This window comes from Natranaerobius thermophilus JW/NM-WN-LF, from assembly GCF_000020005.1.
In the GTDB taxonomy this organism is placed as follows: Bacteria; Bacillota; Natranaerobiia; order Natranaerobiales; family Natranaerobiaceae; genus Natranaerobius; species Natranaerobius thermophilus.
In genome coordinates this window covers 2,399,043-2,456,713 of sequence record NC_010718.1, presented here as the reverse complement: position 1 = coordinate 2,456,713, position 57,671 = coordinate 2,399,043, and the positions used below count along the sequence as shown (strand labels likewise).

The 57,671-nt window shown below is 38.7% G+C and carries 56 protein-coding genes and 1 pseudogene (2 of these 57 cut by a window edge); 39 read left to right on the top strand and 18 right to left on the bottom strand.

The genetic code is table 11. The annotated features are described in order from the left end of the window. Nucleotides 1-62, top strand: the final stretch of a protein-coding gene (gene recD2, locus NTHER_RS11725) for an SF1B family DNA helicase RecD2 (protein ID WP_041367139.1). Its footprint begins 2,113 nt before the window's first position; only the last 62 of its 2,175 coding nucleotides appear in the window; the start codon falls outside the window, past its left edge; it ends in the stop codon at nt 60-62. A 100-nt stretch (nt 63-162) separates the two neighbouring features. On the opposite strand, the gene NTHER_RS11720 is transcribed toward recD2, so the two are convergent. Continuing rightward, on the bottom strand, nt 163-1,065 hold the full coding sequence (locus NTHER_RS11720) for a DUF4438 domain-containing protein (RefSeq protein WP_012448726.1): 903 nt from the start codon (nt 1,063-1,065) through the stop codon (nt 163-165). Nucleotides 1,066-1,490: 425 nt separating this feature from the next. Here NTHER_RS11720 and NTHER_RS11715 point away from each other — a divergent pair, with 425 nt between their 5' ends. The 5 genes from NTHER_RS11715 (at nt 1,491) to cysK (ending at nt 8,748) form a co-directional block, all read left to right on the top strand. Beyond that, nucleotides 1,491-3,944 (top strand): Lon protease family protein, encoded by a 2,454-nt coding sequence (locus tag NTHER_RS11715; RefSeq protein ID WP_012448725.1) that lies wholly within the window; start codon nt 1,491-1,493, stop codon nt 3,942-3,944. Nucleotides 3,945-4,154: 210 nt separating this feature from the next. Continuing rightward, nucleotides 4,155-5,147, top strand: a complete 993-nt coding sequence (locus tag NTHER_RS11710; protein WP_012448723.1) for a nucleoside hydrolase — start codon at nt 4,155-4,157, stop codon at nt 5,145-5,147. Nucleotides 5,148-5,238: 91 nt separating this feature from the next. After that, complete coding sequence (locus NTHER_RS11705; RefSeq protein ID WP_012448722.1) at nt 5,239-5,682, top strand: hypothetical protein; 444 nt, start codon at nt 5,239-5,241, stop codon at nt 5,680-5,682. Between the two features lie 32 nt (nt 5,683-5,714). Further along, the gene (locus tag NTHER_RS11700; RefSeq protein WP_041367845.1) at nt 5,715-7,484 is read left to right on the top strand and encodes a sigma-54 interaction domain-containing protein; all 1,770 of its coding nucleotides are present in this window, start codon (nt 5,715-5,717) and stop codon (nt 7,482-7,484) included. Nucleotides 7,485-7,815: 331 nt separating this feature from the next. Beyond that, a complete protein-coding gene (gene cysK / locus NTHER_RS11695) occupies nt 7,816-8,748 on the top strand; it encodes a cysteine synthase A (RefSeq protein ID WP_012448720.1) in 933 nt (310 codons plus the stop codon). A 204-nt stretch (nt 8,749-8,952) separates the two neighbouring features. Here cysK and NTHER_RS11690 read toward each other — a convergent pair whose 3' ends face one another. The 3 genes from NTHER_RS11690 to NTHER_RS11680 form a co-directional block, all read right to left on the bottom strand. Further along, nucleotides 8,953-10,149, bottom strand: coding sequence for an acetate/propionate family kinase (locus NTHER_RS11690; RefSeq protein WP_012448719.1), 1,197 nt, complete (start codon nt 10,147-10,149; stop codon nt 8,953-8,955). Nucleotides 10,150-10,233: 84 nt separating this feature from the next. Next, on the bottom strand, nt 10,234-10,614 hold the full coding sequence (locus NTHER_RS11685; protein WP_012448718.1) for a hypothetical protein: 381 nt from the start codon (nt 10,612-10,614) through the stop codon (nt 10,234-10,236). A gap of 77 nt (nt 10,615-10,691) precedes the next feature. Then, nucleotides 10,692-11,039 carry a hypothetical protein gene (locus tag NTHER_RS11680; protein ID WP_012448717.1) on the bottom strand — a complete coding sequence of 116 codons (348 nt, stop codon included), beginning with the start codon at nt 11,037-11,039 and terminating at the stop codon, nt 10,692-10,694. A 97-nt stretch (nt 11,040-11,136) separates the two neighbouring features. Here NTHER_RS11680 and NTHER_RS11675 point away from each other — a divergent pair, with 97 nt between their 5' ends. Further along, a complete protein-coding gene (locus NTHER_RS11675; protein ID WP_012448716.1) occupies nt 11,137-11,859 on the top strand; it encodes a hypothetical protein in 723 nt (240 codons plus the stop codon). 155 nt (nt 11,860-12,014) lie between these two features. Continuing rightward, nucleotides 12,015-12,656 carry a TVP38/TMEM64 family protein gene (locus NTHER_RS11670; RefSeq protein WP_012448715.1) on the top strand — a complete coding sequence of 214 codons (642 nt, stop codon included), beginning with the start codon at nt 12,015-12,017 and terminating at the stop codon, nt 12,654-12,656. Here the strand turns inward: NTHER_RS11670 and NTHER_RS15360 are convergent. Then, nucleotides 12,616-13,734 (bottom strand): polysaccharide deacetylase family protein, encoded by a 1,119-nt coding sequence (locus NTHER_RS15360; protein ID WP_012448714.1) that lies wholly within the window; start codon nt 13,732-13,734, stop codon nt 12,616-12,618. The two genes, NTHER_RS11670 and NTHER_RS15360, sit on opposite strands and share 41 nt — an antisense overlap. Nucleotides 13,735-14,083: 349 nt before the next feature. Between NTHER_RS15360 and NTHER_RS11660 the strand changes: the two genes are divergently transcribed. The 7 genes from NTHER_RS11660 (at nt 14,084) to NTHER_RS11630 (ending at nt 21,845) form a co-directional block, all read left to right on the top strand. Further along, nucleotides 14,084-14,281, top strand: a complete 198-nt coding sequence (locus tag NTHER_RS11660; protein ID WP_012448713.1) for a hypothetical protein — start codon at nt 14,084-14,086, stop codon at nt 14,279-14,281. A 103-nt stretch (nt 14,282-14,384) separates the two neighbouring features. Continuing rightward, complete coding sequence (locus tag NTHER_RS15355; RefSeq protein WP_012448712.1) at nt 14,385-15,200, top strand: lytic transglycosylase domain-containing protein; 816 nt, start codon at nt 14,385-14,387, stop codon at nt 15,198-15,200. 223 nt (nt 15,201-15,423) lie between these two features. After that, on the top strand, nt 15,424-16,851 hold the full coding sequence (locus NTHER_RS11650; protein WP_012448711.1) for an MATE family efflux transporter: 1,428 nt from the start codon (nt 15,424-15,426) through the stop codon (nt 16,849-16,851). A gap of 91 nt (nt 16,852-16,942) precedes the next feature. Further along, complete coding sequence (locus tag NTHER_RS11645; RefSeq protein ID WP_012448710.1) at nt 16,943-18,178, top strand: type IV secretory system conjugative DNA transfer family protein; 1,236 nt, start codon at nt 16,943-16,945, stop codon at nt 18,176-18,178. Between the two features lie 90 nt (nt 18,179-18,268). After that, entirely contained in the window at nt 18,269-19,348 is a 1,080-nt protein-coding gene (locus NTHER_RS11640) for a hypothetical protein (protein WP_012448709.1), read from the top strand. 109 nt (nt 19,349-19,457) lie between these two features. Continuing rightward, a complete protein-coding gene (locus NTHER_RS11635) occupies nt 19,458-20,234 on the top strand; it encodes an ATP-binding protein (protein ID WP_012448708.1) in 777 nt (258 codons plus the stop codon). A gap of 228 nt (nt 20,235-20,462) precedes the next feature. Continuing rightward, nucleotides 20,463-21,845, top strand: coding sequence for an MATE family efflux transporter (locus NTHER_RS11630; RefSeq protein ID WP_012448707.1), 1,383 nt, complete (start codon nt 20,463-20,465; stop codon nt 21,843-21,845). Nucleotides 21,846-21,859: 14 nt separating this feature from the next. Here NTHER_RS11630 and NTHER_RS11625 read toward each other — a convergent pair whose 3' ends face one another. The 6 genes from NTHER_RS11625 to NTHER_RS11600 all read right to left on the bottom strand — a co-directional run bounded on the left by NTHER_RS11625 (nt 21,860) and on the right by NTHER_RS11600 (nt 27,783). Continuing rightward, nucleotides 21,860-22,540 (bottom strand): class I SAM-dependent methyltransferase, encoded by a 681-nt coding sequence (locus NTHER_RS11625; RefSeq protein WP_012448706.1) that lies wholly within the window; start codon nt 22,538-22,540, stop codon nt 21,860-21,862. A 48-nt stretch (nt 22,541-22,588) separates the two neighbouring features. After that, nucleotides 22,589-23,113, bottom strand: a complete 525-nt coding sequence (locus tag NTHER_RS11620) for an ECF transporter S component (RefSeq protein WP_012448705.1) — start codon at nt 23,111-23,113, stop codon at nt 22,589-22,591. A 253-nt stretch (nt 23,114-23,366) separates the two neighbouring features. Further along, entirely contained in the window at nt 23,367-23,984 is a 618-nt protein-coding gene (locus NTHER_RS15350; protein WP_012448704.1) for a phosphatase PAP2 family protein, read from the bottom strand. Nucleotides 23,985-24,064: 80 nt separating this feature from the next. Continuing rightward, nucleotides 24,065-26,221, bottom strand: a complete 2,157-nt coding sequence (locus NTHER_RS11610) for a phosphodiester glycosidase family protein (protein ID WP_012448703.1) — start codon at nt 26,219-26,221, stop codon at nt 24,065-24,067. 106 nt (nt 26,222-26,327) lie between these two features. Further along, nucleotides 26,328-27,104 (bottom strand): ATP-binding cassette domain-containing protein, encoded by a 777-nt coding sequence (locus NTHER_RS11605; protein ID WP_012448702.1) that lies wholly within the window; start codon nt 27,102-27,104, stop codon nt 26,328-26,330. Beyond that, entirely contained in the window at nt 27,094-27,783 is a 690-nt protein-coding gene (locus NTHER_RS11600; RefSeq protein WP_012448701.1) for an ABC transporter permease, read from the bottom strand. The genes NTHER_RS11605 and NTHER_RS11600 overlap by 11 nt, the downstream gene beginning before the upstream one ends. A 114-nt stretch (nt 27,784-27,897) precedes the next feature. Here NTHER_RS11600 and NTHER_RS11595 point away from each other — a divergent pair, with 114 nt between their 5' ends. The 9 genes from NTHER_RS11595 (at nt 27,898) to fdhD (ending at nt 35,771) form a co-directional block, all read left to right on the top strand. Continuing rightward, nucleotides 27,898-28,422 carry a GerMN domain-containing protein gene (locus tag NTHER_RS11595; RefSeq protein ID WP_012448700.1) on the top strand — a complete coding sequence of 175 codons (525 nt, stop codon included), beginning with the start codon at nt 27,898-27,900 and terminating at the stop codon, nt 28,420-28,422. A 105-nt stretch (nt 28,423-28,527) separates the two neighbouring features. Next, nucleotides 28,528-29,319: a class I SAM-dependent methyltransferase gene (locus tag NTHER_RS11590; RefSeq protein WP_158438273.1), complete on the top strand. Its 792-nt coding sequence runs from the start codon at nt 28,528-28,530 to the stop codon at nt 29,317-29,319. Nucleotides 29,320-29,354: 35 nt separating this feature from the next. Then, nucleotides 29,355-29,873: a trigger factor gene (locus NTHER_RS11585; RefSeq protein WP_012448698.1), complete on the top strand. Its 519-nt coding sequence runs from the start codon at nt 29,355-29,357 to the stop codon at nt 29,871-29,873. A 33-nt stretch (nt 29,874-29,906) separates the two neighbouring features. Continuing rightward, nucleotides 29,907-30,950: a 4Fe-4S dicluster domain-containing protein gene (locus NTHER_RS11580; protein ID WP_158438271.1), complete on the top strand. Its 1,044-nt coding sequence runs from the start codon at nt 29,907-29,909 to the stop codon at nt 30,948-30,950. 89 nt (nt 30,951-31,039) lie between these two features. Then, nucleotides 31,040-31,198, top strand: coding sequence for a hypothetical protein (locus tag NTHER_RS15970; RefSeq protein WP_158438269.1), 159 nt, complete (start codon nt 31,040-31,042; stop codon nt 31,196-31,198). A 168-nt stretch (nt 31,199-31,366) separates the two neighbouring features. After that, a complete protein-coding gene (locus NTHER_RS11575; protein ID WP_012448696.1) occupies nt 31,367-32,047 on the top strand; it encodes a 4Fe-4S dicluster domain-containing protein in 681 nt (226 codons plus the stop codon). A 52-nt stretch (nt 32,048-32,099) separates the two neighbouring features. Beyond that, nucleotides 32,100-34,202, top strand: a complete 2,103-nt coding sequence (locus NTHER_RS11570; RefSeq protein WP_012448695.1) for an aldehyde ferredoxin oxidoreductase — start codon at nt 32,100-32,102, stop codon at nt 34,200-34,202. 177 nt (nt 34,203-34,379) lie between these two features. Then, nucleotides 34,380-34,988: a hypothetical protein gene (locus NTHER_RS11565; protein ID WP_041367127.1), complete on the top strand. Its 609-nt coding sequence runs from the start codon at nt 34,380-34,382 to the stop codon at nt 34,986-34,988. Nucleotides 34,989-34,994: 6 nt separating this feature from the next. After that, nucleotides 34,995-35,771 (top strand): formate dehydrogenase accessory sulfurtransferase FdhD, encoded by a 777-nt coding sequence (fdhD, locus tag NTHER_RS11560; protein WP_012448693.1) that lies wholly within the window; start codon nt 34,995-34,997, stop codon nt 35,769-35,771. 122 nt (nt 35,772-35,893) lie between these two features. Here the strand turns inward: fdhD and NTHER_RS11555 are convergent, their stop codons facing one another. After that, on the bottom strand, nt 35,894-37,084 hold the full coding sequence (locus NTHER_RS11555) for an amidohydrolase (protein ID WP_012448692.1): 1,191 nt from the start codon (nt 37,082-37,084) through the stop codon (nt 35,894-35,896). Nucleotides 37,085-37,661: 577 nt separating this feature from the next. Between NTHER_RS11555 and NTHER_RS11550 the strand changes: the two genes are divergently transcribed. After that, entirely contained in the window at nt 37,662-38,228 is a 567-nt protein-coding gene (locus NTHER_RS11550; RefSeq protein ID WP_012448691.1) for an NYN domain-containing protein, read from the top strand. 134 nt (nt 38,229-38,362) lie between these two features. Here the strand turns inward: NTHER_RS11550 and NTHER_RS15680 are convergent, their stop codons facing one another. Beyond that, nucleotides 38,363-38,530 carry a DUF1540 domain-containing protein gene (locus NTHER_RS15680; protein WP_012448690.1) on the bottom strand — a complete coding sequence of 56 codons (168 nt, stop codon included), beginning with the start codon at nt 38,528-38,530 and terminating at the stop codon, nt 38,363-38,365. Between the two features lie 198 nt (nt 38,531-38,728). On the opposite strand from NTHER_RS15680, the gene NTHER_RS11545 reads away from it, so the two are divergent. Then, nucleotides 38,729-39,211, top strand: coding sequence for a QueT transporter family protein (locus NTHER_RS11545; protein ID WP_012448689.1), 483 nt, complete (start codon nt 38,729-38,731; stop codon nt 39,209-39,211). Nucleotides 39,212-39,304: 93 nt separating this feature from the next. Here the strand turns inward: NTHER_RS11545 and NTHER_RS15675 are convergent, their stop codons facing one another. The 3 genes from NTHER_RS15675 to glnA form a co-directional block, all read right to left on the bottom strand. Further along, nucleotides 39,305-39,550 carry a spore coat protein gene (locus NTHER_RS15675; protein ID WP_012448688.1) on the bottom strand — a complete coding sequence of 82 codons (246 nt, stop codon included), beginning with the start codon at nt 39,548-39,550 and terminating at the stop codon, nt 39,305-39,307. 37 nt (nt 39,551-39,587) lie between these two features. Next, on the bottom strand, nt 39,588-39,830 hold the full coding sequence (locus NTHER_RS15670) for a ferritin family protein (RefSeq protein WP_012448687.1): 243 nt from the start codon (nt 39,828-39,830) through the stop codon (nt 39,588-39,590). Nucleotides 39,831-40,036: 206 nt separating this feature from the next. Next, nucleotides 40,037-41,359, bottom strand: coding sequence for a type I glutamate--ammonia ligase (gene glnA / locus NTHER_RS11535; RefSeq protein WP_012448686.1), 1,323 nt, complete (start codon nt 41,357-41,359; stop codon nt 40,037-40,039). A 103-nt stretch (nt 41,360-41,462) separates the two neighbouring features. Here glnA and NTHER_RS11530 point away from each other — a divergent pair, with 103 nt between their 5' ends. The 4 genes and pseudogenes from NTHER_RS11530 to NTHER_RS11515 all read left to right on the top strand — a co-directional run bounded on the left by NTHER_RS11530 (nt 41,463) and on the right by NTHER_RS11515 (nt 45,067). Continuing rightward, the gene (locus tag NTHER_RS11530; RefSeq protein ID WP_202943851.1) at nt 41,463-42,854 is read left to right on the top strand and encodes an ISNCY family transposase; all 1,392 of its coding nucleotides are present in this window, start codon (nt 41,463-41,465) and stop codon (nt 42,852-42,854) included. Between the two features lie 447 nt (nt 42,855-43,301). Further along, nucleotides 43,302-43,571: a hypothetical protein gene (locus NTHER_RS11525; protein WP_041367125.1), complete on the top strand. Its 270-nt coding sequence runs from the start codon at nt 43,302-43,304 to the stop codon at nt 43,569-43,571. Between the two features lie 24 nt (nt 43,572-43,595). Further along, nucleotides 43,596-44,147, top strand: a pseudogene (locus NTHER_RS11520) (C-GCAxxG-C-C family protein); the annotation flags it as partial. Nucleotides 44,148-44,440: 293 nt separating this feature from the next. After that, the gene (locus tag NTHER_RS11515) at nt 44,441-45,067 is read left to right on the top strand and encodes a class I SAM-dependent methyltransferase (protein ID WP_012448684.1); all 627 of its coding nucleotides are present in this window, start codon (nt 44,441-44,443) and stop codon (nt 45,065-45,067) included. 128 nt (nt 45,068-45,195) lie between these two features. On the opposite strand, the gene NTHER_RS11510 is transcribed toward NTHER_RS11515, so the two are convergent. Continuing rightward, nucleotides 45,196-45,618: an Asp23/Gls24 family envelope stress response protein gene (locus NTHER_RS11510; protein ID WP_012448683.1), complete on the bottom strand. Its 423-nt coding sequence runs from the start codon at nt 45,616-45,618 to the stop codon at nt 45,196-45,198. 525 nt (nt 45,619-46,143) lie between these two features. On the opposite strand from NTHER_RS11510, the gene NTHER_RS11505 reads away from it, so the two are divergent. The 7 genes from NTHER_RS11505 (at nt 46,144) to NTHER_RS11475 (ending at nt 55,314) form a co-directional block, all read left to right on the top strand. Further along, entirely contained in the window at nt 46,144-47,145 is a 1,002-nt protein-coding gene (locus tag NTHER_RS11505) for a lysylphosphatidylglycerol synthase transmembrane domain-containing protein (RefSeq protein WP_012448682.1), read from the top strand. Nucleotides 47,146-47,260: 115 nt separating this feature from the next. Further along, on the top strand, nt 47,261-49,075 hold the full coding sequence (locus tag NTHER_RS11500; protein ID WP_012448681.1) for a heme NO-binding domain-containing protein: 1,815 nt from the start codon (nt 47,261-47,263) through the stop codon (nt 49,073-49,075). 352 nt (nt 49,076-49,427) lie between these two features. Further along, complete coding sequence (locus tag NTHER_RS11495) at nt 49,428-50,252, top strand: hypothetical protein (protein ID WP_012448680.1); 825 nt, start codon at nt 49,428-49,430, stop codon at nt 50,250-50,252. 104 nt (nt 50,253-50,356) lie between these two features. After that, on the top strand, nt 50,357-51,664 hold the full coding sequence (gene hflX / locus NTHER_RS11490) for a GTPase HflX (RefSeq protein ID WP_012448679.1): 1,308 nt from the start codon (nt 50,357-50,359) through the stop codon (nt 51,662-51,664). Further along, nucleotides 51,657-52,595, top strand: coding sequence for a gamma-glutamyl-gamma-aminobutyrate hydrolase family protein (locus NTHER_RS11485; protein WP_012448678.1), 939 nt, complete (start codon nt 51,657-51,659; stop codon nt 52,593-52,595). Before hflX ends, NTHER_RS11485 begins: the two co-directional genes overlap by 8 nt. Before the next feature lie 93 nt (nt 52,596-52,688). Further along, the gene (locus NTHER_RS11480; RefSeq protein ID WP_012448677.1) at nt 52,689-53,093 is read left to right on the top strand and encodes a hypothetical protein; all 405 of its coding nucleotides are present in this window, start codon (nt 52,689-52,691) and stop codon (nt 53,091-53,093) included. Nucleotides 53,094-53,163: 70 nt separating this feature from the next. Next, nucleotides 53,164-55,314, top strand: a complete 2,151-nt coding sequence (locus NTHER_RS11475) for a helicase-related protein (protein WP_012448676.1) — start codon at nt 53,164-53,166, stop codon at nt 55,312-55,314. 35 nt (nt 55,315-55,349) lie between these two features. Here the strand turns inward: NTHER_RS11475 and NTHER_RS11470 are convergent, their stop codons facing one another. After that, entirely contained in the window at nt 55,350-56,231 is an 882-nt protein-coding gene (locus NTHER_RS11470) for a DegV family protein (protein WP_012448675.1), read from the bottom strand. 87 nt (nt 56,232-56,318) lie between these two features. On the opposite strand from NTHER_RS11470, the gene NTHER_RS15345 reads away from it, so the two are divergent. Together NTHER_RS15345 and NTHER_RS11460 are read left to right on the top strand one after the other, a co-directional pair. After that, nucleotides 56,319-57,230, top strand: coding sequence for a ComF family protein (locus NTHER_RS15345; protein ID WP_012448674.1), 912 nt, complete (start codon nt 56,319-56,321; stop codon nt 57,228-57,230). A 210-nt stretch (nt 57,231-57,440) separates the two neighbouring features. After that, on the top strand, nt 57,441-57,671 hold the 5' end (the start) of the coding sequence (locus NTHER_RS11460; protein WP_012448673.1) for an LCP family protein. It continues 576 nt past the right edge of the window; only the first 231 of its 807 coding nucleotides appear in the window; it begins with the start codon at nt 57,441-57,443; the stop codon falls past the right edge of the window.

The following is a 57,671-nucleotide window of genomic DNA, read 5'->3' as shown; positions in this document are numbered from 1 at the left end:
ACAAAAAAACCGATGAGCGAAATACCTTCCTACAGCACAGAATTGCGGTCTATGAGGTTTAATATCTTAACGATTTTAAAGAGGAAATAAATACAATAAAGAAGCCTGCCATCTGTTAAAACAGTTTGGCAGGCTCAATTTATGTTTAATCGTTTTTGTTTGTTACTTGTCTTTATCTTGGTCTTGCTGTTTGTTTTCTTCTTCTAATTTTTCAAGATCCAAGTAATTGGCAATATTGGCTTTATCATCGAAACTTCCTTCAATGACGGGCTTTTTACTTGTAAGTAAAGTGGTTACTCCTGGTCCGTGACCTGTAACTACACAGTCACTGTGAATCACAACTCCTATGGACCGGGCACCTTTTAGATATTCTCGGCCAAATTCGTTATCACTATCTTCTAAAAGAACTAGATCACCTAATTTGAGATCCTTAAGATTATATTTTTCGTAAGCTTCGGGATCGTGAGTTGTAATATCGTAATCCCCTCGATGAGTCGTTGGTGCTCCAATACCTGATCCCATCAAATGGGCAGGAATTTTGGTAGTGACAGGAACTTCAATTCCTTCTGAAGTTTCCTTAATAGGCAATTTTTCAAGTAGATCTGGATCTAAGTTTTTAATACTAATATCAGGATGATCCGTCAGTTTCAAACCTGTACCGAATGCTTTTATGGCAATTTTATCATCAATAGCTAGTTTATCTAGAGTATCATCATCGAACTGAACTATAACGTGTTCAATCCCACCGTGCTTACCAATTACAACACCTTTACGTCCTTTGGCAGATCCACTGATTACTACGGCTTCATTACCTACACAGGCAAAGGTTTGAAGGCCGCTATTATCCTGCTCATCTTTTACCTTAATACTAACTCCCGGCTCAACGTGGTCTGCTACCCAGCCCATGGCAGAACTACCTACTTTGACATTGTAGGTAATGCCCCCTACACCAGGTAGAGTGCTGGCATAACCATGGGTATTAATTCTGTAGGGCCCAGTTTTTGGAGGTGAAATGTTTCCTTGCACGCTCATTTTCACCAATGAATCCTTATTAATTTTCACCATATCTTTCCCCTCCCTAAATAATTTTCCCCTAAATAATTTTCTCTCAATCAATATTCGGGAAGGATAAAATAATTCCTGCCAATTATTCCTTTTTTACTGAGCATAAATTGTTTGAGTTTCTTTTAACAGTACTAATGCCAGAATTAATAGCAATACTGCAATTTAATAACACCTTTGTATTGTAATATCAACATTAATATAACATAATAATCTATGTACGCTAATTGTCCCACCATACTGTTAATTTAACAGAGAAAGTTAAAGGATTTTGATAAAAACAGGAATTACTTTCTATTACAGCGAAGTTAATATTATCATAGAATACAAGAGGTAGCTATAATCAGTTAAGTAAAAGTGTTCTGATTTTCCAAAAGAGCCCAATAAAAGTGATTAAGTAAAGAAGAAATAAGAAAGGAGTCGTGACCATGTCAGAACAAATTGCACCGTTAAAGAAGGAACAGTTGAAAGCTTATTGTGATGAATCTCAGTTTGAATTCAACACAACAGAAGAACTGGAACCATTAAAAAGCATTATTGGTCAAGACCGGGCGGTAAAGGCTATGGAATTTGGCCTACAGATTAACCGTCAAGGCTACAATCTTTACATGTCCGGCCCAACCGGTACTGGAAAAACCAGTTATGCCAAGGCCATGACCGAAACCTACGCCAAAAAGTTTGATCCACCTTCTGATTGGTGCTATGTATATAACTTTAATGAACCTGAATCACCTCGAGCCCTTGAATTACCTGCTGGTGAAGGCTGCAATTTAGTTGAAGGGATGGAAAATCTCCTAGAAGAGGTAGGAGACGCCTTAACTAAGGCCTTTAAGACTGAAACTTATGAAGAAAGCCGTGCACAAATTTTTAGGGACTATCAGGCCAAGCGCCGCGAACTAGTTGATAAATTGAACGAAGAAGGTGAAGAATACGGATTTCGATTTAAAAACACTTCTTCAGGAATAGTATCTGTCCCTGTTGTTGATGGTAAAGAACTCAATCAGGACGAGTTTGACGAATTAGATACAGAAACCAAACGAGAAATTGAAGAGAACTCTTCTAAACTCCACGTAAATGTAATGAATCTTATGCGCGAACTAAAGGATTTAGATCGTGACTTAAAAGATGAACTGGATAAATTAAAAGATGAAACAGCTCATCAAAGTCTATCTCCTTTAATGGATCCCATGAAAGAGCGCTATCAATCCAATGACAAAGTTTTAGAATACCTGGAAGAGGTAGAAGAGGATATCGTTAAAAATGTAGAACATTTCATTTCCAAAGATGACGATGGAGATGACGGAGGACTATCTTTTTTAAAACCCCAGGCATCAAAGGAGGATATAACCAAGCGGTATCAGGTCAATCTTCTGGTGGATAATTGCGAACAAGAAGGGGCTCCAGTAGTTGTAGAAACTAACCCCACATATTACAATCTCCTGGGAAAAATGGAATATGTCAATAAAATGGGAACTGCCGTTACGGACTTTAACATGATTAAACCGGGAGCTTTTCACAGGGCCAATGGGGGTTATTTGATTCTCCAGGCCAAAGATGTTCTTAAAACTCCCATGACCTACGAATTATTAAAACGAGTATTGAATACAGGTCAGCTCAGATTGGAAAATTTGGGTGAACATATAGGTATGATTGCCATGTCTTCTCTCAGACCGGAAGATATTCCTCTTAATGTAAAAGTTATCATAGTGGGAAATGAAAAATTGTATCAGCTTTTATACCAGCTGGATGAAGAGTTTTCCAAGTTATTCAAAATCAAAGTAGATTTTGATTCAACCATGAATAGGACTCAGGAAAATGTAGAGAAAATGGCATCATTTATCGCTTCCCATTCTCAGGATGAGGAGTTTAAATCATTTACCCCTTCGGGAGTAGCCAGTGTGGTAGAGTACAGTTCTCGCTTAGCTGGGCATAAAAAGAAACTATCAACCAAGTTTAATGAAATAGTAGAAATTATGTCTGAAGCGGATACCTGGGCTGCCCTAGAAGGAGAAGACGATGTTTCCCGTGAACACGTCATAAAAGCAATCCAAGAGAAAAAGTATCGAGTCAACAGACCTGAAGAAAAAATTCAAGAACAAATTGATGAAGGAAATATCATGGTCGATACAGCCGGAGAAGTGACAGGTCAGGTCAACGGACTGGCAGTTTATGATCTAGGGGATTTAATGTTTGGAAAACCCTTCAGGATAACAGCCAATGTCTTCCCCGGTGAACGCGGTATTATTAATATTGAACGGGAAGCTAAATTGAGCGGAAAAATTCACGACAAAGGAGTGCTAATTTTATCCGGCCTGATAAATGGCCTGTTTTCATATAATCAAAAGCTAGGCCTGTCTGCTAGCCTGTGTTGTGAACAAACTTATGGGGGCATAGACGGGGATAGTGCTTCCAGTACGGAGGTATATGCTATCTTGTCGAGTGCCGGTGAAATTCCCTTACGACAGGATTTGGCCGTAACAGGCTCTGTCAATCAAAAAGGTGAAATCCAGCCAGTAGGTGGTGTCACTGAAAAGATTGAAGGATTTTTCACTACCTGTAAGATAAAAGGATTAACGGGTACCCAAGGTGTTATCATTCCGAAACAGAATGAAAATAATCTTAACTTATCAGAAGAAGTGATTGAAGCTTGTGAGAGAGGAGATTTCCACATCTATTCTATTTCTCACATTGATGAGGGTATGGAATTGTTATCGGGAATGACTGCTGGCTTACTTGATAAAAATGAGGAAGAAGATACAGTTTATAAGCGTGTAAAAAATAGACTGATTGAGTTCAGGAAGAATTTAAAATCAAAACAAGTAGTTAAAACTAGTCAAGATCAAAACAAGGAACAGGATGAAAATAGAGAACCACCACACTAAACTATATTACGATAAACAGCAGCAGAAAGCCACTGCTTTAGCTGTGGGAGTATATCAACTAATTCGCACTAATTCGCACAACTAAACCACATGCTAAACAACATGCTAAACCACACATAGCAAAGTCATATAGTGAGTTCATATAGAAAAATGCTAAATCTACATTGCCAGCAGAGCAGAACAGAACAGAAATGGAGGTAATGAAAGAAAATGAAAGCAAAAAACTATATTTCGGGAAACAGAAAACCTGTAATTTTAGACACTGATCCAGGTATGGACGATGCCATTGCTCTGTTTTTTCTCATGGGAAGACAGGATATTTTAGAACCTGTTGCCATAACAACGGTTTTTGGTAATGTATCAATTGACAAAACCACTCACAATGCTCAAAAGCTACTGAAGTTTTTAGATGCGGAAGAAGTTCCTGTTTATAGGGGGGCTAGTTCCCCTTTAATCAGGGATAGAGTTTCAGGTGAAATGATCCATGGTGAGTCGGGACTGGGGGAAGTGGATTTTCCGGAACCGGAAAAAAGTAGCGATGCAACCAGTACTCCCGCGGCTGTAGCCATGGCAAAAGAAATTATGGCTCGACCCGGTGAGATAACGGTTATCACTGTAGGACCTATGACTAATTTAGCTCTGGCCCTTAAGCTATACCCTGAAATAAAAGAACAGATAGCAGAAGTAATAGTTATGGGAGGAGCCATGGGGCAGGGAAATCGGACAGCTTCAGCCGAATATAATGTTTTTGCTGACCCCCATAGTGCACAAATTGTGTTTGAAAGCGGATTATCAGTTGCCATGATAGGTTTAGATGTGACAGAACAGAGTAAACCAGGTCAGAAAGAGCGCCAGTTACTACAAAAGTTGGATCATCCTGTTGCTACGAAAACTTTAGAATTTATGGACTTTTTCAAAAGACAGATGAAAACAGATTACGATATGGCTTTTCATGATCCTTGTGCCATCGCTTATGCCATTAATCCTGATATCTTTACGACTCGGTCCATGGACGTCAGAATAGAACTTACGGGAACATATACCCTAGGAAGAACTGTTTGTTCCCGGGGTCAAGAGGAAGTTAAAGGAGTCATGGGAGATCCCGATTCCAGAAATGTTAAGGTCGGATTAGGTGTTGACCGGGAAAAGTTTTTTGAAGAGTTGTTTACATCTTTCCGAAAACTGGCCGATACAATGAATTAATTACATGGATTAACTACATGTTACTAGAATTTTGTGGTTATACTAGAGGATAAGACATACTTTATCAGATATAAGATATAGGAGTGTACTTATGATAGATGACATATTTACACTAGGTTTACTTTCGGGAGTGGTGGCAAATATACCGATTAATATTCTTGATTATTTTTTGTATCGGTTAGGCATAAATAAAATATTTATATGGCATATTTCGGCATCTGCCTTTGTAGAAAAAAAAGATATAAAAACCTCTGCTGGATTGTTTATAGGTGCTATTAATGATTATATACTGGCTGGTTTTAAAGGAGTTACAGTAAGTTATTTACTTTATTTTACCTCGCCTTCTTTTTACTTAATTAAGGGTGTGTCAGTAGGTTTATTTTTTTGGTTATTATTTTTCGGGATAATTTTAAGATCGAATATCGCCAGGAAAGATCCAGTAGAACCTACTACTAATATAACGCATATGACATGGCATATCCTGTTAGGGGGATTAAGTGCGTTATTGATAATCTTATTAGGAGATGTCTTTTGATTTTTGTTGCTGTAAAGAGGTGGGGTGTTCCAGTGACCAAGATTGATAACAAAGGAGTACAGCAGATAGCTGAAACGATTTCTGATGTACTTCTTTTGGATGTGACGATTGTTGATTCTGACTTAATTAGGGTAGCCGGGACTGGCAGCTACAAAAACAGAATAGGGGAGAGGTTACCCCCAGGATCTGGTTATGAATTTTCTATTAAATCAAGACAAGCTACAACTATTAACAAACCTGGTAAAAATCAAATCTGTTATTCATGTACAAAAAAATCGGAGTGTCAAGAAAAAGCCCATATGTTATCGCCAATTAACTTAAATGGACAGGTAATTGCAATTATAGGAATTACTGCTTTTACCGAATCACAAAAACAAGATCTGACTTACGCAGAAGAAAAATATAGAAGCTTTATCAAAAAAATGTCTGAACTGCTTGCCGATAGTTTTTCCAATGAACAAATCATACTGGAAAAGACTAAAGCTTATGCCCAGGTAAGCGCCATTGTCAATTCTGTTTATGAGGGAATTCTGGCAGTTGATGATTATAATGAAGTTATTGCTTGTAATGATGCTGTGCGAGATTTACTGGATATTAGAGGAGATATTATTGGTCAAAATGTGGAAAATGTTGTACCTGAACTACCCTTTGAAGGGGTAATAACTACCGGGACAAGTAAACTAGGGCACGAACAGTACTTTTCTAAAGTAGGGATTCACTGTTTGGTCAATATGAAACCTATTAAAATGAATAATAAAGTTGTAGGTGCAGTAGCTACTGTCAGGGACACTAAAGAGATTGAAAAACTCGCTTTTAGGGTTAGTGGTAATACAGCGGGATTTTCATTCAATGCAATTATTTCTAAAAATAATAATATCAAAGAGTTAAAGGAAAAGGCCAAAAAAGTTAGTCAAACGGATTCTACAGTACTTATCCGAGGTGAGAGTGGAACAGGCAAAGAACTTTATGCCAGGGCAATTCATTCTGCTAGTCCTAGGTGGAAAGGACCATTTGTTCCCGTTCACTGCGGGGCTATACCGGAAACATTACTGGAAAGTGAATTATTTGGTTATGAATCGGGTGCTTTTACAGGAGCTAAAAAAGGCGGGAAAATAGGTAAGTTTGAATTGGCTGAAGGTGGAACGATTTTTCTAGATGAGATTGGGGACATGCCGATACATTTACAGACAAAACTGCTTAGAGTTATGCAAGATGGGACTTTTGAAAGGATAGGAAGCCCTGAAACTATTAAAATAGACGTGCGGGTTCTTGCCGCTACTCACCAGCCCTTGGAAGAGTTTATTGAAAAAAACAAGTTTAGAAGAGATTTATTTTATAGATTGAATGTGGTACCTCTTTTTATTCCCGCTCTGAGGGAACGACGAGAGGATATTTCACTACTTCTTAATCATTTTCTAAATAAATATGCCAATAAATTAAAACGGGAACAGCCAGCTTTGTCACGGGAATTAATGAGCTTTTTAGAGCAATATAGCTGGCCTGGGAATGTGAGAGAACTGGAAAATGTAGCGGAATATTTTATAAATATTAATGAGAAAGGTTATTTAGATTTAGGAGATTTACCCAAAAATATGAAAGATAAGCTACTAGAAACCCAGGATTATCAAAAAAATGTTGGAGATGATGAGATCTTACCTCTAGAGGAATTAGAAAAAAGGAGTTTCGAAAAAGCAGTTAAAATCTATGGTATCAGTGAACAAGGAAAACAACTCATGGCAGGAAAATTAGGTGTTAGTAGAGCTACAGTTTATCGTAAACTAAAAAAATACGGCCTGATATAAACAGTCTCAAATTGAATTTTTGTATCTCAGATTGAGATACAAGGGGGAATATTGTGTAATCTGAAAATCACCCTTTAATACAGTGCTTTATTAAAAGCCGTCTCAGCTTGAGTTTGATACAGTTTATCTCAAGATGAGATGGCTTATTTTTATGGTTCTATTTTCTTCCATGATTCCGGGGTTGATTAGATGGCATAAAAGTTGCAACTAATAGATTATGAAAAAAATATAAGCTCAATATTAGCGATTTAAAAAAGTATATTGACTTGTATCATGATATGTGACTTTTAATAGGAAGCTTAAAACACAATTAATTAAGAAAGGAAGTGGAATGATGACTTTTAAAAGTAATAATCCCTTAGATTTTGTCGGTAATACACCCATGATAGAACTGCAAAATACCAACAACTCTCACGGAAATATTCTGGTTAAATTGGAAGCTTTCAATCCCGGAGGAAGTATTAAGACAAGAACGGCTTTAGGAATGATAATAGAGGCTGAAAGAAATGGACAGATAAATGAAAATTCAATTTTAGTAGAACCAACTAGTGGGAATCAAGGAATAGGTATTGCCCTGGTAGCTGCTATTAAGGGTTATCGGGCTAAAATTGTCATGCCAGAAAGCATGAGTACAGAAAGAAGGAAGATGATAGAAAATCTAGGAGCAGAAATTGATATCAGCCCTGATGGAAATAATATTTCGGAAACCTTTGATAATTGTAAATCTCGGGCAAGAGAATTAGCTGAACAGGACTCCAGAGTATTTATTTTAAATCAATTTGAAAACAAAGCCAATCCGAACGCCCATCGCCTGACTACAGCCAAAGAAATTATTGAACAGACAGGTGAACAAATAGATGCTTTTGTGGCGGGAGTGGGTACAGGAGGAACTTTGACAGGTGTGGGTGAAGTCTTAAAACAGAAATATCCCGAAGTTAAGATAATAGCAGTAGAACCTGAAAAAGCAGCAGTTTTAAGCCAGAGTGAAATATCTAGTCATATTCAGCAGGGGATTGGTGATGGTTTCATACCAGGGGTGTTAAACCAGGATATAATTGATGAAGTGTTGACTGTTACCGACGAAGAAGCTCTTGAAACTGCCAAAAGCTTAAATAGAAGAGATGGACTGTTTTCTGGTATCTCTAGTGGAACTAATGTTTTTGCAGCTATGAAAATAGCAGAAAAATTACCACCTAGTGCAAATATTGTAACTGTATTACCTGATAGTGGAGACAGATACTTCAGCACACCTTTATTTAGTTAACGAATGTGTTGAAGATTGTTTAGAGCAATGCAATTGTGAACCTCTCATGACTAAAGTCACGAGTACGTGATGACTTTTCAAATTTATAGATAATAGGGCATAAAATTAATTTGTCTATAAAAATACCCCTAGACCGTGCCTTCCTTTTAAGCAGGTCTAGGGGTTAGTTGTTTTAATCGTTATAAATCAAAGTTAAGTAGTCTCTTACTTTCCTAGTAGTCCCTTAGCTTCCCTTGCGATCATAAGCTCTTCGTTAGTTGGTACAACAAGGACTCTAGTGGATGCGTCGTCAGTACTGATATCAGTTTCTTTACCGCGTACCTGGTTTTTGTCCTTGTCTACTTTAATGCCAGCATATGAAAGGTTTTCTGTCACAGCTTCTCTTACGGAAGGTGAGTTTTCACCTAGACCAGCAGTAAAGATAATAGCATCTGCTCCATTTAAAGCAGCTAGATAAGAACCGATATATTTTGATACAGTATAATAGAACACCTCTAAAGTGTTTTCAGCTCTTTCATTACCTTCTGCAGCAGCTTCTTCCAAGTCTCTGAAGTCATTGCTTAAACCAGATAGACCCAGAACACCTGATTTTTTATTCAAGATGTTATCGACTTCGTCAATGGAAAGACCTTCTTTGTCCATTAAGAATTTAATAATGGATGGATCCATGCTTCCGGATCGAGTTCCCATCACAAGTCCTTCAAGGGGAGTTAGCCCCATACTGGTGTCTACAGATTCTCCCTTATTAATTGCAGCAACACTCGCTCCGTTACCCAAATGACAAGTGATTAATTTTAAATCTTCCAAAGGTTTCCCTAACATGTCTGCAGCTCTGCTGGCTACATACTTATGGGAAGTTCCATGGAAACCGTATCTGCGTACACTGTGTTTTTCATAGTATTCGTATGGGATTCCGTATAAATATGCCTTTTTAGGCATAGTCTGGTGAAATGCTGTGTCAAATACTCCAACTTGAGGAACACCTGGCATATTTGCTTTAGAAGCTTCGATACCATATATGTTGGGAGGATTGTGAAGTGGAGCCAAGTTAATGCAGCTTTCCAGGGCATTCATAACATCATCGTCGATAATTACAGAACCGGAGAATTCTTCTCCACCGTGAACAACGCGATGACCTACAGCTTCTATTTCTTTTAGATCTTTTAATACACCGTGTCCCTCATCAGTAATTGCGTCAACTACCATTTTGAAAGCAGCCTTGTGATCTGTGACATCTTTCTCAATTTTAACTTCTTCACCACCTGCGGGTTCGTGCTTCAAAAAGGACCCTTCAATACCAATTCTTTCAATAGCGCCTTTGGCTAGTACGTCCTCATTTTCCATGTTGAAAACTTGATATTTGAGCGACGAACTGCCGCAGTTGATCACCAAAATTTTCATTAATAATCCCCCTTATATGTTATTTGTATAACTAAATCTACCACACTTTATTATATTAATTTTTTCTATAAAACACAAGAATTACTACAGGTATTTTTTTAACATTTTAACGAGACCAAAACTCAATCCGGGTGCAGCCACTAAAAACCAAAAAATATAAAACATGAAATTAGTGTACAGTGCATAACCTACGATAAACAGAATACCTAGATAGCAAAAAACAAGAAAAAAGTATTTAATTACCAGCCCTTCACTTTTGGTGAACAGGAAATTTTTGAATCGGTCAAGTATAAATTGATAATCTTGATAATAGCTTAAGAAGACAAGGGGAAATAACAGTCCAGCAGTGATTAGACCTAGTCCCGGTCGGGCTCCAAGGCGAATTCTTTCAACTGAAAGCAAAAGAGTTAAGATAAAACCAAAGATTAATATTAAACCGACTAGATTGAATTTTCTTGGTGACAATTCAATTCCCCCATACCAATTTGATTGATGCGAATGCGGTTTCGCAAAAATTTAAAGCTCCCCTAGAACTGGGAGCTTTAATTGGGATCAAAAATCCTAATATCACTGACATAATTAGGGTCTACCATTATTTTTGAATTATTCTCAGTTTTAATAATTAGAAAACCATCCTGGTTTGCTCCTAGAAAAACACCAGTTTTCCAACCATCTGTTGATTTAAGTTTAATACTGATTCCAGATCCTCGTATAATTTGTCGTCCTTTAATAGTAGCCTGAGTCTGGAGGTGCTGGAGCCGCTTTTTTTGCTTCAGATCCTTGATAGTCATACTTAAGTATATTGCTCCTAAAAGTACTATAAATGGACCAACAGTGGTGTCAAATAATACTCCTTGAGCAAAATTAAAGATATTTGCTATATTGTCCATTATTTTCACCTCCTCTAATATATTATAAATGAAAGTTCTGTTTTGGTGAACCGTTTTTTTAGTCTTTTTCAATAATTCTCTCAAATGGGGGACTGTGATGCGGCCATTTTTCCTTTTAAGCAGAGCAGAGAAAATCACAATTTTCATATTTGGCCTTCTAGTAATCCTTGGAATATATTTATTGTTCAGCCAATGTGGAGGGGAAGAGTCCGAAAGAGATTTTACTGATATTATATCTGAAGATTTAGATAGTGATCGAGAAATTTGGCCATTATCCCAAGGCTCAGCTTGGCGTTATCAGGCTGAAGGCCAAGGGACTGGAGATGAAGTTGAGATTAGGGTTTCAGAAGTGGAAGAGTACGGGGAAGAAAAAAATTACCAGCTCCATTTTGATTATCAAAGCCACGAAACCTTTGAATACTATTCTTATGACAAGGAAGGGCTTTATTGGCATGGTATGGAATTGCCTACAGGAGAGTATCAGCGCGTTCCAGAACAATATCTCGTAAAATTCCCCGTGGGTCAAAGTCATGAATGGGAATGGCAAGGAGAATTAATGGCAGTGGAAGGAGAAGAATTAAATTATCGAGGAAGGGCTAAACTAGAACAAGGAGAACCTGTCAAAGTAGATCTTCCTTTGGGAAAAAAAGAAGGTATAGAAGTTAAAAACGAGATGGAAGTGGAATTGGCAGGAGAAATTTTACAAGTTGAAGAAACTCGAGTATATGTGCCCGAAATTGGCCTGGTAAAACAAGAGGTAGTTGAAAATGGAGAATTGCAGATTAAAAAATTGCTAACAGATTATCGCATCGACGATTGAGATTAATATAATATAAAAGCAGTTTTAAACTAAGGCTGTATTAAAGTGGAATGTTGATAACTGTAATAAATTATCAATTTCACTTAAAGATGATTAGGTTTGGTACATCTAGGGTTTATTATAATTAATTAGCTAATGTGAAAAGGGTGTCTGAATTGAAGCGAATAATTATGATCTCATCCATTGTACTCATAGGAGGAGCAGCTTATGTCTTTGCTGCAATAGAAGGGTTGACACCAGAAAAATTGCGAGAAATTTTATTTCGGTGGCAGGGAGCAGCTCCGGCAATTTTCGTGGCAATGCACACCCTAAGACCATTAACTCTGCTTCCATCGTCACTTTTGGTTTTTTTAGCTTCCCTATATTTTGATTTTTGGACTGGTTTAATGTTGAATATTGCAGGATTATTTTTAAATATGAGTTTGGCCTACTTTCTTGGAAAGTATCTAGGACATGAATGGTTAAAGAGTAAATTTCCTGCCAGTAAAAAAGTTATTATGACACTGAACAGCGGGAGTTGGCCCCTCTTAGCCAGTGTCAGGATGGTACCTATTTTCCCGGCAGATCTAGTAAGTTATACATGTGGGGTTTGCAGTATTTCGTATCTTCCCTATATTACAGGTTCAGTGGTAGGTTCTATTCCGGGCTTGACCGTGGTCATGGCGGCAGGTACCGGAATAAGAGGAGGGGAGCTGTTACATCTGCTCCCCTTGTCCTTAATTATGATTTTATTGGCCATTTGGGCCTGGAGAAAAATTATTGTGGTAAGGTGGGGAAACTATAACCTTCGAAGCTGAGCTCTCTCAGAATTTCTGAGAGGGCTTTTTTAGTGTTTTCTCTACTTGCTGAATCGTGCATCAATACAACAGCTCCATTACTGCCTCGCACTCCACCCAGTACATTATTTTTTATAACTTCAGAGCTTGGCGTAGGAGTGGCAGTATCTCCAGCCGACACACTCCAGTTATATAAGGTGTAGCCGTGTTCTTGTAGAATTTCTCTTTTTTCATCGGTCATATTAGGATGTTCTCCACCCGGTGGTCGAAATATTGTGGTTCTTTTCCCTGTGATATCTTTGATTACTTCCTCCGTTTTTAATAATTCCTCTTCAAAGGATTCGGGAGAATCGTAAACTTTATCATAATCGTGGGTATAACTGTGATTAGCAATTAGATGGCCTTCATTGTGGATTCTTCGAATAATATGTGGCATGGCTTCCGCCTGTTGACCAATCACGAAAAAAGTTGCCCTGGCATTGTACTCGTCCAGGATATCCAAAACTTCAGGTGTAATATGACTGGGACCATCATCGAAGGTTAAGTAGACAACTTTACCACTTTGATCTGTCTCAATTGGTTTTAAATCTTCAGCAATTTTTCCAATATCTTTTTCTTGTTCACCTGTACTAATCCTTACTAAATCGTGCTCACTAACCCAATCTACATCTAAGTCGAACAATTCTCCAATGGCTCTCAAGGGGAGCCAGGTAGTTCCCCTACTGGTGAATGGTGCCTCTTCCAATTTTATTATTTCATCATAATTTTTTTCAGCTTTTTTAGTACCAGGGCTTAATTCTAATCTATCCCAATCTTTGATAATGGTGATAATCTCCTCTTCACTGTCCCAGTTGACGCTGGCTCCAACCTGTTCAAAAACGCCCCTTAGCGGTACCATAGTTCTACCATTTTGCAATCTACCTGGTGTCTCTAAAGCTGTGTCGTCTACTACGATGTGGATCTGTTCAACCACGCCTCCCTGGTTCTGAGTACTCTGTTTTGTGGCAGCTTCTGTGATCGGGGGATCTACTAGATTAGCAGAGACTGTCAGAAGTGCTAACATAGTAATGATTAACAACGTAAATTTTGGCAATTTCATTTTATACTCTCCTCCTTCAAAAAAATATTGAATATTTTACTTTAGAATTGAATAAAATATTGTTAATGGGAAATACTAAAAAATTACATAAAATAACAAAAGGTAACAATTACTGAAAATTCAGGACTTATACTAAATTATATAACAAATTTATTCTAATTAGTAGGGGAGATTTTCTTAAGATATAGAAGGATAATTTAGATAAATTTCGACATAAAAAATTAATTAGGCCTATTGTGTTTTGAAAATGATATGGTATAATATCCCGGAACTAAGTAGTAAGGTATAATGTTCAAATGCAGCTGTTGAGGCAATTGTTATTTGCCTGTGAAATAAGGAGGGATCCCTAATGAAAGATGTGAATGTATGCGTCCTGGATTTCAAATCAATCTGCAGATCTTGTGAAGAATGTGATATTTGTGATCTTAATGAAGATTTTAAATGCTCTAATTGCATGAAATGTGTTTTAGATGAGGGAGCCAGCCGCTATATATCTGTTGATGAAATAAAGACAGATGAAAAACCAAGAAAAGGCAGTGACAGTTAATTCTAAAGAAATGATAATTCTGACAAATTGATTAAAAAAACACATAAAAAATTTAATGTAAGTCCAAAGAAGAGTTTCCGAGGAAGATAAGGGGGGAGAACCTATGTTAAGTACGGCAACGTTAGATATGGTCTATTTGGTGGTGATTTTTGGCCTAATATTATGTTTAGTATATGTTGTTATGCATGATGAAGAGTTATCCTTAGTGATTAGCTCTAGTCTGGAAGAAAGTGATTTGGATGGCCGCCTGGACCTGTATCGTGTCAGAAGAATGTTAAATTATCAGTTAAGTGAGGAATACGAACTGACTATTCCAGGTGATACTGAATTTGTAGAAGGTCAGCCCGAAGCAGGTGCTGTGCAGCTGGCTTCCGCAAATGCAGGTGAATTGGCCAGTGAAACAGAGGAAGATAAAAATATCAGGATGTTTAAGGGTGAGGATAACTGGTCCTGGGGTAGGGAAGTTACCCCTGAGGACATTACCGATATAACTCCAATGAACAAAGAGGTAGCAGAAAAGCTTCTCACTCAATCTGAGAACCTGGATCTGGAAATCAGCTTGTTATTAGGGTTGATTGAAGTAGAAAGTAGATTTGACCCTAAAAACGTAAGTCATGCTGGTGCTGTGGGAATAATGCAAATAATGCCCGGCACTGCCCAGGCTTTAGCAGATAAGAATGACTTTGGTTACGAATACGAAAAACTTTTTGATCCTTTCTATAACATAAAACTAGGTACTATTCAGTTGAATTATCTCCTAAACCAGTACGACGGGGATATTCACAAGGCCTTGACTGCATACAATAGAGGGCCTGGTGGTTTGCAAAGTTATATAGCGCGAACCAATTCTGCACAAAGTGGTTTTTCCAGGTGGGTCCTGGAAGAAGCTGAACGATTTGAAGAAGAGTTAAATCGATAAACATCAAAAAGCTATGCTCAGCACAATGTTGGCACATAGGTGCATAAGGGCCCTGATTAATTTGGGGTCCTTTTTTTATTACATTTTGAATTGGAGCTTCCTGATCAGTATGTTAAAAATAAATAGAATTTTATGATTATTTCAAGGAATTATAGTTTCGTCTCACGAAATATAATTATATACATAAATATATACATAAAACTGAGAGCAAAGAGGGATTAATATGCTGCGACAGCTGTCCGGTGAAGAACGCCGGCTTTTAATTTTAGAAGGTAGTCTTTATAAAGCTGTGTTTTTCTTAGCCTGGCCTATGGTTATTCAGTCCTTGATGATGATTTTGGTAGGAGCAGTAGATATGATGATGGTAGGAGCTCTGGGTTCCGATGCTGTTGGTGCTGTAGGCATGGCCAGGCAGGTGATTCAAATTATTGGAATTTCCATTATGGCAGTAGGCGTAGGATCCACAGCCACTATAGCCCGGTATTACGGATATAATGATATTAAAGGAGCAGTTAATGCTACTGGTCAGGCCTTGTATCTATTATTCTTATTTTCTTTAATTATTACCACAGTTGGCCTGGTGTTTTCTGAAGGAATTATGCATCTACTAGGTGCTGAAGGGGATTTATTAACACTGGGTACTGGCTATTTACAGATCTTTTTTGCTGGCTCATTATTTTTCTTAGGAAATTTTACACTGCGATCAATTTTCCAGGGAACCGGTGATACCAAAACACCCACACAAATCGATGTGGCTACTAACTTGCTCAATATAGCTTTAAATTATTTATTGATTTTTGGTGTCGGCCCAGTACCAGCTTTGGGAGTGCCCGGTGCGGCACTGGGCAGTTTATTATCCAGGGTATTTGCTTTTTCTGTTGGGCTGTATGCTTTAAAACACCGGGGTTTCTATTATATTCCCTCTGTGAAGGAATTCATGGAACTGAGCACTCATAAGATGAAACAAATTCTTCGCATCGGAATTCCTGCTGCTCTGCAGGGAATAACGAGAAGTGGAGGAAATATAGTGGTCTTGGGGATGATTGCCAGGACAGCTGCCGGAAATGATGCGGTCTCAGGTTACAGTGTGGGATTAATGGTTTTTGCCTTCGCCTTGTTTCCTGCTCAGGCAGTGGGTAAATCTGCAGCTACTATCATTGGTATGAATTTGGGAGCTTATCAAAAGGATAGAGCTGAGGAAAGCGGTTGGAAGTGTACTGGCATGGGAATGGGCATCATCGCCCTGTTTTCCTTAATAGTGTTTATCTTTGCTCCCCAGTTCATCCGCTTATTTGTAGATGATCCGGAAGTTGTGCGGATTGGTGCGAGCTTTGTCAGAATCCTGGCTGTAGTGGAGCCAATCCATGCCATGGGTTTAATACTGGCAAATGCTTTGCACGGTGCAGGAGAAACCGTGGTTCCCTTCTATATCTCCTTACTATCTTGGGTGATATTACGAGTGCCCTTCGCATATTTCTTTGCCTTTGGCTTGGGTTTTCAAGAAACGGGTATCTGGATTGGAATAGCTGTAACACAGGTGATTCAAGGTGTATTGACTGCCTTAAAATTCCGAGAAGGTAAGTGGAAGGACAAAGAAATTACAGAAAGCTCCTCTGAAAATTTTTCCAGTAAAGTGACAGGAAAGGCGTAACTTATGGCGAATACCTTATATAGTAGTAATAATTTTCTGGCTATTCACCATAAGTTCTATGTGGATGATAAAAAATTAGGGGGGTATGGTTATGTTTAGATTATTTCACGGTGAAGATTATCGGTTTGAACATTTCCTGGCTCTGGGTGTTAAAAAAACGGGTAAAAGCACCTTGCTGGGAAACATGATTTTGAATGATATCGAACGTGGCGATGGAGTGATAGCCTTTGATACCCAAGGGTCGCTGGCCAGTCGTGTTATAGAGCATATTAAAGTTGACCGAAGAGATATTTATTATCTTGATTGTACTCACAAGTTTTATCCCCTTGGCTGGAACATTTTTGAATTGCATTCTCAGACTAATCAAATTAAGGACCGTGAAAGACAACTGATCAAAGATTACTTTCCTATACTGGTCAAAGGTTTGATAGAAAAAGGATTAGATGAAGGCGAATTTTCAGAAGAAGTGTACAAATACTTGAGCCAATTGGCTGATACGGCCTTAACTTATTCGCTGACCACTCTGGACGGTTTTAAGGTTCTTAAAGGCGATAAAAGTCCTATCGAATCACTACAAGAGGAAATGTCACAAGAAGAACACGAGTTCTGGAATCAGGAAGCAGTCAAAATTGAAGAAAATAATCCAGATATATTTTCTGAATTAAAAGAGAAAATAAATTACCTAATGGACAATGAATTAATTAAGAGGATTTCTAAAGAGCAAAAATCTACATTTAATTTAAAAAAGGTTATGGATAGAGGACAGGTATTGATTTTCAATCTTCCTCAGGATGAATTGGGCTATACCGCTTCCAGAGTAATGATGGATCTGGTCTTGCTAAAGTTAAAGGTATCCTCTGAGCTAAGAGAAGAGTTTAGTACCGAATTAGTACCTTGCTACATGTACTTTAACGAACTTCCGGCATATCCTTCAGTTTTAAAAACTCATGTCCTGAGAGAATGGTTGAAAACAGGTGAAAAGCTCAAAATTTCACTGAATATGACTCAGCGAAGCCGAGGTATTTTCCACAAGTACTCCGCCTTGACAGAACATTGCCGCGTATTGGCTTTTTTCCGTCTCGAAGAAGAGGATGCGGCCTTTGTTGATACAAAATACTTCCCTAATAGTCACTTAAATAAAGAAAAGTTAGAATCCCTAGAACTAGGCCAGGTTGCTCTGTATACCTTAAATGAAGATAGACAAAGAATTGTATTAGAGACACGCACTACTCCCATGCCTCAAGTAAAAGAACTTCACAACTTACAAGAGATTTTGGAACGTTCGGTGGAAGCCAGGGCTAAAACTTTAAAAGATTTAATTGATTAGTATGCCATTGGTCAAGTTTGAAACAGTCGTCACGCTTTCTCGTGACTTTAGTCATAAGAGGTTTAAATGCAATATTGGAGGTGATAGATTATGAGCAAGGTTAAGTCAACGATAATGATACTGATATTAAGCTTTTCTTTGATTATCATTCCTGGTTGTAATAATGATGAAGAAGAACAAACAGGAAATGACACTGCTGAAAAGGATGATAATGGAAAAGAAATTGAAGAGGTGTCCGAAGAAATAGAACTGACACGACGGGAAACTCCTCAGTTTATCTCCGATGACGAAATTGTATACTCCGGTTTGCGCACAGAGTATATCGATGAAGAGGATGAGCAAGAACTTTGGGAAATTTACTATCTAGATTTACAGGAAGAGACGGATGAAATCCTATTTGAAAAGATGTGGTCTGGTATTCTTCCTTTAATGGACTATTCTGGCGAATATTTATTCGTTCCTTCTGGTGATCAGGAATTGGAGATAATTAATGAGGATTTAGAGACTGTTGATATTTTGATGGCTGACTGGGCCAGGCATTTTCCAGGAGATGATTATCTGTATTTCAAACCAGCAGGTATGGAGCCCGGTCAAAGTAAGCTAGAAAAATACAACCTAGAGTCTTCGGATTTTGAGACAATTTACGATTCGGAGGGTTATTTGGAACTTGAGATGATATCCCAAGGCCAGGGGATAATGTACGAAGAATACAACACAGATTATCATCTTAAAGAAATTGACCTGGCTGAAGGAACTACTGAAGACATTATCTCATTGAATGATGCAGCTCTTGATATGGATGCTGGTTTTGTAGAGCCACAAGAACAGGAGATGATATTTATAGTTCAGGATACTGGAGCCAGCTCGATACTGTACGGTTATGACCTGGAAGGCAATGAACAGGAGAGTCTGGAACTAGAAGGTTTTGAACCAAAAGTAATGCTTTCTCCCCAGGGCAATCATTTGGTCGTAAAAACAGAAGACAAGGGTGGTCCCACGGCAGAAATTATAGATCTAGAAAATTTTGATATTATAGAAACCCTGGAATTGAACAATGCCTCCTGGTCTCCCGACGGTAATCGCCTGGTTTACGAAACACCCCTTCGAGATGTGGAAATATACGAATTAGAATCTCAAGAGATCCAAGAGGTTCCATACCCAACTGAATAAATATCAGGAAAAACCTCATAAAATTTATGAGTATGATATGTATCACAGACCCGGCCAAAATTCGCTGCTAAAATGAACATAACAATTCAACACAGAGGAGGTAATTAAAATGGTAAAGAGAAAAATTGTGCGTATAGATGAAGAAAAATGTGATGGCTGTGGTCTGTGTGTACCAGCATGTGAAGAAGGTGCTATTCAAATAGTGGACGGGAAAGCACGTCTATTGGACGATAAGTTATGTGACGGTTTAGGTGACTGCCTGGGTGAGTGTCCTCAGGGTGCCATTGAAATCATTGAAAGAGAAGCTGATGAATTTGACGAAGAAGCAGTTAAAGAAAGGCTAAAAGAATTGAAATCTGAACAACAAGCCAAAACTGAAGCAACAGCAGGGGGATGCCCCGGAAGCCGCATGATGCAAATGCAGAATGGTGGAGGTTGTCCTAGCAGCAGACCTCAATCAAATCCCGGAAAAGCTAAAGAACAAAAAGAAACTGGATCAGAGGAAGATGAATGTCAAGCTGTTTCCCAACTGACTCAATGGCCGGTTCAATTACATTTAGTATCACCCCATGCCCCATACTTTGATGGAAGTGATCTGTTAATCGCAGCGGATTGTGTACCCTTTGCCTATCCGGAATTTCACAACAATTTGCTTAAAGATAAAAGCGTAGCAATAGGTTGTCCTAAATTGGATGACGGCAACAGTTATGTAGAAAAACTGGCACAAATTTTCACAGTAAATGATATCAACAGTGTAACTGTAGCTATAATGGAAGTACCTTGCTGTTCAGGGATGCTTTCCATCGTCAAAAAAGCCTTAGAACTATCTGAACAGAATATTCCCCTGGAGCAAGTTGTCATTGGCGTACAAGGTGACAAAAAATAAATCTATAAGATATAAAATAATTTAAAAAAGATAAACAGCCTAAGAGACAAAAGCCGAATAACAACAAAAAGTAAGCATATAATTTAGAGCCTCATGTCCCTTTCCAATTCTAAAATTTTGGAAAGGGCTCCTTGGGCTCTTTTTTATTTTATTGATAAGTGATAATATGACTGCTAGGGATTAAGTGATAGCTATTTTATTATAAATATTAAGTGAGAGGTGAGGGGAATGGCCGGGGGAGCTCAATTAGCCCAGCAGAATAAACGCGACCTGACTACAGGTAGTATACCGAAAAAACTAATAAGATTGGCACTTCCCATTATGGGGGGTATGTTTCTCCAAACGATATTCAATATAGTAGACACTTTTTTTGTAAGTCAGCTGGGTCATAATGCTATTGCGGCAGTTAGCATGAATATGCCCATCTTATTTATTCTAATAGCCATGGGTAATGCTGTGGCCGTTGGTACCAGTTCTTATATTGCTCGCAGTATTGGAGCAGGCGAAGATGAAAAAGCACGGAAAACAGCATCCCAAGCCATAACCCTGGCAGTAATCCTAGGGATAGTTGCCACAATTATAGGTGTCAGTTTTGCCCCATATATAATTTCATTTATGGGAGCCGAAGGAGAATTGTATTCTTTGGCAGTGGAATATACCAGCATCATATTCTGGGGTAATTTGATATTCTTTTTATTTTTGGCTTTAGATGGAGTTCTCCGGGGAGAAGGAGATATGAAAACCTCAATGATGAAGCAAGTGGTTGGGGTTGGTTTCAATATTCTTTTGGATCCGATTTTTATATTTGGACTGGGGCCTGTGCCTGCCATGGGAGTTGCAGGAGCGGCCTTAGCCATAGTACTTAGTAGGTTTTTAGGATTATTATTTCTGGTATGGCACTTTTCTACGGGAAGGTCTACAATTAAATTTAATATGACCAAGTTTGTCTTTGAATCGGAAATTATCAAACAAATCATGGCTGTCGGATTGCCTACATCAGCCTCTCAGGCCATGATGTCTTTGACTCTGTTTGTATACAATCGTCTAGCTTCTGGTTTCGGTGACGAAGCCGTGGCTGCCCTGGGCCTTGGCTTTAGGATAGATTCCCTGGCAATACTGCCTGGAATTGCTATTGGAATTAGTATGGTTACCATGGTGGGACAAAATTATGGAGCTGGTGAACTCGAACGAGTACGTAGGTCTTATTGGACTGCCCAGGCCATGGCTGCTGGTTTTATGGCCTCTGTAGGTGTATTTTTATTTGCGTTTCCGGAATTTTTTATTGGCATATTTTCCCAGGAACAAGACGTTATGAGTCACGGAGTCAGTTACCTTAGGATATTACCTATCTTTTATCCCTTCCTGGGTAGTGGCCTGATTTCAGCTCATTCATTCCAAGGACTGGGCAAAGCCATTCCGGCTCTGATTATCAGTCTAATCAGGGTTGGTCTGGTGGGGATCCCTCTGGCTCTATTTTTGACTTCTCAAACTGGTTTGGGAGCGTCCGGAATCTGGCTAGCCCTTGGATTAAGTGATTTCACCTTTTTCGGTGTGGGAATGCTTTGGTTCAAGAGTACCTTTAAGAGGATGACTAGATTTGTCCATTCATAGTAAAAAGTGAATTATTACTTTTTTCCCAAGTAAAAATAGCTATTTTCATCGGATTGGGCCACCTGTGTTGTCAGGCGGTTTTTTTCTGCCATTTTTTGAAGTTCACTAATAGGTGGGAGCAGGTGATTTGAAACAGGATTACCTAAACTTTTATGCATGTCATTAATTTCTGCTCTGGACTTGGAATGGAGAATGCAAAGTTCTCCACCGGTTATCAGAGATTTGCTTAAATGTCTTAAAACTCGGCTTTTATCGTTCAAGTGAGGGAATACAGAGTATAGGATTATCAAATCAAACTGTTCATTTTGAAAAGGTTCTGTTTCTACATCTAGTTCTTGAAACTTAATGCGTTGGTCACGATATTTTCCTTTTGCCTTGGCAATCATCTGTGGTGATAAGTCAACAGCTAGAATTGAAGCTGTCTCTGATAGATTTGGGAGTAAAAACTTTAGCATGATGCCGGTACCGGTTCCTACATCAAGTACTCTATTCTTCGACTCGAAATCAATATAACTCAGGGAATCCCGGATGATATCTTCATTGTGAACAATGCGGTCATCCCAGTACTGGGATGCTGTATCAAAAAAGGCTTTTGTTTCTTGTCTTTCATTCGTATTTTCTTGCTTTTCATCCGTATTTACATCATTCTCATTATTTGTAGATTCATTATTGTTTGACTTTTTATTAATATCCACTTGTATCCCTCCTGTTTAAGCATTAGACTTACTTTTCTGGCGGCAAATTTACTTACTTTCTAGGCGGTTAATTATTAAAGGTATTAAGAATAACTGCAACCCTATTCCAGGTAAACCAGTTACTACGGCTCCGCTTAGATAAGCCATGGGATAATCTAGCTGTTGAAAGCCAAAGACAGTGATCAACAACCAAACCATTAAACCAGCCACTAAACGCCCACCAATCATACTTCCTATTAATGAAATTAAGGCCCCTCTACTTTTGTTATATAAAAGTCCAGCTAAAAGACCGTATGTACCCAATTCCATAATCATGATGGGAAGCATAGGGATAGGAGATAAGGGAGGCATTCCGGTGACCAGGTGGCTAATTAAAGGGGTGATCATCCCAATACACAGGCCGTATAGACCGCCTAAATAAAAACCGGCTAGAAGAACCGGGATATGCATAGGCAAAAAAATGGATCCAGCAATTCCGGCTATATGAAATGGTATCGGTAATAAGACTCCTAGTGCAATAAAAAGACCGGCAAAGGCTAATTGTACCGGTGAGTTCTTGGCTAGAGTATTCATTTTTTAACAGCTCCTCTCTAATTGGTGATTCTTTTGTTGAAATTTCCTTTCTTTGTGGAAGTTTTCGGTGAACAATTTCCCAAATAAACTATTCTGTGAGGAGGGGCAGTATTCCTGCACACTAAAAGTATTCGATTTTTAAAAAATAATAAAAAAGTAAAATAAAAAAAACCGCTGTTACTGATTGTTAGTAACAACGGTTAACGATTTATGACAGTCTGATTATGACAGTCTAACAGCGACTGACAGTTGTTTACTTTCGTTTTAGTTTTGGCTTTCGATAACGCGAAAGGTAATCCTGGGACCAGCCTCGATAGTTTATCCTGCTGCTTAAGGCCAGGAACAGCAAAGCCGGTAATATACCGACAACTGATCCTGCTAGAATATCCAGAGGAAAATGGATACCGGTATATATTCTAGCTATGCCTACTAATGCAGCTAGTAGGGCAACGAAAGGAAATGCGTTTCGAAAATAAACCAAAAAGAAACCTGCTATGGCAAAGCTGGCAGCCGTATGGTTGCTGGGTAGCGAAGGTCTGATATCCTGTTCAATCATGGGCTCTAAATCAAAAATAACAAAGGGCCTTTCTCGTTGCACTAGCTCCCGGATAAAATCTGACAATATAATTGGTATAAGTACCAAAAGGGCTGCTATTAACATGGTTCCTATTAATCCGGTCCAACTGATCTCGCTCCGTTGTAGTTTTTGATATCTGTTAAGAAATAACAGGATAAATCCGACGAGAAAAAGTATTCCCATGAAATACTTGGACTGGCCTGCTATAAAAATGAAGATTCCATCCAAGGCGGGAAAAGTGCCTTGGATGGATTGAAATGCTTGAAATATTGCTTTGTCCAATTCAGCTATCATGGATTATCAACTCCGCGTAAAACTTATATAGTTTAGACTTAAACTTAAATTTAAACTAATTTCAAGAATTTTTCAAGATTCTATTTTTCACGGATTACAATGGAGTTACCAATATTTCTTATCCCATTGGAGGGGTTATTTTGAAATTCATTGTCAAACCACATCATTGTGGAACCGCCTCCATCCAGGTTTAGGGCGTCTTGAGCACCTCGGTCCTTCATGAAATTTCCAAGCTCTTCTAAGGTCATACCAATGCTCAATCCACTTTGCCTTCCGTCTACAGCAGTTAATAGTAGTTGGCCATCTCGGGTGACTCCGACAGCAGTTCTGGGAGACCGCCCTTGAGAAACATTGTCTGAGATAACCTCTTCCATAGAACGAATATCTACTTCACCCTTTTCTAAAATCCTTGGTCCTCCTCCGAGGGCAAAGACAACATCTTCCACGTTTTTGCTTTGTCCCATGTTCCAATGTAATTTAGTTGTCATACCGGTTTCAAGTTCATCGATTAAATCTTGGTTTGCTCTAACATATTGCTCGTGAATGGACAATACATAACCATCATCGGGTATCTGGCTGTCACCATGGTTTATAGCAATGATTTCCTCGTCTGAAATAACAATTTCTTTATGACCTCTAAAAGTTGAAGAGGTGGTACCTGTAGTGTTACCTTGCTCAGGTGTATAGACAATTAATTCTTCCCGACCTCTACTTCTGTTCACACCGTCAATTGATAGATTTGTATTGATGTCATCAATATACATAAGCCCACCGTTAAAGGCAGTCCTCTCTATTGTAGCTTCCCCATCCTTTGAGTAGAAGAAAGCTGATCTGTTGGGCATAGGTTCTCGGATCAATCTTTGATCCGATATGTAAAGACCAATCGGATGACCTGCACGCCAGTAAAACCCTCCATTGATAGCTGCTATAGCATTATTTCTTTTGGCCATGGAATCTAGTCTCTCAAATCCGGAAAAACCGTCTTGAGCCATGATTAGTTCAGGTTTGACATCACCATGGGGATCTAGTCGTAGTTCGTGAATTTTTATCGGTCCATTTTCTTGGCCTTTTCTAATGGAGGTATATTTCAACCCATTGGCAATTTCTTGTTCCTCTAAAATTGTTTCAAAAACTTTCGGGATGGTAACAATCAAAGAGGTACTTTCTCCGTCATTCTTTGAGATATCAGGGTCCAATTCAGGTACAGGATAATTTAACTCAACAGTTATTTTACCCTTGTAAGTACTAACAGTATCCCCGATTTCAGTATTTTCGTCCTCTTCAATAACAGTATCTTCCATAACTTCTTCTACTTTTTGTTCTGTTACTACAGTAGTTGCTGATAATTTGTCTAACAGTTGATTGTCAAAATCCCAGTTTTTATCCTCAATTTTACTATTTTTCACAGTGATTATAAACTGCTCTTCATTTTTAGAAAAATCCACTTCATGTTGGGGGAAATCAGTCCCAGCACGTTCAGTGATTATATCAATTTTTTTATCTTCAAATTTTACTTGTAAATCAAGTTCTTCAGTTCTAGCGTCAATCTGTTCCTGAATATCTTTAATCTTGTCTTCTTCATCATTTGGTTCAACTTCAGTTTCTTTCTCATCTTCCTCATCTTTTTCTTCAGGTTGTTCTGGCTCTTGTTGATCCTTTTCCTCATCTTCTTCCTGGTCTTTTTCTTTCTGATCTTCGTCAACTTCTTCTGGTTCATCAGCTATTTCCTCATCTTCATCCTGATCCGGAGAGACCAAGGAAACGGTTCTAGAAGACTCGTCCCATATTACGTAATAACCAAAGTTTTCTGCCAAGAATCTCAGGGGTACAAAGGATCTACCCTCATCAATAAACATGGGAGCATCAAGTTGAGTTTTTTCTGGTACTTCTTCACCGGGACTGTAAGTCCTAGCTACATCACTATCGACTTGCATTCGAACTTCAGTGTCGTCTTTGATAATGATAGCTTCTTGATCGGCTTCCGAATAATCTACATAGGCTCCTAGAGTTTCGGAAATGTTTCGGACAGGGCCTAATAGACGTCCGTTTCTTAAACGGGGTAATAAACCTTCTGTAATTTCTTCTTCATCAATAAAGACAGGGATGCCAGGGTCATCATTCACCTGCATTGCAGCTTGGGCCTGAGATATTCCCCCTGGCAGGACAGACCCGGCGAAAAACATTAGTGTGATGAGCATGATAGGCACAATGCTCATACGAATTCTAAATTTTTTCATCTTATTTGTTCTTCACCTCCAAAGTTTTGTCTGGTCACTGGCGTGATGTTTAGAAAACTTAAAACAGCCATCACTATTTTTAGACGAATTACGCGGGAAAAAAGTTCTAAAAAATCATTTCCCCGTTGACAAATTGTTTAGTAAGATTGCTTTCCGGTTCTGAAAAAATTTGGTCTATTGGGCCTTCTTCAATTAGTTTACCTTGATAAATAAACATGCCCCGAGTCGCTATTCGCTTGGCTTGAAACATGTTATGGGTAACCATTATAACTGTAGTGTGTTCTTGAGAGTACAAAGAGTTAACCTTATTTTCAATCAATTTAATATTCCCTGGGTCTAAATTACCCGTAGGTTCGTCTAAAAGCAGAACTCTAGGCTTAAAGGCCATAGCTCTCGCCAAGGCTACTCGCTGAGCCTCTCCTCCTGATAGAGAAGCGGCCTTTCTTTTTTTTAACTCTAGAATTCCCATTTCTTTCAGTGAATTTTCAGCAATTTTAAAAGCTTTTTTACTAGGATAACCTCTTACTTTCAATCCGTAAGCTACGTTTTCTAAAACCGTAGTATTAAAGAGATGAGGTTTTTGAAACACTAAAGTCATTTCTTTTTGGAGCTGGCGTAGGTTTTTTTTGTTAAATAGCTCTTTATTTAGGAAATAAACTTCCCCAGAAGTTGGCTGAGATAATCCGTTAAGTATCCTGACAAGAGTACTTTTACCGGCACCGCTTGGACCAATTATGCCGTAAACTTCACCTTCTTTTAATGTTAAATCAGGTACTGATAATATTGTTTGCCCACTTTCTTGTTTTATAACATTTTTGAGCCGGTACAGACTTGTTAAATTTTCACTTGAATACTCATTTATTTCGATTTTTTTATCGCCCATATCTTGACTCTCCCTGTAAAAAGTATAGAATGAAATTGAACAGGAAAGCTAAAAACAGCAAAATGAAACCCAGCCCTAGGGCCAGGGCGGTATTACCACGCCGGACTTCGAGCAAAATAGCTGTAGTCATAACTCTAGTTTGTCCTTCTATATTACCACCTACCAGCATAACTGCTCCTACTTCGGAAATAACCCGTCCAAAACCGGCTAAAATAGCTCCTAAAATTGCATTACGAGATTCGATCACTACAGTCCATGCAGTTTTTAAAGGACCTGCGCCCAGGGTGATTGCCACTTCGCGTAGCTGTTTTCCTCTTTCCTGAACGCCTAATAAGGTTAATGCTGTAATCAAAGGTAATGACAGGATAGTTTGGGCAATTATCATGACAGTAGGTGTAAATAACAATTCTAAATGTCCTAAAGGACCGCCTCTAGTAAAAACTAAAAATATAAATAGACCAACCACCACAGGTGGAGTACCCATTAGAGTGTAAATAATTACAGAAATATAAGATAGACGTCCTTTAATATAGAGCCCCAAAAAAGTACCTAATGGGACTCCGATAAGGGTGGCTAGTCCAATGGCTATTCCTGATACTTGTAATGATAAAATGATAATTTCCCAGAGATCACTGTCAAGAGAAAGTACTAATTGGAATGCTTCTAAAAAACCATCCATAATTCTCACCACCATAAAATCAATCTCTTCATAAGTATAAGTTAATATAAATACATTTGCAATTAGGGGAGAAGAGTGATCACTAAAATCTATTATATTTAGGGGGTTATGAACATGAAGTTATGGAAGTTATTGCTGTCATTAGTTATAATGGGTACCCTGCTACTGGCAGCAGGATGTGGAAATGGTGAGGAAGCAAAAGAAAAATTGGAAGACAAAGAGAAGGAGAATGGTGAAGAAACAGCTATTATTACTTTATTCTTCCTAGAGCAGAAAGAAAAGGCTTTTCATCTGGCTGAGGAGGAAAGGGAAGTCCAAGAATCAGAAGCCACTCCCCAAACGGCGTTAGAGTTACTCCTTGAAGGACCCGAGTCTGAAGAAGTTGAAACTATTATTCATGAAGAGACCGAGTTAATAGATATAAATGTAGAAGATGGTATTTGTTATGCCAATTTCACAGAAGAATTAACCCAGGGAGCATACGGTTCGGAAATTGAGCTCAATCTGGTCAAATCCATAGTTCATACATTGGTACAGTTTGATGAAATTGATAAAGTCCAGTTTAAAATCGAAGGTGAAATTCCAGAAAGCATAGCTGGCCATATTTATACCGGTGAACCCCTGGATGAAGAACTGTAAAAGTTAATATTCAAGATTTAAAACACAGGGTTAAAAAGCTTTAAACTTTAAGAAAAGACATGATAGACTTAGTATAGACAATCATTTTCCTGGAGGGATTAAATGGTGACTGATACAAGTAAACCAGAGAATATTTGGAGTGACGAGCTCTATGTGAAATATTATTTGGAAATGATGGACGAAAAATATCCGGAAAGCCAGACAGAACGAGAAGCGAATTTTATAGAAGGTGCTATAAACTTATTTTACGGGGACAAGCTATTAGATCTGTGTTCGGGGTCTGGACGCCATGCCATATCAATGGCTAAAAGAGGTTATCAAGTAATGGGCTTAGACCTGAGCAATGGTCTGGTTGAAGCTAGCAAGAGAAGGGCAAGTGAAAGTTCGGTTAAGGATCAAGTTGACTTTATTCAGGGTGATGTGAGAAAACTCCATAAGCTGAAGCTTGAGACGAATTTTAAAGCAGCTTATTGTTTGGCCACCGTAGGCTTTCATATGACTGACCAAGATTTTAACAATATGTTGACAGGTGTTTATCATCTTCTAGATCCCGGTGGATATCTGATAATAGATGTAATTAATAGAGAAAATTTATTAAGGGAATTTAATGAAAAGGATTGGACAAAAACCAGGGGAGGCTATACCCGGCTGCGTAAAACTAAATTTGATTTCAAATCCAGCTGCACTATCAACCAAAAGTATCTCAAGACACCTGATGGGGAAGAAGAGATATATTATCAATGGATGAGAACCTATACCCTGAAAGAGATGGTGACTTTCTTAGAAAATAACGGCTTGAACTATCATAAGGTTTACGGCAACTTTAAGCGAACAGCTTATTCCATTAATTCTCCCAGGATGATTGTTGTTGCTAACAAAGATGATTCAAATCTATAGACATATAGATAATAAACAATAATGGAGGGTTTCAGTTGAAATATAAGGGATATGATATCTCAATAAAACTGGGTGATTATCGTAAAATCTGTAAACAAATTGGCTGTCAAGAAGATTATCAGAACAGCCAACATCAGATTTTAGAATCGATACTGAATGACTCCCAGATTAAAATCCCCCGGGAACTGACATTGCAAGAGGCAAATGACATGCTAAAAGACATGGAAAAACAGATCCGTTATCATGGTAAAAATTTATTCGAGTATTTACAAGAACAAGACAAATCAATTAATGAATTTAAAGAGGAACTGGCTGAACAAGCCGAATACAGATTAAAGGTGGAACTTTTGCTTATTAAGATAGCTGAACAAGAAGATATATCTGCGACTACGGAGGAACTTGACGAGGAAATAAATCAATTAGCCCGGGAGAATCAGATTCCCTTCGAAGCAGCTAAAGAAAAAGTAACCCTGCAAGGGGCGCAGTCTAAATTAGAACGAAAGATAATGCTAGAAAAAACTGCGGATTTTTTGCTAAACTTGGCAAGAAGTTAATCTAAAAGTGTTTTAAGTTGAAAATGCTTTAAGTTGAAAATTGATATCAGATATCAGGTTAGGGTGATTTTCGTTATGTTATGGCAGCGCTGGTTTCTAAAAAAATTGTTGAAAGTTGATCCTCCACAAGTTATCCAAGAACGATGTATTTCATATAAGATGAGATTAATGGACTGTGACAAGTGTAGTCGGAAGTGTCCACAAAATGCTATTAAAGTGCGTAAAGGCAAGGTTTTATTATCACCTGAAGACTGCTCTGGCTGCGGGATTTGTGCAGGGGCTTGCCCTACTCATGCAATTAAACCGGAAAACCTCAACTATCATACTAAATTTAAAGAAATTGTTCAGAAAGAACAACCGGTGCTAGGTTGTGATATGGAGTCTGACAATGTAGATGTCAGCTTTCCCTGTTTGTTCTCATTAGATGGAGAATTTTTACAATCCTTGGTCTTAAAACTAGGTGAACAGGGAGGACAACAGCTCAGCTTTTATTTTGGCAATTGTTTTGAATGTGAAAACTTTGATATGTATCCACAGTTTATGAAGTCATTGAAAAAAGCCAGTACTTTAATAAATAGTTTAGGATTGAATTTCAATTTCAACAGCATAACTAGCAAAGAAAATTTGAAACCCAATACTTATTATTATTCCAGGCGAGAAATATTACGAGTTTTTAGAGAAGATACTTTTAAAGCTGTTCAAGACGTGACAGAAGATATTATTCCCCGGGATAGAACCGGGCTACCAGAGAGTAGGCGCTTACTAGTAGCCCAGTTAAAAAAGTATCAGGAAAGTGACTTGCCCGCTAAAAACACCTTGACTTTGGGTGGGTTAAAAGTAGTATCACAGTGTACAGCATGTGGGCTTTGCGTTAAAAGCTGTATGAACCAGGCATTAAGTCTACAGACAGGAGAATATGAAACCGAATTATTTCATAAGCCCTGGCGATGCTTTAACTGCGGTATATGTCGGAATATCTGTCCTCCCAAAGTTTTGAAAAGAACTGCAGTTGGTGGAAAAATTAAAAATATATTAAATTCAAAAAAACTGTTTACAATGCAGCGGAAAATCATGTAATATATAAACAAAGGGTTAAGAAGTAATAAAAAATTGTTATAGGAAAAAAGCTGTTTAGTTGGGATTGGGTTTTAAAGGGGTGAATTCAAGTGCTAGTTGGAATTGCGGAGTTGCTAATTATTGCTTTTATTATAGGTGCAGCTTTTTTTGGCAGGAGAATGCCCCAAAAGATAGCTAAGTATGGGAAAATGGCAGTAAAGGCAGGAAGAGAATTTAATAGTATCAGAAAAATATTTAAAATCAAGTGAATTTTTTTAGCAAAAATATCACTTGATTTTATATCTTTTAATAGTGAAAGTTATAGCAATCACTGGACTAACATTGAAATCTATCATTAAATATAGATATTTTTTAGGAGGTGGTTTTTACCCGTCCTTTAATCTGTTTAATTATTACTATATAAAAGGGGGATAGTTATGTCAGAAAACAACTTTTTTACTTCTATTATTAAAGCACCTATTAACAGGCGAAAATTCTTAAAAATTAGTGGTGCCGGTGCAGCTTTGACAGCAGCTGGTCTAAGTTTATCAGGATGTGGTAAAGACAGCAGTGTTGAGGCCGGCGAAGATCTATCATCTTCCGAGTATATGCTGGTAGTTGATTCCACTAGGTGTTCAGGATGTCGCCGGTGTGAAACTATTTGCTCAGTCTTCAACCGAGGAAGTTCCAACCCGAATGTTTCGGGAATCAAAATTGCTCGAAATCAAAATTATGGTCAACAAAGCTCCACTTTAGGCTTCTGGAATGGAGAGGGATTGTTTGGCAACTTCAGAATTATACCAGAAACTTGCATTCAGTGTGAAGAACCAGTAATGTGTGCAGAAGTATGCCCCCAAAACGCAATTGGTAGCCATCCTGAAACAGGGGCTAGAGTTATTGATGAAGATGAATGCGTTGGATGTGGTGAATGTGTGGATGCTTGTCCTTGGGAAATGATTGCTATGGATCCCAATGATAATGTGGCAGCTAAGTGTCATATGTGCCATGGTGATCCACAGTGTGCTGCTAACTGTCCAAATGGTGCTATAAGCTTAGAAAGATGGCAGGATAGGTCCAAAGATCAACCTATTAGAAACCATGAATCGGTCTTATCATAATCGTAGTTAAATACTTGTCAAAACTACACTCTCAGACAAGGAGGTTTTGCTGATGACTAACCCTGGTGGTTGGGCTGGAAAGATACTCAGGGTGAATCTTTCCACAGGTGAAATAACTAAGGAAGACACCCTAGATTACAAAGATTATATTGGCGGAATGGGTATTGGTTACAAAGTTATTTGGGATGAAGTTCCCAAAGGTACAAAAGCTTACGATGAAGAGAACAAAATTATTTTTGGTGCTGGACCATTAACTGGTACAGGAATGCCTTGTAGTGGTAGAACTAATATCACTTCTCTGTCACCATTGAATCCTTACAATGCAATAACTGACAGTCACATGGGTGGACATTTCTCCCCAGAAATGAAGTTTGCTGGCTACGATGCTATCATTATAGAAGGTAAGGCTGACAAACCAGTATGGTTGAGAATTGAAAATGATGATGTATTTATTGAAGAGGCTGATAGTATTTGGGGAAATGGTACTTATCGAGCCACTCAAGAAATCAACAATGCCATGGGAGAAGCAGCCCAGGTAGCCGCTATTGGACAAGCTGGAGAAAACATGGTGAACATGTCTACCATAATGACTGGCTTTAGTCATTCTGCAGGTGGCCATGGTGGAGTTATGGGTTCAAAAAACTTAAAAGCCATTGGTATTCGCGGGACTAAACCTGTTAATATAGCAGGTGACCAGAATGAGTGGCGTGAACTACAACAAAAAATGAATAAAGTCATTGGATCCAACAACCAGCATGTAGTTCCCAACTCTCCTTTACCATGGGCTGAACATTATGATCCTGGCAGTAGATGGACAGGGAAGCCAGGTTTATACTGGGGAGCAGCTGATCCACCGGTAGAAACAGGTGAATGTCATCCCGATGATGTTAATAGCCTCGGCTATAGATGTCAAAAAGCTGTATTTGATGCAGGTGACATTGCCGAGAAGTATACTGTTAGAATGGGAGGTTGCCATGCCTGCCCTGTAAGATGTCATGCAAGGGTAGAGTTCCCTCAGCTAGAAGAACATGGTTATTCTAGATACTCAGGTAATACTTGTGTAGGGTGGGCCACTCCTGCTCGAATGATGATTAAAGGAACTAGTGATGAAGGAGACTTTATGGCCAGAACACTAGGTAAACACTTGGTAGATGATTATGGTATCTGGGATAACTACTGCTTGATAGTAGCGGACTTCGAATATGCCTATGAAAATGGTATACTTGAAGAAGTACTTCCTGAAGAAGAATATGAAGAAATCCCCTGGGATTTACTTGAAGATGGCGATCCAGCTTTCTTGAAAGACTTTTACCGCCGTATTGCCTTTAAAGAAGGGAAATTTGGAGAGACCATGGGCAAAGGTTCCTATTGGGTAGCGACAGAATGGGAATTCGGTGACGATTACTGGCACGGAGATGACTATGGCTTATTCTCTGTTTGGAACTACAAATTCGGATATCCACAGCATCATTCCAATGAGACATATGGTCAGGTAGGAGCACTTATCAACTGTATGTTTAACAGAGACGCCCAGTTACACACTCATGTTAACTTGCAGGGAAGCGGTCTTCCTCATGAAATTCAGGAAGAAATTGTAGAAGAAATTGTGGGCTCCAAAGATGCCATTGATCCACCGGCTGATTACACACCAGTAAATGAATATAAGGCTAAATATGCAAAGTGGAGCATCATTCGAAACTTACTTCATGATTCCTTAACTCTCTGTAACTGGATGTGGCCAATGCATGCTTCACCAAGAAAAGAATGGGATTATCGTGGCGACACTGCTTTAGAAGCTAAATTCTTAAGTGTTGCTACTGGTGAAGAATATACTGAAGAAGAATTGGACAGACTTGGAGAAAGAATGTTTACACTGCATAGGGCCTTGACTGTTAAGCAGATGGACACCGCTGACATGAGAAACGAACACGATGTTATCAGTGATTGGGTATTTGATATGGATCCGGATATGGAACCCTTTGAAGAAGGAACTATCAAGATGGATAGAGACGATATGCAAAAAGCACTTACTTTATTCTATAAAGAAATGGGCTGGGATGAAGAAACAGGTGCTCCGACTAGAGAATGTTTAGAAGAACTAGATTTAGGATATGTAGCCGATGAACTAGAGGAACAAGGATTACTTCCAAGCTAAGCTAAACAAATACGTTTAATGTATACTTAGTATTTTTGGTGTACTTAGTATTACATGGTTTTAAATTCGGGGGGCGCTAGCCCCCCTTATCTGTTTCATTTCACATTAAAAGCAAAAACGATTTTACGTATGAAAATGTTGGTTTTACAAAACACTGAAAATCAAAGGGGGATAAACTTGACTGCTGCCAATTTATCTCATGAACAATTACAAAATATAGTGACAAAAATCCGAGACAATTCACAAAAGGGCACCCTTACCCAATCTGCCACATTGATAGACCCCCTCTTAACAAAGGAGACATCCTCTGAAAATTCCTTACAAGCTAATGAGGATACCCCAAATAAGTTTTCAAGTGATCAATTAACACCAAAGAAGCTACTGATATCCATAAAAGAATCAGAGGAAAATGAAGATATCAAATTATTACAGGGTGCTAAAGGAATGTACTTTATCAGTGAATTGTATATGACTTCGGAATATGCTAATATGTTAATTAAGCTAGAAGAAGGAGACAACCCTTCTTTGATGGCAGAAATAGTAAGGCGAGATTGTAAAAAGTATCCCAGACCGACTAATATTAATTTGTTTCACAAATTTCCCTTTTTTATGAACAAACAGGAAATTGAAGATATCCTGTCAGATATGCAAAAGCATCCTGACTTTCAAGACATTAAATCAGTGACATCCTTTAACGGAGTTAAATACTTGTACTCCGAACAACACATGAATGAGAGGTATGCAGCTAAATTAGCCGATAACATAGAGTATCGTCTTAAAGGCTAGGCTAATATGATACAGTTAAAGGGGGGCTCGACTATTAACAGAATAGAACTACCAGTAAGTGAGGAACGCCCTGTAGATTTAATAGTAAATGACCAGCATTTAACAACTTTTATGTGTACCCCCAAAGAATTAAAACAGCTAGCCGTTGGTCATTTACTGGCAAGGCAAATGATTACATCCATAGCTGATATCCACATGATCGGAGCCTGTGATGACATGCGTAAAATTTATGTTAAAATTGGCAAGGAATTGCCTGAACAAGACTTGTCCCTTGGAAAAGTCATCGCATCAGGTTGTGGAAGTGGCAGTGCTATAAACAATGAGAACATTGTCAATCGTAAGATTGATTCCAACTTTGAGCTTAGTGAGACCGTTTTAAAAGAGGCCTTTACAGAAATGCATCGCCAGGCAGTAGAATACCAGAGAACCGGAGGCCTACACTCGGCAGCTTTAGTGAATGAGTCCGGTGTATTGACAGTCCAAGAGGACGTAGGTAGACACAATGCTATTGATAAACTTCTAGGAACAACATTATTCAAAGGATATGAGTCCGGAAAATTAGCATTAATTACAACGGGCAGGTTATCTTCGGATATGGTTCTTAAAGCCTTGGGTGCAGGATTTCCTTTGGTGGCTACTCGAAGTATTCCTACTTCAATGGCTTTGGAAATTGCTGAAACAGCTGGAATTACCCTGGTGGGCCGTGCTCATCGTACCCAAAAATATTTTTACTGTCATACAGATAGAATTAAACCTAAGCTAAAAGAAGGGAAGCAGTCATAGACTGCTTCCCTTTTTCTTTTGTATTCTTATTATTCTTATTGTTTTTGGTTTTAGGAATGCTAATTTATAAAACAAACTCTGAAGCTAGAAAAGCTTAAAAACTAAAGCTTATATACTAAAGCTTAAAGACTTTGGTCTCGAGTAACTTCTTCACCATTAATGAAAACATGTTCTAACTTAGGATCAAGGCTTAAAGGATCGCCATCAAATACCAGCACATCTCCGTCCTTACCTACTTCTAGGCTACCTACTCGGTGATCGATTTCAGCAATTTCTGCGGCATTAATTGTTACTGCTTTTAAGGCTTCTTCCCAGGGGAGCCCTTCCCTGACAGCCAATCCGGCACAGAATGGTAGTGTATAAATAGGGATTACCGGATGGTCTGTTGTGATGGCAAATTTCACTCCATCTTCATGTAAAACGCGGGGAGTTTCAAAGGTTCTATCCCTTAATTCCACTTTGGCTCTAGAGGTCATGCTTGGCCCTACTACAGCAGGGATATCGTGTTTTTTCAACTCCCCAGCTACTTTATGACCCTCAGTACAATGTTCTATAGATATAGGGAATTCAAATTCCTTTGCTATTCTGATAGCAGTCATTATATCGTCAGCCCTATGAGCGTGGGCTCTTAAAGTTAATTCACCTTTTAACACTTTTATCAAGACCTCTTTTTTGAAATCCTTGTCAGGTCCCTTACTATCTTTGTTTTCATCCTCTTGTTCCTGTTTTTGTTCATGTTCTTCTACTTTTTTCAAGTATTCACTGGCATCGAAAAAGGCTTTTCTCATTTGGGCAGCTGTTGCCATTCGGGTTGAGGGATTTTTACTTTGTGAACTGTAAACTCTTTTCGGATTTTCTCCAAATGCGGCTTTTAGTCCTACTGGATCTTTGATTACCATTTGATCGATAATTTCACCTACGGTTTTCATGGCTAGAGATTGCCCACCGATAACATTGGCACTTCCGGGTCCAGTTACTACTGAAGTAATTCCGTTAGTTCTGGCGTCTTTAACCCCTTCTTCACTGGGATTGATTGCGTCAATAGCTCGTAGTTCAGGGGTTATAGGGCTGGTAATTTCATTGAAATCGCTGCCCTCAAATCCAATGCCTTCTTCCGATATGCCAATATGTGTATGAGCATCGATCATTCCGGGCATAACTGTTTTACCCTCTGCATCAATAATTTTAGCTCCTTCTGGAGCATCAAGGTTGGGGCCGATTTGAGCAATTTTTCCACCCTTAATCAAAATATCTTCCCCTTCCCTGGGGGAACCTTTCATAGTAAGCAATGTTCCATTTTTAATTAACAACATTTCAGAAACCCTCCTGTTGCAGTAATAATTATCTTCCTCCAATGTCCTTTCGAGTTTCTAAGAAAAAATCCCTTCCTTATTATTAGAAAAAATATTAATAATAAGTTAAAAATTGGGAAAAATATCTAGAAATGTGCCTATTTACTCTAATGGAGGTGATTAGTTTATAGTTTATATTAAGTGTTGTTTTAATGTCTATTTTTGTAGTTTTTGGTAAAATTTTAGATTTATTCTGATAATAGAAGGAATTTAAACAATAACGGCGAACTCGTAACGTAAATACAATTCATTAGCTATTGAACCGTCTGAGAAACCCACTCCGGGTATTGCTTTTTTTATTTTTTGGTGGTACAATTTTAATCGGAAAATGAGTTCCCATCAAAATACTTCCTGTCGTTCTAAAAAGGGATGACAGGACAAAATCCCGGACGTGGGGTCGCTAGGGCGACCCCTAATTTTTTTATTAAAACTTTAACACATTGTATTATTAATGTCATAATATGTACAAGTTTGTAATTAACTGTCGAAGGACGAACCTCCAAGAATGGGCTATTCCGAACAGAAGGGAGGTGAAAATTTGAGAAATTATCGCCAAAGTCTGAATATTTTTATAGATGGTGGTTTTTTGGAAAAAGTATTCGCCAAGCTAGGTGAACCTAAAATAGATTATCTTAGATTGTACAGCTGGATCAGTAGACAAGTCATGATTCCGCGTTTACGTACATATTATTATCACTGTTTACCTTATCAGGGAAATCCGCCGAGCCAGGGAGAGAAGGATAGATTTAGCAAGAAACAGCGATTTTTTAACAAAATCAGCAGCTTGCCTCGTTCAGAAGTGAGGCTGGGTAGCCTGGCTTTTAGAGGACGCAGTGAAGAAAAACAACCTATTTTTGAGCAAAAAAAGGTTGATGTTCTAATGGCCCTAGACATTGCTCGGTCAGCCTTTGAACAGCGCATTAGTCACATTGCCCTGATTTCAAGTGATAGTGATTTTGTCCCTGCTATTCAGATGGCTAAGGACAAGGGTATAATAGTTTACCTTTTATATAGTCACGAAATAAAACCTCATCACGACTTGGTAGATGCCTGTGATGAGGTAATATACTTAACTATGGATGATATAAAAGAAATGGAATTATAAAAATATAAAATCTCCGGGGAAATCCCCGGAGATTACTTTTGGAGGGGGAGGGTAAAGGTTGAGTGGGGAAGGTGATGGGAATTATCCCAGTCTTTGCTTACTTTTACTTTCAGTAAAAGTTATACTTCTTTAGGTCAACCGTTAGTTGGATAGAAGGTGGCACAGTCAGTTTCCTGGGTATCCTGGGCACCTGGTGGTTGCACCTCTATTTTCGGTGCTTTGCACTGGTTACCTTGATTCCAATAATAACAGGTATTCACAACACATTTAACACCATTTAAAGGTTGATTACTTTTATCCAAATTTCCCCTCCTTTCTGGAGAAGGCTGACCCTTCTATTAAATATTATGAAACATAATAGCCTGCATAATGCCTGGAAGTTTTTGAGATAACAGTTTTAGTGAAGTAAGATTTTTGTTATAATTATGATCGTGATTTTAATTATTGAAAGGCAGGTCGCGGCCACCCTGCCTTATCAAAAAACAAGGAGCGTGATAAAAATGACATCTAGAGACATTGCCCGGACGGCAATAATTGCGGCCATTTATATCGCCGTCACTCAAGTAGTCTCACCTTTTGCTTTCCACGCTGTTCAGATTAGGGTACCTGAAGCCCTGACTGTCCTGCCATTTTTAACCAAACATGCCATCCCTGGACTGACAATTGGTGTGTTTATAGCCAACTCACTTGGTCCTCTGGGAATTGTGGATATGGTGTTGGGAAGTTTGGCTACACTGTTGGCGGCTCTTTTGACCTGGAAAATGCCCAAAACATACCTGGCCCCGCTGCCACCGGTAATAATAAATGCCTTGATTGTCGGGGGATATTTGAATTTGATTTTGGGTATTGAAGATGGTCCATTGATTTTGACTATGCTGACAGTAGGCGCAGGACAATTAATTGCGTGTTACGGATTGGGTTTACCGCTATTATTATTCATAAAGCGAACCCCTGAATTGATGCGGTTTTTTGGAGAAGAATAAAAACTAAATTTAGGCCCCTCAACTATAATGATTGAGGGGCCTTTTAACATATTGCGCGGATCAGTAGATTAGAGGGGGTAAGGAAGGGTTAGCTTATGAATACCAACCACGTTTTTGCATGGCTTGGTATATCTCTTCGGCATGCTGTTGTTCTTCTTGTTGAATTTGTTGTAGAGTTTGGCGAATATTAGTTTTATCACTTTCCAGTACACTAACATCATAGTAGGAAGAGATATGCTTTTCTGTCATTAGCATATCGTGAAGCATAGCCTGATCATTTAATTGCTGGTTATTTTTTTGTTTTTGATTACCCTTCTGATTAGGTTGATATTGGAACAATTCTAGTTCCCTCCTTTTGTGTGATTTGATACAGGCGTTAACTCTGCTGATTCTGCTGCTGCCCCTGTTGCTGATTGGGTTGTTGATACTGTTGCATTAGCTGATCGATCTGATTATAATGAGCTCGCTCTTTATCGGCCAATCTTTGAAATAAATTTTTGAGTTCTCGATCATTGAACTGATTCGCATAAGTTTCGTATTTTGCAATACACAACTCTTCATAGTTCCTAGCCTCTTGTAAGTACTGTTGTTCTTTTTGTGTTAGAGAGGCAGTTGACATTGTTTTTGACCTCCTTTTAATAGATCGTGCTTAATATAATCTTGATTGCTTTGCTTTTATTATTATCTGACCCAGAGCGGAAATTTATGCAAAAGCCTATTGTATTTTAAAGTTATCAACATTAAACTTTAATTCATAATTAAGTTTAAAAATTTGCAAATAAAAAAGCTGGCTAATTAGCCAGCTTTTTAACAGATATTTGGAATTTAAAATTTAGTCAAGTATTGCTCTCTTTCCCAAGGATGAACAGCTTCGGTATAACTCTGCCATTCGTATTTTTTAGCATCGATGAATCTTTTGTAGATATGATCGCCTAAACCTTCCTGAATAACACCATCTGCTTGCAAGTAAGTCAATGCCTCCAATAAATTCTCAGGTAGTCTATCAATTCCCAGTTCTTTTCGTTCTTCTGGAGTCATATTATAAATATTTTTGTCAATTGATGCAGGAGGCTCAATTTTGTGCTTAATACCATGTAAGCCTGCTTTTAACATAACTGCTGTAGCTAAATATGGATTACAAGCAGTATCGGGATTACGAAGCTCTACCCTGGTAGAAGTTTCTCTTTTTGCTGGAATTCGTATCAGGGGACTTCTATTTTTCTCACTCCAGGCAATATATACAGGAGCTTCATATCCCGGAACAAGACGTTTAAATGAATTGACGGTGGGATTGGTTATGGCTGACATAGCTTTGGCATGCTGTAATAAACCTCCGATAAAATAATAGCATTCTTGGCTAAGTCCATTGGGATCCTCGGGATCATAAAAAGCGTTTTTCCCGTTTTTAAATAAGCTAATATTTGCATGCATTCCGGAACCGTTGATACCTTGGATGGGTTTTGGCATGAAAGTGGCATGAAGGTCGTGTTGCTTGGCGATAGTTCTGACAACATAGCGGAATGTGGCGATCATATCGGCTGTTTTTAGGGCATCTTCATATTTGAAATCGATTTCGTGCTGGCCTGGGGCAACTTCGTGGTGAGTAGCTTCTATTTCAAAACCCATTTGCTGAAGAGTTATAGCCATATCTCGTCTGGCTTCTTCGCCTTTATCAACGGGAGCTAGATCGAAATATCCCGCTTTATCGTGGGTTTTTAGGGTAGGTTCACCGTCGGAACCAGTGTGGAATAAGAAAAATTCATTTTCCGGTCCTACTTTCATGGAATATCCCATTTCGTCCGCTTCCTGGATGGCACGTCTTAAAGTACATCTGGGACAACCAATGAAGGGCTCTTGATTGGCATCGTAAACATCGCAGATAATTCGAGCAATTTTACTTCCATTGTTTGTCCAAGGGAAGATCATAAAAGTATCAGGATCGGGTTTTAAATACATATCCGATTCTTCAATCCTGACAAAACCTTCAATAGAAGAACCATCAAACATCAATTCGCCGTCCAGGGCTTTATCGAGCTGGTTGACAGTTATGGCCACGTTTTTCAGTACACCTGTGATATCTGTGAACTGAAGACGAATAAACTCTACATTATGTTCTTTTACCGCCGCTATAATATCTTCGGGTTTCATAAATTGTCACTCCCTTTATATTTTCTCTGAGACTGATTATCAATATCTTAAAATTTTAGCACTTTATAGTATGAGTGTCAATTATGTCAGAAAAGCGATGTAATTGTTCTGTGATATTGTCACCCCTAGAATGTTCTGTGAAAATGTCACTATGACTAAAAAGGTGACATATCAAATGACCCAAGAAGAAATTAAAAAACTAAATATTATCAATCAAACAATTGATGGCTACTTAACCATTAGAGATGCAGCACGAGCTTTGAACCTCAGTGATCGACAAATTAAACGACTGAAGAAAGGAGTGCAACTAGAAGGACCCAGTTTTGTCATACATAAAAGCCGAGGTAAAAAGCCTGATCATTCTGTTCCTGAAAGTACTGAAAAACATATCATTTCTCTAAAGTTAGAAAAATACCCAAATGCAAATTTCACTCATTTTACAGAACTTTTAAACGAGCGAGAAAAAATCTCTATCAGTAGGCCAGTTGTTCATAGAATTCTTAGTAAAGCTGGAATTTCTAGTCCTAAAAAACATAAAAAGAGTAAGAGTCACCACAGACGCAAACGCAAGGACAGAATGGGACTTTTAGTACAAATAGACGCCTCACCTTATGACTGGTTTGACACTGGCTTTGATTGTGATTTACACGCTGCTATCGATGATGCCACAGGAGCTTTGCTAGGATTATTTTTTGTTGAAAATGAATGTCTTGAGGGATACTTTCAGATTATGCATCAGTTAATTTCAAACTATGGTATTCCTGCAAGTCTTTATAGCGATAAGCACACTATTTTTAGATCACCTAAATCGGACAAGCTTTCGATTGATGAACAGCTCGCAGGTAAACAAGTTAAGCCTACTCAATTTGGTGCAGCTATGGAAGAGTTAGGAGTCACTATTATACCTGCTAACTCTCCACAAGCAAAAGGACGAGTTGAAAGGCTTTTTGATACTTTACAAAGCAGACTGCCCACACTTTTTAAGCTACACAATATAACTACCATGGAGAAAGCTAATGAATTTTTACAAAAAGATTTCTTGCCTGATTTTAATAAAAGATTTGCCCTAAAGCCCGAAAATGAGCTATCGGCTTTTACCTGTTTAAATCAAGATATTAATCTTGATCATATACTTTGTTCTAAATTCAAAAGAACTGTGGACAACAGTGCCACTTTCTCTTTTGAAGGAAGTTACTATCAAATTTTAGATAAAAATAGTCAACTGGTTCCTAAATCTAAAGTTACTGTCCTATCTAATCCTAAATTTGGAGTTAAAGTAAAATATAAAGATATGGTGTTTGAAACTCAAATTGTGGACAAGCCTTCAACTACTAAAATGACCAAAAAAGTTAAAACAACGCAATCACCTAAAAATAGAATAGTCCCAGATGAAAATCACCCTTGGAGAAAACAAAGTGAAAGAACAAATCTTAACTACGACCTGACTGATCAAGAACTTTTAGATACTATACTAAATACCAGGGACCGAGTTTAAAACTCGGTCTACCTTCCTGGGGGGTGACATTTTCTCTGAACAAATTTATGCGTTTTTAGGTGACATTTTCAAAGAACATTGACATTATGTCAGAAAAGCGACTATCATGGCAATTGTTAACAATAAATCCTAATTAATCCTCAAAATGTTATACAAATATGTTATGGGAATAGAAGTTTTTTATGGAGGTCAGAAAATTCGCACTATTAGCAAAAGACTGTCACGCCTGTATTTAGAGTGATTTTAAATGTTTATTAACTGTCTATAGTAGTGAATTAACTAACTATTATTATTATAAAAAATTAGATAAAATAATAATGAACATAATAAACTAAATAATAAAAAGATTAGATGGTTTTTAACTATCTAATTTTCGAAACTCTATTAGTTACTAAGAAACAATTGCAAATCGAGTCTTACAGAATAATTAGAGGGGAGGAGTTAAATATGGCAAAAGAAGATTCAAACAAACAGGTCGAAACTTCCCAGATATCACGGAAAAAATTCCTGAAAGGTGCTGGAACTACAGTGGCAGGTGTTGCCCTATTGGGTGGTTTCGGATCATTAATGACAGGATGTGCTGAAGATGGTGAAAGAGCTGCAGCAGACTCTCAAGACTCGAAGATAGAAGTACCAGAACATCCCTTTGAATATCAACCTCTAGATCCTGACAAGGTTGCCGAAAGGGCATACCACGCTTATTTTGAAGGTGGATGAGGTTATGGTTTAGCCGAGGGGGTCCTCGGCGAACTGCAAGATCAGGTCGGTTATCCTTTTGATCAAATTCCCACTATGGCATTCTGGCCCTTTAGAGGTGGTCTTGCAGGATGGGGCTCAATCTGTGGTGTATTACCTCCGGCAGCAACTATAATTAGCATGGTACATGAAGAAGAGAAATTTATGGATTTAAATGATGAACTAATGGCCTGGTATCAAAAGTTCCCATTCCCTGAGTATCAACCTGCAGGACTGGATTTACCCCAGGTTGAGGTGAATTCTAGTCTGTGTCACGTATCGGTTACTAAGTGGATGAATGTAGCAGGTGTTGAATCCAGAGGTGCGGAAGAAAGAGGAGAACGCTGTGCAGGAGTTACAGCTGATACCGCAAAATTCGTAGTTGAAATGTTGAATAAAGAACATGAAGAAGGCTATGTAAGAGAAATGGCTCCCGCAGCCGTAGCTGATGATTGTATGACCTGTCACGAAAACGAGCCATATCCAAGCCAGGGAAAAGAAGACTGTACGGAATGTCATGGTGACCCCCATGACGGTGAATTCGGAGACTTCGATTAATATAACAAACTTAACTACTTAATAATTACCAACGTTTATTTAGGAAGTTGGGCATCCTATGGGATGCCCAACTTTTGTTTGTGCATAAACAAAGACAATGATTTACGATGAATAGCAGCAGAAATCCCACTGCTTTAGCTGTGGGAGTATATCAAGAACGCTCATTTATTGCAAGGGTTGAAACTTGATTATGTTGTTTTGTGGAAAAATTAAAGATAAAATATTATTTATAAGGTTCAAATAAAAGTATCAATTAATTTAAATCTTAAATTTATTGAGGTGTTGATAAAATAATGAACTGGGCAAAGACGGAAGAACGAGTGATTCCGAAAAAAATGAGTCCCAACAATGGAACACTCCTTGAGCATATTGCGAGATATGAGCTCAGCAAAAAATTCTCTACGGGCAGAGTACTAGATATTGCCTGTGGGGTGGGATACGGATCTAAAATTTTGGCAAGTTCACAAAAGGTCAGAGAAGTCCTGGGTGTAGACCTGTGCCCTGAAACTATTGAATACGCTCGGAATCACTATAATAATCCCAAAGTCAGTTATCGAATTGGAGACACTTTGGACGAAACTTTACCTGAAAAGTTAGGAACCTTTGATTGTGTTGTCAGTCTAGAAACTATGGAACATGTGGAAGATGAAGCTCAGTATCTAGCCAATATGTATCGTTTGACAGAACCAGGAGGGCTTATAATTATTTCGACTCCCTTTGGCAGAGGGCGAGATAAACCTTGTAATGATCCTTATCATGTTCATCAATTGACAGAGGAAGAATTTGAAGGGACCATGAAAGATTATTTCGGCTCTGAGAATGTAACATTATACAGGCAACTTGACGAGACGATTGAACTGCCCCTTCCCGATAAAAAGTACTATCTAGGGATTGGAGTTGCTATAAAATCACCAAAATAAGCTTTCAATCTAAATTTGAATAAAAAACTCCCCCAGGCTCATTGATAATATCAAGAGACCTGAGGGAGTTCCTGGGAAACTTATCTCTGGAATTTTGAGTAAAACTGGTTTACTCGGGATTCTGATAACTATTCGGATTCGGGAAGTTCTTGAACATTTTCTTCTTCTTCCTTTTCCATTTCTACACCTTGTACATTAACCCTTACTGCTGGTACTTCTAGGCCTGTCATGGACTGAATTGCTTCTCTGACAGCTTTTTGCACTTCTTTTGCCGTTTCATGAATTTTTACTCCGTATTGAACTACAATACTAATACTTACATTGACTTCATTTTCTTGGGTAGTTTCTACTTTAACTCCTTTAGCAAGGTCTTTTCTGCCAACTCTTTCTGCAATGTTACCTACAAAAGAACCTCCTGCCATTCCTCTAACACCTTCGACTTTATTAGCAGCAATCCCAGCAATGATTGCAATAACGTCGTCAACTATTTCAATGTTGTCTTCCCTTGAAATGTCAGTCACTTCATTTTTACGTTTTTCATTATCAGCCATTACGAACCTCTCCTTTGTAATTAATTTCTCCAGAAGACCATGATTTTATAAACTTAAATCAAAGGTCAACTGGTTGGCCGGTTATTGATTCATATTAATATTATATCCGGCCTAGTTTATTTATATCACCTGTATCCAATAATATTCTCCAAAAAATTCCTAAATCCTGCAAATAATTATTTTTAAATAAAATTCACGATAAACAGCAGCAGAAATTCCACTGCTTCAGCTGTGGGAGTATGTCAATTAATTGATTGACATTTTATGAACTGGAAGGAATAGACCTAGATGACAAGAAATATTCATCTATGAATAGATCAGCAAATAAATCCTGTTATTTGCTGATTTAAATTGACTGCTCACTCGTTAAATGTACTGTCAAAGCCGCATAATCCGTTCAAACCCGCATAAACTTTTTAAACCGTTTGAACCGCATAAACCGTTCAATTGAAAATTATACAGTGTCAACAACTAAATATAACAGTGCCATGGAAAAAAGATAGTCTTAGATGGGACGGGATAACTATGTCAGGAATTATATCAAAACTTAAAAACAGCTTATGGGAAGACAATATCAAAAAAATGGTTCTAAAAGTGGGCAAAGTCCTGTTTTTAATTATAGTTGCCCTAGTTATCATTCAACATATACCCCAATTAATAGGAAATCTCAAAATAATATCACCCTGGACCATTGCTTCTGTGTTGATTTTACAGCTAATAACTTTAGTCTTGGTAGCCTATCAATGGCGCCTTTGTTCAGGAGTTTTTGAACACAGGGAAATAGGGCGAATACGAGATTTTTGGATAATCAACAGCTACGGTACCCTGTTGGAAGGGGTGACCCCGGCAGCCAAAACAGGTGGGGAAGGTCTAAAAGCAGTAATGATAAGCAGAAACCTTCACTATTCGAAAGAAGAGGCAATCCTCTTGGTTCTTTGCCATAAAATCATCAGTATGGGAAGCTTTTTTGTTGTCATGGCTGCCTTTTATTACGGCTTATTCATGGCAATTCCTAGGTTTTTACTTGATAAACCAGTGATCGTTACACTTCTATCTATACTGGCCTTGGTACTAATAATCCTTTGCCTGCTTCCTAAGATTAAACAAAGGATTAGTACTGATTCTTGGTTAAACATGGTTCTTGAAAAATCCGGTTTTTTTATCAGATTGTTTTGGAAGCATAAACTGCTTGTAACTTCTGCCTTTGTCATTGGTCTAATAATTTGGTTCCTACTGGGCGTAAAATCTTATCTTATCAGTCTGGGAATGGGTGTTGAGCTCTCCTTTTTACAGGTAACCAATGCCACTTTTATTGGTTATTTATTTGGAATGATTCCGGTGAGTCCAGGAGGTTTGGGTACTTACGAAGGTGCTATGACAGTACAGTTATATCGCATGGGGCTTTCTCGAGGCCTGGGCTTTAGTTTGAGTTTATTGAGTAGATTAACTACTTTCTGGTTTACCCTGTTGGTCTCATTTATTTCAGTAACAATAGCCAATTTGATTTCTTCGACCATAAAAAAATAGATAAAAGTTACAGGAATTTTGTGCTAAATTGTAGAAATAAATAGAAGCTGGTAGATGAGATAAGAAATCATTACTAATATTTTTTATTTGAATTAGAAGGGAGTGACAGCTTGCGATGAAAGGCACAGTAGTTCTCGCCTGGATTAATAGTTTAAAGGATTTGTATGGAGAAGACCAAGTAACTCAGGTACTTTCAGAATTGGGATGGGAAGGTGATGAAATTATCACACCCACCATGAATGTATCTGATCGGGATGCCCGTGGACTGATAGAAAAAATGGCAGAAAAACAAGGTTCTAGTAGTTCCCATGTTTTTAGAAAGTTGGGAAGAAAAAATATCTGGTCCTTTGCTGAATTGTTTCCGTCTTATTTTGATCAGAGTACGGCAAAGGAATTCCTAATGATGATGGATGAAGTCCACCGCCAGCTTACCAAAATGATCTCTGGTGCAACTCCCCCGGGTCTTGTGGCTGAAGAACTTTCTCCAAATACTATTAAAATTAAATATGTTTCTAACCGGGGTTTATTTGATTATTTCTTAGGACTTCTGGAAGGAGTCGGAGATTATTTTGATGAGGAAATCAATTTTGAAGAACTGGATCGGGGAGAAGACTCCAATGGAGAACAATATTTAGATGTAAAAATTACTACAGAACAAGCTACAGCTGGAATTAAAGAATTTCCCTTGAGCCGTTTCTTGTCCTTGGGAATAATCAGAGGAGTACCAGGTAAAATTGCTCTTTCAAGTAGTGTTGTTATAACAATAATAGCTGCTGCCTTGAATGGCTTTCAACTCGACACCAATCTGGCAGTGATTCTGGTGGCTAGTTTTGCAGTTATATACGGTTCAGCCAAGATTGCTCTGGCGCCTTTAGATGTAGTCAGAAATGAATTGAACAAGTTGAAGGAACTGGATTTTTCTCAGGCCCTCAGGGTAAGTTCCGGTGACTACATAGAAACACTACAAAATGATTTATTTGAGTCCAAGACTAATATCAAAAAAGGTTTATTATTTTTAAAAGGCGGTACAGATGATTTATATAAATTTGTTGAGCGCTACGGAAATGTATCCGATAATATGAAAGAGCTGTCGGGTGACATTTCCCAAATGGTGCAGGAAGTTTCTCAAGGAGCTATTCAACAAGCGGAAGAAACAGAAGGTTCCGTTAACAGTCTGCAAAGTAATGTAGAAACAATCCAATCCATTGCCAATGAAGAACTTGAAGATAAAGAAGCTCTGGAGAAGGCAGTTCAGAATATCAAGTCAAGTCATGAAGATGTTCGCAATGTTGCCGAAAAGCTGGAAGACGTCCGACAGCAATTTGCGGGAGTAGACTCCAAGGGTAAGGAACTTTCTAAAAATGTGGAACATATGCTGGAAATAGTGACAACTGTGGAAGAAATAGCGGAACAGACCAATCTACTGGCTCTCAATGCTTCCATAGAAGCGGCTAGGGCAGGAGAACACGGTCAAGGTTTTGCTGTGGTAGCCAACGAAGTCCGTAACCTGGCTGAAAACTCGGGGAAAGCTGTGGGAACTATCAGTGACAATTTGAAAAGCTTTGTTTCAGAAGTTGATAATCTGGTCAATGATATCACCAATCAATTTTCTCGGCTTGAGGAAAGTACCACAACTCTTCACAGTACTGCCGAGGAAACCGGACATGCCACAAATCAGATCAATCAGGTGGCTGAAAAAATCGCCGATATGGTGGACAAGCTTTCTAAGGAAACGGAGAACATGAACCAGGTCTTTGAAAGTATTAACTCCCTAGCGGCCATAGCCGAAGAAAACAGTGCCGCTTCAGAAGAGATGAGTTCTAATGTCAGTGAGTACTCTGAAAAAATCAAAGAAATGTCCGAATACACCGAGCAGTTAAAAGTGTTGACAAGTGAGCTTCAAGGCGAACTAAAACGACACAAGGTTTAATTAGAAATGAAAGTATAGTTAGAGATGAAGATATAGTTAGAAATGAAGATTTAATCAGAGATGAAGGTATATTAGAGATGTAGTTTGGTGGCATGACTCGTATTGTAGTATCGTTATATTTACCGGCCCTCACCCCGGATAACCGGGGGTTGAGGGTCGTTTTTTTACTTTGATCAAGGTGATTACGGCAAACAGGCCAATGGTGCGGGGAATGATAACGAATGATAAATGAACTGGTTTTTAAGGTTAATAATTAATATCATAATTGTGTTATACTATACTTATAGTGGCTATAACTGAAATCAGGTATGTATCTCAACACGGCAGATGTTGAATATTAGGGGGCATTAATATGGAAGTTTTAATTGTGGTTGCTGTAGTTGCAATACTAGCTTTTCTACTGCTGGCCTATCTGCTAAGGATAGTTACGGCAGATAAACCTAAACAATTCATGTTTAGTATAGCTGTAATGGCAGCTCTAGCCGGAGCTTTTGTGTGGTTATTTTATCTCCCTCTTTATCAACATATTATGGAAGGTCCCGAACTTGTGATTGAAGAAATTGAAGGCAGTATGGAAAACTATACAGAAGATCGGGTCCGCTTAGAATTAGAAGCTCAGATTTCTGGTGGTCAGATCTTATCTGAAGGAGAAGCTTCTCCTGTTATGGCTGTTTTCTATCCCGAAAATTACTTAGATCCGGAAAGGGCTACTAGTCCCTTCCAAGAAGCAATTCCAGGCCAACCCCTTCAAAAAAGTGACTTTCCAGAGGAATCTGCTAATACTATGCGAGATATAGTTCTCGAACATCAAGAGGAATTTGATTATTTGGAATACATAAAAGTGGCCACTGGAGGTTATAACTTTGGTAAGGAGCTAGAAAATCAACAGGAAAATATTACAATGGAAGAGGTTTATCTAATTTTAGATCATGAACTAACCGAAGGTGAACTAAATAATGACGGGGATAATGGCGGGACAGACCAAGAAAAGAATGTTAGCTCTCCCAGACAGTTTCACGAAGAAATATTTTTTCAAGTAACAGGTGAAGGGAAGAACCTTGTTGAAGATATCACATTACCCGCTTTTATATTGTATGCTCCCAGGTCCAGGTCTTGGGAAGGAGACTCACCCCAAGCCCATGAGATTCAAGAGATACAAGTAGATATCAGCTTTTAATGGAACTCAAGGAGAAAGTCACTGCCCCCTGCTCCCTGTGTTGTAGCTTCCTTTGTTGTAGCTGTGGGAGCGTGTTAAGAGTATGACAATGGAGGTAAGTTTACATGAGTAATAGTTTTGATGGCTTTGACAATAGAATGGAGCCCAAAAGGGCTATTTTAGTAGCTTTAGAGCAAACGGACAGGAACGAGCGTTTTAGTACGGAAGAATCTCTGGAGGAGTTACAGCGTTTGGCAGATACGGCAGAGATAGAGTGCGTAACGGAAATTGTGCAAAAACGACCTAAACCCCATCCCGGGTTTTTCATTGGTAAAGGTAAAGCTCGTGAGATCGGATTGCTGCTAGAAGAACTTGATTGTAATATGGTGATTTTTGATGATGAATTGTCTCCAGGTCAGATTCGCAACTTAGAAGATACTTTAGATACCGATGTTTGGGATCGGACAGCTTTAATCTTGGATATATTTTACCGGCGGGCTAATTCCAAAGAGGCCAAGCTGCAAGTAGAACTGGCCCGTTTAGAGTATCTACTCCCCCGATTGGTGGGCCGCGGAAGTGAGATGAGCCGACTTGCCGGTGGTATCGGTACTAGAGGACGGGGAGAACAGAAACTAGAGATCGACAGACGCCATTTGAGAGAACAAATTCAAGAGATTAGGCGTAAGCTGGCAGAAGTAAGAAAGCGTCGGGAAGAAAATCGCCAGTACCGCAAAAAACATAATTTACCCGTGGTATCCCTCGTTGGTTATACCAATGCTGGTAAATCAACCCTTTTATCTACCTTGACGGGAAGCAAAGTGACTGCCAAGGACGAGCTCTTTAATACTTTAGACCCTAAACTAGCAGATATGAGCATGTCATCTGGTTCCAAAGCCCTGCTTTCGGATACTGTGGGATTTATTAATAAACTGCCCCATCACCTGGTGGCAGCTTTTAGAGCTACACTTGAAGAGGTGGAAGAGGCAGATTTAATACTTCATGTAATCGACGCTTCGAGCCCTAGAATGTATGAAGAGATAGAAGCAGTGGAAGAAGTATTATCCTCCCTTGATTTGGAAGGGACCCCCATAATCAAAGTGTATAACAAAACAGATCTGTTGCAAGAATCCGAGCCTTTGATGGAGAGTGGTTTCCCCAAGGAAGTTGCCATTTCCGCCTTAAAAAAAGATGGTCTTCACAGGTTGAGAAAGGCTATCCAACGTTATTTGGAAAGTTCCTGGGTCCGAAAAGAATATATCATTCCCTATCATAGGGAAGATCTAAAAGCCAGATTGTATGAAGTGGGTGAAGTTCTAGATATAGAGTATAAAGAAACAGTTATGGAAGTTTACGCCAGGGTGCCGCCCCACGAGGATCAGCGCCTAGAAAAAGATCTAGCTGAAATTAAAGGAGGTAATTCTCGTCATGAATAGTAATGAAATTAATTCCCATACCAATTCCCATTCCAATTCCAATATTTCTCATGTGGAAGATCGCTATTCCCTAGAGAAAAAACCCGAGACTATATCACGCCCCATTATAGGTGTAACTGCTTTTCAAGATACATCCGGGGACAAAACTCGAATTAATCACTCCTATATTAGAGCCATCGAGGCGGCAGGGGGGATTCCCCTGGTAATACCCAATCCCAGCCGGGATACTGGTCAAAAACTCCTAACAGAAGTTCTTGATCAGGAAAAACCCGTGCCGGGAGATATCTTGGATCTTTTTGAGAATCAAGATAGACTAGAAGCTCTAAAACCAGGGGAATTTTCCCGGTCTTATCTAGGTAAATTTTTGGACAGATTGGATGGATTAGTCCTGTCAGGTGGCGACGACCCCGATCCCATCTATTTCGGCGAAGAAGTTATACCCGGACAAGGTGGTATTGAGCCGGAACGGGATATAATGGAATTAAAGCTGACGGCTCTGGCTATGGAGCGTTCCCTTCCCATTTTAGGAGTTTGTCGAGGTATGCAGATAATAAATGTGATTAAGGGAGGATCTAACTATCAGGATATGGACAGTCAGTTACAGTTGGGTAAGGCGGAAGAATGGGTGAAACACAAGCAACAAGCTCCCAGGCATTATCCTACACACAAATTATATATTACAGAAGGTTCTTTGCTTGAGGAAATTGTGGGCCGAAGTAAGATCAGAGTAAACAGTTTCCATCATCAGGCTGTCAAAAGCCCCGGTGAGGATTTAGTGGTCAGTGGACGATCCGGTGACGGTATCATCGAAGCCATTGAGTCTAAAAATCATACTTTCTGTTTAGGAGTACAATGGCATCCGGAGGGCCATGACAATAGCCCGGGTGGATATGAGCTCTTTGTTCGGTTAGTAGAAGAGAGCCGAAAATAAATATATAGGTAGAAGAAAAGAGACATAAGAAGAAAATAAATCACGGAAAGAATTGTTCAAAATAGGAAATAACTTTATGTAAGGGGGATAATAATGAGTCAAGATAAACCTAAATTAGAACTGGTTAAAACTAGATTGGAGAAAGTGGATTCCAGAACAATTAAATCCGAACGAAAGTCCGGTGAACGCCTGCGCATGTTAACAGAATGGAATTATGTTATTAATAAAAAGACCAGCGATTTTGTAGTAATTTCAGCCACATGTCGCACCAGATTCGTACCCGAGGGATTATTTGAAATTCTGAGCGAGTTTTCCCTGGTCTATCGCTGCCGAGAAGATATTAGCCGCGATCAAATAGAAAACAATATGGAAAGTCTTCTGTTTCCTGCGGGAGAGCAAAATGCCCTCTTGGTAGCCCAGTTAACTGATAAAATGAGAGGCAGCCCCATGGTGATCTCTCCTAAGGTAAAACTACAAGGTGACATGAATTTAAATTAAGTAAAATAATAAAAAGAGGATATTTCCATTTTAGGGAGAATATTAAATTTAGATTAATTTTAAAAAGTTTATGTTTAAATTAGTTATGATTCACTTGGATCATAAATCGGTCGGTTTAATTGACAATGGGAGAGGTGGCACAACTAAAGTGAAGCCAAAGATGAAGGCCCCAAGGATATTTCGCTTTGATTGCCAAATTAGGCCTCTGTGTTTATCTTATACCGAGATTCCATCTCAGGGATATGATATTAACCAGGCTTGGCGACTTTGTGATTCGGGACAGGCCTTTTGGGAGCTGTTACCCTTCGCCCCAAGTACAAAACTACAAGGACATAATCAGGTGAGAACCGACTACAACAGCGCCTTACAGGGAAGGGCGCTGTTTTTTAATGAAATATTGTCTGAAATACAACCCGATCTCGCTTTATTGAAAGGCCGAAACCAGGATTTAGGCCCAAAGGTATTAGAACGGGAAATAGAAGAAATATTTAAAAGCTTAATCTATTTAAATCCAATAATTGTTCCAGGAGTCATATCAGCCCATCATCCAGCTTATCAGAAATTGCTTGATATAGTTTTTCAAACAGATAAGCCTTCTATGGCGAAAAAGAGAAAGGGTGAAAGTTCTGATCTAAAACATATCATTCTAAAACATACTTTTTTCACAAAAATTAAATCCTTCAGCAAAAACCTCAGTAACAAAATCTTCCTCGACAATTCAACTAAGGGCATATGCCTACGCTGTGGCTCCGATAAGCTATCAAATATCGAGGGAATCGAGGAATTAGAAGATCCCTGTCCCAGATGTGGTAGATACTGTCACTCCTGTCGAGAATGTTATCAGATGGGCGAGTCCACAGAATGCACACCCCTGTTTCTTTTCCCAGAAAGCTGTCTTGTCAACAACAATGGAGAAGATTCACATGTTTTAAACCTGGATTTTAAGCTGACACCGGCACAAAAGCGAGCCTATGAAAAGGCCCAGAAATTTGTGGGATTCAATTCTTATCGCTTTGATACTTCCTATTCCTATTCCTGTTCCTCCTCTTCCTCTTCCTCCTCCTCTTCTTCTTCTTCTTCGCCCCTTACTGCCCTAATCTACGCCGTCTGCGGTGCTGGTAAGACAGAAACCGTCTTTGGGGCAGTACTATCTGTATTAAACCGGGGAGGCAAGGTATTGTATGCCACTCCCCGGAGGGACTTGGTACGGGAATTATCGGAGCGGCTGCAAAATGCTTTCCCCCGGACCAAGATTTTAGCTATTTATGGTGGCAGCAAAAACAAATTTTCTGATGGTGAACTAATAATTGCCACTACTCATCAGGTTATGAGGTTTTATGATGCCTTTGAGTTGGTGATTTTAGATGAGGTAGATGCTTTTCCTTATCACGGGAGTGATCGATTACCCTTATTAATTCGTAGGGCTCGCAAAAAAAGCCAATATCCTAAAAGGGAGAGTTGGAATTATTCTGGGCCAGAAGCAAAAATTATCTACATAACGGCAACACCTCATAAAGATCTAATCCAGGGAAAGGGACGTGAACTTTCTAATCATACCAATCACACAAATTTTTCTAATCCTTTTAATCCTATCATGAAAGAAAATCCACCGGAATTGATTACAATCCCGGCCAGGTATCATGGCTATCCAGCACCGGAACCAAAATTGTTAAAAGGCACCAAAAAAACCCTGTTTCTAAATGATCAACTAGAGAAATTATTATTAAAAAACACTGGTGTAAAGCCAATCTTTGTGTTTGTCCCTTCTGTTTATATGGTGGAAAAAGTTTGCCGGGCTCTGTCCCACTGGCTTAAATTAAAAGCCCATCAGCAGCCTCACTGGGAACAAATTTCCGAACAAAGGACCAAGAAAATTTCACAGGCCGTGGTTTCCGGGGTGTCCTCTCAAGACCCTGACAGGGACCAAAAGCGCCTGGATTTTCATAATGGCGAAATAGATATTTTGGTGACAACTACGATCATGGAGCGGGGGATTACAGTTACAGGAGTTCAAGTGGTGGTTCTGTTTGCAGATCATGAAATATTCGATAGTCGAACCTTGATTCAAATGGCGGGACGAGCCGGCAGAAAAAAACAGGACCCTACTGGAGAGGTCCTGTTTATAGGCGAGAAAATCACTAAAGATATGAAAACTGCCAGGGCCGCCATTGTCAAGTTAAACCGCGAAGGACGCAGACTGGGTTTTTTAATTGATCCCTAATCAAAGACTGATGATACCATTGTGCTGTTGTAATGCTATTCGTAATCAAATACATTTTGGAATTCTTCCGGGAATTCATTTAAAAAGTAAACTGATAAAGTACCTGGCCCTGAATGGGCTCCAATTACAGAACCGATCATCCCTTCTACAAACTGCTGAGTGCCGAAATTATCTGCAATCATTTCTTTAAGTTTATTGGCACCTTCGTAATCATCACCATGATTGATGCCGATGACCTGCTTATCCAGGTTGATGCCCCGGTCTTTTACTATTTCAAACATATTTTTGTGGACTTTTTTACGGCCTCTAACCTTTCTGATGGGGATGAGCTTACCGTCGTCTACGTGTAGTATGGGCTTAATATGGAGCATGGTTCCCACAAAAGCCGAGGTTTTACTGACTCGCCCACCACGCTCTAGGTATTTCAAATCATCTACAGTGAAAATGTGTTCCGTATGCCCCGCATAAAACCGGGCTGCCCTAAGTAAACTTTCTTTGTCGTAACCTTGTTTCAGCAGTCGAGCTGTTCGGTAAACTGCCATTCCCTGGCCCAGGGAAGCACATTTAGTATCAATTATTTCTAAATCAAAGTCAGGATACTCTTCTAATAATTCGTCCTTGACCATACAGGCAGTTTGGTAAGTACCCGAAAGCTGGGATGAAAAACACATATAAATGACGCTTTCCTGTTCCTTGGCATAATGTTCAAAGGTTTCTCTCAGGTCCATGTAAGTTAGTTGGGCCGTTTTAGTCTTCTTACCAGCTCTCATTTCGTCGTAAAATTCCTTTAAAGATAAATCGCCGTCCCTAAATTCCTTGTCGTCTATATAAAAGTAAAAGGGTATTATATGTATATCGTATTCCTTAGTCAATTTTTCGGGAAGGTCGGCCCCGCTGTCGGTTATTAATTTAACCAAATCTTACACCTCCTTTCTTCCCAATATACAATACTTCTCGGTAGAATCAAAATTTTCCTTTTATAATATTGAAAGGGGATAGCTTTTATGACAATCAATAAAGTTTTAAAACTGCCTGTTATTATTTTAAAGAATGCCCAAAATACCAGTTGCTCCCTTTGTAGAGAACAGGTTTCAACACAAGGGAGGCTTGTATATCCTCCTTACACTTTTTTGGGTGATAATCTGTATCTATCAGAGACAGATTTTATCTGCGCTGATTGTTTGGAAAAATTAGAACTTGCCTGTTTTTCCGTTAGTGAAAATTATTCCCTGAAACCAATGGAATTAATCACAGAGGTGATCTATGCGGGAAACTATAGAGGTTACATGAAGGAGTTAATCCTGCGGCTTAAATATCAAGGTGAGAAAGAATTGGCAATTCCTTTAGGAAAACTAATGGCTTTGGCCTTAATGTTGTATTTGGAAACTAGTTATTTTAAAAATATTTCTGATTGGAAAAAGCTCTATCTTCCCCTGCCCTATTTTGCTGCAGTTCCCGTTCCTCTGTACAGAGATCGATTAGTAGAACGAGGTTATAATCAGTCATTATTGTTAGGGAGAGTGTTGGCCTATGAAACTGGAATATCCCTACAAGAAATGCTGATCAGGTGTAAAGCTACCTCACCGTTAAAAGAAAAAGATCCCCAGGAACGGTCTCGAGAGCTTTCGGGAGCTTTCATTCCTAAACCCATGGGGCAATTGAAAGGGAAAGTTGGAAGTTCCAAGCCAAATGCCAATGATAAATTCAATGTCAACAACAAAAACAACACTAAAAGGAGTGCAAAGAGGAATACTGATGTCAATGTTTTTAATGTTTTCTCCAATAGCATCTCCAATGCCGGAAAAATCTTGATAATCGATGATATTTACACAACAGGTGCTACTGCCAGTGAAATGGCAAAAGTTTTGAAAACCATGGGATTTCATGAAATAACCCTTTTGACCCTTTCCCATTAAAGCAGGGATTAGAAAAAGCAAAATAGATTAATATATGTGGAAATGAAAGATGGTTAAATTAAAAAATAAATATATTAACACCAGGGAAAACTAGTTCTTCGAGTATTAAATTATATTAATATTAAATAACTCTCAATACATGAGACATAAGTGAAAGAGAGCTATTAACAATAATATAAATGAGTCATCAGAGCCATAGGAGGAGCTAGTATGAATAAAACCACCCTGGTGTTTTCTTTATTAATCTTATTAGCAATTGGGATCATCTTTGTCAACTTTTATTTGTTTTTGGATGATCTACAACCTGGAGAGGATGGAGAAAGTGAATCTGAGCTTTCCCGAGAATTCTCCCAGAAGGATCTTTCTATTCCAAAAGATAGCCCGGATAATTCAACTGATAACTCATACGATCGAGCAGAGGGCCGAGAAGACCAAAAGGAC

Coding starts and splice junctions, on each gene's coding strand:
- NTHER_RS11525 (WP_041367125.1), top strand. CDS start 43,302: ATGGCAAAAGAAGATTCAAACAAACAGGTCGAAACTTCCCAGATATCA.
- NTHER_RS11680 (WP_012448717.1), bottom strand. CDS start 11,039: ATGGACAATATAGCAAATATCTTTAATTTTGCTCAAGGAGTATTATTT.
- NTHER_RS11605 (WP_012448702.1), bottom strand. CDS start 27,104: ATGGGCGATAAAAAAATCGAAATAAATGAGTATTCAAGTGAAAATTTA.
- NTHER_RS11500 (WP_012448681.1), top strand. CDS start 47,261: ATGAAAGGCACAGTAGTTCTCGCCTGGATTAATAGTTTAAAGGATTTG.
- NTHER_RS11620 (WP_012448705.1), bottom strand. CDS start 23,113: ATGAATACTCTAGCCAAGAACTCACCGGTACAATTAGCCTTTGCCGGT.
- cysK (WP_012448720.1), top strand. CDS start 7,816: ATGATGACTTTTAAAAGTAATAATCCCTTAGATTTTGTCGGTAATACA.
- NTHER_RS11710 (WP_012448723.1), top strand. CDS start 4,155: ATGAAAGCAAAAAACTATATTTCGGGAAACAGAAAACCTGTAATTTTA.
- hflX (WP_012448679.1), top strand. CDS start 50,357: ATGAGTAATAGTTTTGATGGCTTTGACAATAGAATGGAGCCCAAAAGG.
- NTHER_RS15350 (WP_012448704.1), bottom strand. CDS start 23,984: ATGATAGCTGAATTGGACAAAGCAATATTTCAAGCATTTCAATCCATC.
- NTHER_RS11675 (WP_012448716.1), top strand. CDS start 11,137: ATGCGGCCATTTTTCCTTTTAAGCAGAGCAGAGAAAATCACAATTTTC.
- NTHER_RS11660 (WP_012448713.1), top strand. CDS start 14,084: ATGAAAGATGTGAATGTATGCGTCCTGGATTTCAAATCAATCTGCAGA.
- NTHER_RS11505 (WP_012448682.1), top strand. CDS start 46,144: ATGTCAGGAATTATATCAAAACTTAAAAACAGCTTATGGGAAGACAAT.
- glnA (WP_012448686.1), bottom strand. CDS start 41,359: ATGAAACCCGAAGATATTATAGCGGCGGTAAAAGAACATAATGTAGAG.
- NTHER_RS11570 (WP_012448695.1), top strand. CDS start 32,100: ATGACTAACCCTGGTGGTTGGGCTGGAAAGATACTCAGGGTGAATCTT.
- NTHER_RS11690 (WP_012448719.1), bottom strand. CDS start 10,149: ATGAAAATTTTGGTGATCAACTGCGGCAGTTCGTCGCTCAAATATCAA.
- NTHER_RS11515 (WP_012448684.1), top strand. CDS start 44,441: ATGAACTGGGCAAAGACGGAAGAACGAGTGATTCCGAAAAAAATGAGT.
- NTHER_RS15355 (WP_012448712.1), top strand. CDS start 14,385: ATGTTAAGTACGGCAACGTTAGATATGGTCTATTTGGTGGTGATTTTT.
- NTHER_RS11630 (WP_012448707.1), top strand. CDS start 20,463: ATGGCCGGGGGAGCTCAATTAGCCCAGCAGAATAAACGCGACCTGACT.
- NTHER_RS11575 (WP_012448696.1), top strand. CDS start 31,367: ATGTCAGAAAACAACTTTTTTACTTCTATTATTAAAGCACCTATTAAC.
- NTHER_RS11510 (WP_012448683.1), bottom strand. CDS start 45,618: ATGGCTGATAATGAAAAACGTAAAAATGAAGTGACTGACATTTCAAGG.
- NTHER_RS11555 (WP_012448692.1), bottom strand. CDS start 37,084: ATGTTGTTAATTAAAAATGGAACATTGCTTACTATGAAAGGTTCCCCC.
- fdhD (WP_012448693.1), top strand. CDS start 34,995: ATGATACAGTTAAAGGGGGGCTCGACTATTAACAGAATAGAACTACCA.
- NTHER_RS11640 (WP_012448709.1), top strand. CDS start 18,269: ATGAGCAAGGTTAAGTCAACGATAATGATACTGATATTAAGCTTTTCT.
- NTHER_RS11495 (WP_012448680.1), top strand. CDS start 49,428: ATGGAAGTTTTAATTGTGGTTGCTGTAGTTGCAATACTAGCTTTTCTA.
- NTHER_RS15360 (WP_012448714.1), bottom strand. CDS start 13,734: ATGAAATTGCCAAAATTTACGTTGTTAATCATTACTATGTTAGCACTT.
- NTHER_RS11545 (WP_012448689.1), top strand. CDS start 38,729: ATGACATCTAGAGACATTGCCCGGACGGCAATAATTGCGGCCATTTAT.
- NTHER_RS11720 (WP_012448726.1), bottom strand. CDS start 1,065: ATGGTGAAAATTAATAAGGATTCATTGGTGAAAATGAGCGTGCAAGGA.
- NTHER_RS15670 (WP_012448687.1), bottom strand. CDS start 39,830: ATGTCAACTGCCTCTCTAACACAAAAAGAACAACAGTACTTACAAGAG.
- NTHER_RS11475 (WP_012448676.1), top strand. CDS start 53,164: ATGTTTAAATTAGTTATGATTCACTTGGATCATAAATCGGTCGGTTTA.
- NTHER_RS11485 (WP_012448678.1), top strand. CDS start 51,657: ATGAATAGTAATGAAATTAATTCCCATACCAATTCCCATTCCAATTCC.
- NTHER_RS11715 (WP_012448725.1), top strand. CDS start 1,491: ATGTCAGAACAAATTGCACCGTTAAAGAAGGAACAGTTGAAAGCTTAT.
- NTHER_RS11480 (WP_012448677.1), top strand. CDS start 52,689: ATGAGTCAAGATAAACCTAAATTAGAACTGGTTAAAACTAGATTGGAG.
- NTHER_RS11600 (WP_012448701.1), bottom strand. CDS start 27,783: ATGGATGGTTTTTTAGAAGCATTCCAATTAGTACTTTCTCTTGACAGT.
- NTHER_RS11705 (WP_012448722.1), top strand. CDS start 5,239: ATGATAGATGACATATTTACACTAGGTTTACTTTCGGGAGTGGTGGCA.
- NTHER_RS11595 (WP_012448700.1), top strand. CDS start 27,898: ATGAAGTTATGGAAGTTATTGCTGTCATTAGTTATAATGGGTACCCTG.
- NTHER_RS15345 (WP_012448674.1), top strand. CDS start 56,319: ATGACAATCAATAAAGTTTTAAAACTGCCTGTTATTATTTTAAAGAAT.
- NTHER_RS11610 (WP_012448703.1), bottom strand. CDS start 26,221: ATGAAAAAATTTAGAATTCGTATGAGCATTGTGCCTATCATGCTCATC.
- NTHER_RS11645 (WP_012448710.1), top strand. CDS start 16,943: ATGTTTAGATTATTTCACGGTGAAGATTATCGGTTTGAACATTTCCTG.
- NTHER_RS11635 (WP_012448708.1), top strand. CDS start 19,458: ATGGTAAAGAGAAAAATTGTGCGTATAGATGAAGAAAAATGTGATGGC.
- NTHER_RS11650 (WP_012448711.1), top strand. CDS start 15,424: ATGCTGCGACAGCTGTCCGGTGAAGAACGCCGGCTTTTAATTTTAGAA.